The sequence below is a fragment of the Tenacibaculum sp. Bg11-29 genome (genome assembly GCF_002836595.1).
Classification (GTDB): domain Bacteria; phylum Bacteroidota; class Bacteroidia; order Flavobacteriales; family Flavobacteriaceae; genus Polaribacter.
The window spans coordinates 115343-173013 of sequence record NZ_PJBB01000003.1 but is presented as its reverse complement, the minus strand read 5'-3'; the positions used below and the strand labels follow the sequence as shown (position 1 = coordinate 173013).

57 protein-coding genes and 3 tRNA genes (2 of these 60 running past the window's edge) are annotated in these 57671 nt (G+C 29.9%); 30 read left to right on the top strand and 30 right to left on the bottom strand.

The features are described from left to right. The 5 genes from ftsA to CXF68_RS21150 form a co-directional block, all read left to right on the top strand. Positions 1 to 664 carry the 3' end of a cell division protein FtsA gene (gene ftsA, locus CXF68_RS00800; protein WP_101042465.1) on the top strand. The gene continues 686 nt to the left of window position 1, outside the view, so 664 of the gene's 1350 nt are visible here — the last part of the coding sequence; the start codon falls outside the window, past its left edge; its stop codon occupies positions 662 to 664. 79 nt (positions 665 to 743) lie between these two features. After that, positions 744 to 2615, top strand: coding sequence for a cell division protein FtsZ (ftsZ, locus tag CXF68_RS00795; RefSeq protein WP_101042464.1), 1872 nt, complete (start codon positions 744 to 746; stop codon positions 2613 to 2615). A gap of 67 nt (positions 2616 to 2682) precedes the next feature. Beyond that, a complete protein-coding gene (locus tag CXF68_RS00790) occupies positions 2683 to 3129 on the top strand; it encodes a GatB/YqeY domain-containing protein (RefSeq protein WP_101042463.1) in 447 nt (148 codons plus the stop codon). 9 nt (positions 3130 to 3138) lie between these two features. Continuing rightward, positions 3139 to 3212 (top strand) — tRNA-Arg (locus tag CXF68_RS00785). Between the two features lie 47 nt (positions 3213 to 3259). Then, positions 3260 to 3457 carry an Arm DNA-binding domain-containing protein gene (locus CXF68_RS21150; protein ID WP_157822031.1) on the top strand — a complete coding sequence of 66 codons (198 nt, stop codon included), beginning with the start codon at positions 3260 to 3262 and terminating at the stop codon, positions 3455 to 3457. A 723-nt stretch (positions 3458 to 4180) separates the two neighbouring features. On the opposite strand, the gene CXF68_RS00780 is transcribed toward CXF68_RS21150, so the two are convergent. Further along, on the bottom strand, positions 4181 to 4654 hold the full coding sequence (locus CXF68_RS00780; protein WP_157821827.1) for a hypothetical protein: 474 nt from the start codon (positions 4652 to 4654) through the stop codon (positions 4181 to 4183). 910 nt (positions 4655 to 5564) lie between these two features. Next, on the bottom strand, positions 5565 to 5825 hold the full coding sequence (locus tag CXF68_RS00775) for a transposase (protein WP_232771590.1): 261 nt from the start codon (positions 5823 to 5825) through the stop codon (positions 5565 to 5567). 424 nt (positions 5826 to 6249) lie between these two features. On the opposite strand from CXF68_RS00775, the gene CXF68_RS00765 reads away from it, so the two are divergent. The 7 genes from CXF68_RS00765 to CXF68_RS00730 all read left to right on the top strand — a co-directional run bounded on the left by CXF68_RS00765 (position 6250) and on the right by CXF68_RS00730 (position 11781). Beyond that, on the top strand, positions 6250 to 6987 hold the full coding sequence (locus CXF68_RS00765) for a hypothetical protein (RefSeq protein ID WP_101042461.1): 738 nt from the start codon (positions 6250 to 6252) through the stop codon (positions 6985 to 6987). A 715-nt stretch (positions 6988 to 7702) separates the two neighbouring features. Then, on the top strand, positions 7703 to 7942 hold the full coding sequence (locus tag CXF68_RS00755) for a hypothetical protein (RefSeq protein WP_101042459.1): 240 nt from the start codon (positions 7703 to 7705) through the stop codon (positions 7940 to 7942). Positions 7943 to 7987: 45 nt separating this feature from the next. After that, a complete protein-coding gene (locus tag CXF68_RS00750; protein WP_101042458.1) occupies positions 7988 to 8383 on the top strand; it encodes a hypothetical protein in 396 nt (131 codons plus the stop codon). A gap of 10 nt (positions 8384 to 8393) precedes the next feature. Further along, the gene (locus CXF68_RS00745; RefSeq protein ID WP_198553735.1) at positions 8394 to 8735 is read left to right on the top strand and encodes a hypothetical protein; all 342 of its coding nucleotides are present in this window, start codon (positions 8394 to 8396) and stop codon (positions 8733 to 8735) included. A gap of 243 nt (positions 8736 to 8978) precedes the next feature. Next, the gene (locus CXF68_RS00740; RefSeq protein ID WP_101042456.1) at positions 8979 to 9452 is read left to right on the top strand and encodes a hypothetical protein; all 474 of its coding nucleotides are present in this window, start codon (positions 8979 to 8981) and stop codon (positions 9450 to 9452) included. A 102-nt stretch (positions 9453 to 9554) separates the two neighbouring features. Beyond that, complete coding sequence (locus tag CXF68_RS00735) at positions 9555 to 10091, top strand: hypothetical protein (protein ID WP_198553734.1); 537 nt, start codon at positions 9555 to 9557, stop codon at positions 10089 to 10091. Between the two features lie 844 nt (positions 10092 to 10935). Beyond that, complete coding sequence (locus CXF68_RS00730) at positions 10936 to 11781, top strand: IS110 family transposase (protein ID WP_255398702.1); 846 nt, start codon at positions 10936 to 10938, stop codon at positions 11779 to 11781. A 750-nt stretch (positions 11782 to 12531) separates the two neighbouring features. Here CXF68_RS00730 and CXF68_RS00725 read toward each other — a convergent pair. Continuing rightward, positions 12532 to 13164: a Crp/Fnr family transcriptional regulator gene (locus tag CXF68_RS00725; RefSeq protein ID WP_101042453.1), complete on the bottom strand. Its 633-nt coding sequence runs from the start codon at positions 13162 to 13164 to the stop codon at positions 12532 to 12534. 138 nt (positions 13165 to 13302) lie between these two features. Between CXF68_RS00725 and CXF68_RS00720 the strand changes: the two genes are divergently transcribed. Then, on the top strand, positions 13303 to 13722 hold the full coding sequence (locus tag CXF68_RS00720) for a CBS domain-containing protein (RefSeq protein ID WP_101042452.1): 420 nt from the start codon (positions 13303 to 13305) through the stop codon (positions 13720 to 13722). A gap of 40 nt (positions 13723 to 13762) precedes the next feature. Here the strand turns inward: CXF68_RS00720 and rpe are convergent, their stop codons facing one another. Further along, positions 13763 to 14419: a ribulose-phosphate 3-epimerase gene (gene rpe / locus CXF68_RS00715; RefSeq protein ID WP_101042451.1), complete on the bottom strand. Its 657-nt coding sequence runs from the start codon at positions 14417 to 14419 to the stop codon at positions 13763 to 13765. Positions 14420 to 14669: 250 nt separating this feature from the next. Beyond that, on the bottom strand, positions 14670 to 15533 hold the full coding sequence (locus tag CXF68_RS00710; protein WP_028890199.1) for an RNA polymerase sigma factor RpoD/SigA: 864 nt from the start codon (positions 15531 to 15533) through the stop codon (positions 14670 to 14672). Between the two features lie 201 nt (positions 15534 to 15734). On the opposite strand from CXF68_RS00710, the gene CXF68_RS00705 reads away from it, so the two are divergent. The 4 genes from CXF68_RS00705 (at position 15735) to CXF68_RS00690 (ending at position 18149) form a co-directional block, all read left to right on the top strand. Beyond that, entirely contained in the window at positions 15735 to 16295 is a 561-nt protein-coding gene (locus CXF68_RS00705) for an RNA polymerase sigma factor (RefSeq protein ID WP_232771589.1), read from the top strand. Positions 16296 to 16535: 240 nt separating this feature from the next. Further along, positions 16536 to 17105: an RNA polymerase sigma factor gene (locus tag CXF68_RS00700; RefSeq protein WP_101042449.1), complete on the top strand. Its 570-nt coding sequence runs from the start codon at positions 16536 to 16538 to the stop codon at positions 17103 to 17105. A 5-nt stretch (positions 17106 to 17110) separates the two neighbouring features. Next, positions 17111 to 17293: a hypothetical protein gene (locus CXF68_RS00695; RefSeq protein ID WP_101042448.1), complete on the top strand. Its 183-nt coding sequence runs from the start codon at positions 17111 to 17113 to the stop codon at positions 17291 to 17293. A gap of 37 nt (positions 17294 to 17330) precedes the next feature. Continuing rightward, on the top strand, positions 17331 to 18149 hold the full coding sequence (locus tag CXF68_RS00690; protein WP_101042447.1) for a small-conductance mechanosensitive channel: 819 nt from the start codon (positions 17331 to 17333) through the stop codon (positions 18147 to 18149). 327 nt (positions 18150 to 18476) lie between these two features. Here the strand turns inward: CXF68_RS00690 and CXF68_RS00685 are convergent, their stop codons facing one another. The 5 genes from CXF68_RS00685 to CXF68_RS00665 all read right to left on the bottom strand — a co-directional run bounded on the left by CXF68_RS00685 (position 18477) and on the right by CXF68_RS00665 (position 23497). Beyond that, a complete protein-coding gene (locus tag CXF68_RS00685) occupies positions 18477 to 19178 on the bottom strand; it encodes a porin family protein (protein WP_101042446.1) in 702 nt (233 codons plus the stop codon). Position 19179: 1 nt separating this feature from the next. After that, positions 19180 to 19908 carry a bifunctional demethylmenaquinone methyltransferase/2-methoxy-6-polyprenyl-1,4-benzoquinol methylase UbiE gene (gene ubiE, locus CXF68_RS00680; RefSeq protein ID WP_101042445.1) on the bottom strand — a complete coding sequence of 243 codons (729 nt, stop codon included), beginning with the start codon at positions 19906 to 19908 and terminating at the stop codon, positions 19180 to 19182. A 13-nt stretch (positions 19909 to 19921) separates the two neighbouring features. After that, positions 19922 to 20815 carry a NifU family protein gene (locus tag CXF68_RS00675; RefSeq protein ID WP_101042444.1) on the bottom strand — a complete coding sequence of 298 codons (894 nt, stop codon included), beginning with the start codon at positions 20813 to 20815 and terminating at the stop codon, positions 19922 to 19924. 104 nt (positions 20816 to 20919) lie between these two features. Beyond that, positions 20920 to 22272 (bottom strand): OmpP1/FadL family transporter, encoded by a 1353-nt coding sequence (locus tag CXF68_RS00670; protein WP_101042443.1) that lies wholly within the window; start codon positions 22270 to 22272, stop codon positions 20920 to 20922. Between the two features lie 49 nt (positions 22273 to 22321). Further along, complete coding sequence (locus CXF68_RS00665; protein ID WP_157821825.1) at positions 22322 to 23497, bottom strand: hypothetical protein; 1176 nt, start codon at positions 23495 to 23497, stop codon at positions 22322 to 22324. Positions 23498 to 23646: 149 nt separating this feature from the next. On the opposite strand from CXF68_RS00665, the gene proS reads away from it, so the two are divergent. Next, the gene (proS, locus tag CXF68_RS00660; RefSeq protein WP_101042441.1) at positions 23647 to 25125 is read left to right on the top strand and encodes a proline--tRNA ligase; all 1479 of its coding nucleotides are present in this window, start codon (positions 23647 to 23649) and stop codon (positions 25123 to 25125) included. Positions 25126 to 25175: 50 nt separating this feature from the next. Here the strand turns inward: proS and CXF68_RS00655 are convergent, their stop codons facing one another. Then, complete coding sequence (locus tag CXF68_RS00655; RefSeq protein ID WP_232771692.1) at positions 25176 to 25958, bottom strand: IS3 family transposase; 783 nt, start codon at positions 25956 to 25958, stop codon at positions 25176 to 25178. 348 nt (positions 25959 to 26306) lie between these two features. After that, positions 26307 to 26540: a transposase gene (locus CXF68_RS20775; RefSeq protein ID WP_198553733.1), complete on the bottom strand. Its 234-nt coding sequence runs from the start codon at positions 26538 to 26540 to the stop codon at positions 26307 to 26309. 395 nt (positions 26541 to 26935) lie between these two features. Here CXF68_RS20775 and CXF68_RS00645 point away from each other — a divergent pair. The 3 genes from CXF68_RS00645 (at position 26936) to rpsT (ending at position 27488) form a co-directional block, all read left to right on the top strand. Next, positions 26936 to 27007: transfer RNA gene (locus CXF68_RS00645), tRNA-Glu, on the top strand. 123 nt (positions 27008 to 27130) lie between these two features. Continuing rightward, a tRNA-Glu gene (locus tag CXF68_RS00640) sits at positions 27131 to 27202 on the top strand. Between the two features lie 34 nt (positions 27203 to 27236). Continuing rightward, positions 27237 to 27488 carry a 30S ribosomal protein S20 gene (rpsT, locus tag CXF68_RS00635; protein ID WP_028890188.1) on the top strand — a complete coding sequence of 84 codons (252 nt, stop codon included), beginning with the start codon at positions 27237 to 27239 and terminating at the stop codon, positions 27486 to 27488. 338 nt (positions 27489 to 27826) lie between these two features. On the opposite strand, the gene rodA is transcribed toward rpsT, so the two are convergent. The 8 genes from rodA to CXF68_RS00600 all read right to left on the bottom strand — a co-directional run bounded on the left by rodA (position 27827) and on the right by CXF68_RS00600 (position 35779). Then, a complete protein-coding gene (rodA, locus tag CXF68_RS00630; protein ID WP_101042439.1) occupies positions 27827 to 29104 on the bottom strand; it encodes a rod shape-determining protein RodA in 1278 nt (425 codons plus the stop codon). After that, complete coding sequence (gene mrdA / locus CXF68_RS00625) at positions 29085 to 30968, bottom strand: penicillin-binding protein 2 (protein ID WP_101042438.1); 1884 nt, start codon at positions 30966 to 30968, stop codon at positions 29085 to 29087. Before mrdA ends, rodA begins: the two co-directional genes overlap by 20 nt. A gap of 46 nt (positions 30969 to 31014) precedes the next feature. Further along, positions 31015 to 31521 carry a rod shape-determining protein MreD gene (gene mreD, locus CXF68_RS00620; RefSeq protein WP_101042437.1) on the bottom strand — a complete coding sequence of 169 codons (507 nt, stop codon included), beginning with the start codon at positions 31519 to 31521 and terminating at the stop codon, positions 31015 to 31017. Beyond that, complete coding sequence (mreC, locus tag CXF68_RS00615; protein ID WP_101042436.1) at positions 31514 to 32335, bottom strand: rod shape-determining protein MreC; 822 nt, start codon at positions 32333 to 32335, stop codon at positions 31514 to 31516. The genes mreD and mreC overlap by 8 nt, the downstream gene beginning before the upstream one ends. Before the next feature lie 16 nt (positions 32336 to 32351). Then, positions 32352 to 33380, bottom strand: coding sequence for a rod shape-determining protein (locus CXF68_RS00610; RefSeq protein WP_101042435.1), 1029 nt, complete (start codon positions 33378 to 33380; stop codon positions 32352 to 32354). A gap of 80 nt (positions 33381 to 33460) precedes the next feature. Beyond that, positions 33461 to 34987: a bifunctional phosphoribosylaminoimidazolecarboxamide formyltransferase/IMP cyclohydrolase gene (gene purH / locus CXF68_RS00605; RefSeq protein WP_101042434.1), complete on the bottom strand. Its 1527-nt coding sequence runs from the start codon at positions 34985 to 34987 to the stop codon at positions 33461 to 33463. Between the two features lie 135 nt (positions 34988 to 35122). Continuing rightward, positions 35123 to 35248 (bottom strand): hypothetical protein, encoded by a 126-nt coding sequence (locus CXF68_RS21075; RefSeq protein ID WP_255398581.1) that lies wholly within the window; start codon positions 35246 to 35248, stop codon positions 35123 to 35125. Positions 35249 to 35326: 78 nt separating this feature from the next. Then, on the bottom strand, positions 35327 to 35779 hold the full coding sequence (locus CXF68_RS00600; protein ID WP_101042433.1) for a GAF domain-containing protein: 453 nt from the start codon (positions 35777 to 35779) through the stop codon (positions 35327 to 35329). Positions 35780 to 35887: 108 nt separating this feature from the next. Here CXF68_RS00600 and CXF68_RS00595 point away from each other — a divergent pair, with 108 nt between their 5' ends. Genes CXF68_RS00595 through CXF68_RS00585 form a run of 3 tightly spaced genes read left to right on the top strand, consistent with a single transcriptional unit; the run spans position 35888 to position 38983 of the window. Continuing rightward, positions 35888 to 36298: a hypothetical protein gene (locus tag CXF68_RS00595; protein ID WP_101042432.1), complete on the top strand. Its 411-nt coding sequence runs from the start codon at positions 35888 to 35890 to the stop codon at positions 36296 to 36298. A 56-nt stretch (positions 36299 to 36354) separates the two neighbouring features. Further along, positions 36355 to 38610 (top strand): TonB-dependent receptor domain-containing protein, encoded by a 2256-nt coding sequence (locus CXF68_RS00590; RefSeq protein ID WP_101042431.1) that lies wholly within the window; start codon positions 36355 to 36357, stop codon positions 38608 to 38610. Position 38611: 1 nt separating this feature from the next. Further along, positions 38612 to 38983 carry a heavy-metal-associated domain-containing protein gene (locus tag CXF68_RS00585; protein ID WP_101042430.1) on the top strand — a complete coding sequence of 124 codons (372 nt, stop codon included), beginning with the start codon at positions 38612 to 38614 and terminating at the stop codon, positions 38981 to 38983. A 38-nt stretch (positions 38984 to 39021) separates the two neighbouring features. Here CXF68_RS00585 and CXF68_RS00580 read toward each other — a convergent pair whose 3' ends face one another. The 7 genes from CXF68_RS00580 to CXF68_RS00550 form a co-directional block, all read right to left on the bottom strand. Continuing rightward, positions 39022 to 40002 (bottom strand): pseudouridine synthase, encoded by a 981-nt coding sequence (locus CXF68_RS00580; protein ID WP_369800548.1) that lies wholly within the window; start codon positions 40000 to 40002, stop codon positions 39022 to 39024. A 43-nt stretch (positions 40003 to 40045) separates the two neighbouring features. Further along, entirely contained in the window at positions 40046 to 40963 is a 918-nt protein-coding gene (locus CXF68_RS00575; RefSeq protein ID WP_101042429.1) for a geranylgeranylglycerol-phosphate geranylgeranyltransferase, read from the bottom strand. An 11-nt stretch (positions 40964 to 40974) separates the two neighbouring features. Then, positions 40975 to 41901, bottom strand: a complete 927-nt coding sequence (locus CXF68_RS00570; RefSeq protein WP_101042428.1) for a mevalonate kinase — start codon at positions 41899 to 41901, stop codon at positions 40975 to 40977. Between the two features lie 51 nt (positions 41902 to 41952). Beyond that, complete coding sequence (locus tag CXF68_RS00565; RefSeq protein ID WP_198553731.1) at positions 41953 to 42447, bottom strand: toxin-antitoxin system YwqK family antitoxin; 495 nt, start codon at positions 42445 to 42447, stop codon at positions 41953 to 41955. A gap of 16 nt (positions 42448 to 42463) precedes the next feature. Beyond that, entirely contained in the window at positions 42464 to 43543 is a 1080-nt protein-coding gene (locus CXF68_RS00560; protein WP_101042426.1) for a diphosphomevalonate/mevalonate 3,5-bisphosphate decarboxylase family protein, read from the bottom strand. Positions 43544 to 43684: 141 nt separating this feature from the next. Next, positions 43685 to 45136, bottom strand: a complete 1452-nt coding sequence (locus CXF68_RS00555; RefSeq protein WP_232771588.1) for a SusD/RagB family nutrient-binding outer membrane lipoprotein — start codon at positions 45134 to 45136, stop codon at positions 43685 to 43687. Between the two features lie 15 nt (positions 45137 to 45151). Next, positions 45152 to 48349 (bottom strand): SusC/RagA family TonB-linked outer membrane protein, encoded by a 3198-nt coding sequence (locus tag CXF68_RS00550; protein ID WP_101042425.1) that lies wholly within the window; start codon positions 48347 to 48349, stop codon positions 45152 to 45154. A 698-nt stretch (positions 48350 to 49047) separates the two neighbouring features. Between CXF68_RS00550 and CXF68_RS00540 the strand changes: the two genes are divergently transcribed. The 4 genes from CXF68_RS00540 (at position 49048) to CXF68_RS00525 (ending at position 50814) form a co-directional block, all read left to right on the top strand. Next, positions 49048 to 49281, top strand: a complete 234-nt coding sequence (locus tag CXF68_RS00540; protein WP_101042423.1) for a hypothetical protein — start codon at positions 49048 to 49050, stop codon at positions 49279 to 49281. 26 nt (positions 49282 to 49307) lie between these two features. After that, a complete protein-coding gene (locus tag CXF68_RS00535) occupies positions 49308 to 49592 on the top strand; it encodes a hypothetical protein (RefSeq protein WP_101042422.1) in 285 nt (94 codons plus the stop codon). 53 nt (positions 49593 to 49645) lie between these two features. After that, positions 49646 to 50266 carry a hypothetical protein gene (locus CXF68_RS00530; RefSeq protein WP_101042421.1) on the top strand — a complete coding sequence of 207 codons (621 nt, stop codon included), beginning with the start codon at positions 49646 to 49648 and terminating at the stop codon, positions 50264 to 50266. 101 nt (positions 50267 to 50367) lie between these two features. Continuing rightward, positions 50368 to 50814: a KTSC domain-containing protein gene (locus CXF68_RS00525; protein WP_101042420.1), complete on the top strand. Its 447-nt coding sequence runs from the start codon at positions 50368 to 50370 to the stop codon at positions 50812 to 50814. Between the two features lie 74 nt (positions 50815 to 50888). Here the strand turns inward: CXF68_RS00525 and CXF68_RS00520 are convergent, their stop codons facing one another. The 3 genes from CXF68_RS00520 to CXF68_RS00510 all read right to left on the bottom strand — a co-directional run bounded on the left by CXF68_RS00520 (position 50889) and on the right by CXF68_RS00510 (position 54464). Then, positions 50889 to 52097 (bottom strand): NAD(P)/FAD-dependent oxidoreductase, encoded by a 1209-nt coding sequence (locus CXF68_RS00520; RefSeq protein WP_101042419.1) that lies wholly within the window; start codon positions 52095 to 52097, stop codon positions 50889 to 50891. Between the two features lie 87 nt (positions 52098 to 52184). After that, complete coding sequence (locus CXF68_RS00515) at positions 52185 to 53111, bottom strand: GYDIA family GHMP kinase (protein ID WP_101042418.1); 927 nt, start codon at positions 53109 to 53111, stop codon at positions 52185 to 52187. 81 nt (positions 53112 to 53192) lie between these two features. Further along, positions 53193 to 54464, bottom strand: a complete 1272-nt coding sequence (locus CXF68_RS00510) for a hydroxymethylglutaryl-CoA reductase, degradative (protein WP_101042417.1) — start codon at positions 54462 to 54464, stop codon at positions 53193 to 53195. 141 nt (positions 54465 to 54605) lie between these two features. Between CXF68_RS00510 and CXF68_RS00505 the strand changes: the two genes are divergently transcribed. Both CXF68_RS00505 and CXF68_RS00500 read left to right on the top strand, forming a co-directional pair. Continuing rightward, the gene (locus tag CXF68_RS00505; protein WP_101042416.1) at positions 54606 to 56750 is read left to right on the top strand and encodes a S9 family peptidase; all 2145 of its coding nucleotides are present in this window, start codon (positions 54606 to 54608) and stop codon (positions 56748 to 56750) included. 12 nt (positions 56751 to 56762) lie between these two features. Then, positions 56763 to 57671: the 5' portion of a peptide MFS transporter gene (locus CXF68_RS00500; RefSeq protein WP_101042415.1), read on the top strand. The gene runs 495 nt beyond the window's last position; 909 of the gene's 1404 nt are visible here — the first part of the coding sequence; it begins with the start codon at positions 56763 to 56765; its stop codon lies off the right edge, out of view.

Genomic DNA, 57671 nt, shown 5'->3' with positions numbered 1-57671 from the left:
AGTAATTCCTTTTGGAGGAAATGTAATTACTGAAGATATTAAAGAAGGGTGTTCAATAATTGAAAAACAAGCGGAATTATTAAAAGTTAAGTTCGGATCTGCATGGCCAGGAGAAAATAAAGAAACAGAAATAGTTTCAATACCTGGGTTAAGAGGAAGAGAGCCTAAAGAAATTACGCTTAAAAATTTATCAAAAATAATTCATGCTAGAGTTCAAGAAATTATTGAGCATGTATACTTAGAAATAAAAAATTACGGACACGAAACACAAAAAGGAAAGTTAATTGCTGGTATTGTTTTAACAGGAGGAGGATCTCAGTTAAAGCATTTACGTCAGTTAGTAGAATATATTACTGGAATGGACGTTCGTATTGGGTATCCTAATGAGCATTTAGCAGGTGATTCTGATGAAGTCTTATCAAGTCCTTCGTATGCAACAGCAGTAGGGTTATTGATGGAAGGTTTGCAAAAGAATTCTTATGAGAATGAAAAGGTAGAAATTATAGATGAAGATGTAAGAGTTAAGGATAAAGAAATTATTGAAACGGTATTCGAATCAGAAGAAGTTTTAAATGAAAACAAGCACGTTACAAAAGATAAGTCTAAATCTATTTTCGAAAAATTTACAGAAAGATTCAAAGAGTTTTTAGACAACGCTGAATAAATAAATATAAATAGACATTCTTTTTTTTGTCCCCTAAAAATAGGAATGTTAGTGAATAAGAATAAAAAAAAATAGGAGTATGAGCACAGAGTTAAACAACATTTCATTCGACATGCCAAAAACAAAATCGAATGCGATTAAGGTGATTGGAGTTGGTGGGGGAGGTAGCAACGCAGTAAATCACATGTTTAGTCAGCAAATTCACGGAGTGGATTTTGTAATTTGTAATACAGATGCACAAGCACTTGAAAATAGTCCGATTCCTAATAAGATTCAATTAGGGGCGCACTTAACATCAGGTTTAGGAGCAGGAGCAAATCCAGAGGTTGGTGCACAAGCAGCAGCTGAAAGTATACAAGAAATTCAGCAAATGTTAAGTACACATACCAAAATGGTGTTTATCACTGCAGGTATGGGAGGTGGTACAGGTACTGGTGCTGCACCTATTATTGCTAAAATAGCAAAAGATATGGACGTTTTAACGGTTGGTATCGTTACAATGCCATTTCAGTTTGAAGGAAGAATGCGTACCAAGCAGGCTCAAAACGGAATAGATGAATTACGTAAAAACGTAGATTCACTTATTGTTATAAATAATAACAAGTTAAGAGAAGTTTATGGGAACTTAGGTTTTAAAGCTGGGTTTTCTAAAGCTGATGAAGTTTTAGCTACAGCAGCAAAAGGTATTGCAGAGGTAATAACACATCACTATAAGCAAAATATAGATTTACATGATGCTAAAACAGTACTTTCTAATAGTGGAACTGCAATTATGGGGTCTGCTAAAGAAACAGGTGTAGATCGTGCTAAGAACGCTATTGTAAAAGCATTAGATTCTCCGTTATTAAACGATAATAAAATTACAGGAGCTAAAAACGTATTATTATTAATCGTTTCTGGTGTTAACGAAGTAACTTTAGATGAAATCGGAGAGATTAATGATTACATTCAAGATGAAGCAGGTTATGATGCAAACATCATCATGGGAGTTGGTGAAGATGAATCATTAGAAGATGGTATCGCAGTAACAATTGTTGCTACAGGTTTTACAGCTGATCAACAAGGAACTATTACAAATACTGAAGTAAAAAAAATTGTTCACACTTTAGAAGACGAACAAAAGGCAACGTATAATTTTGGTGAACAAAAAGTTCAAGTTGCACCAACAATAAACGAACCTCTTTCAGTACCAACAGCACCAATAAAAGTTGTTCATGTATTAGAAGAAGAAGTTAAAGAGCCTAGATTAGGTTTAATTCCAACTACAGAAATTTTAAAAAACGTAAATGTAGTATATGATGAGATTGCTGTTGAAACAATTTCTGAAGACGATTTTATAATCACTAATATTACTGAGCAAAAAATAGTTCAAAAAGAAGTAAAACAGCAACCAATTCAACAAGATTTATTGTTTGATTTACCTGTGAATTCTTATGAAGAAATAACGCCAGTTAACGAAGTTCCTGAAACTACGAATGAAATAAAAAATATTAATGTAACAGCTGAAGAAATTAAACCTCAAGTACGTGAAGTTGAAAAGCGTTATGTATTAGAAGATTTTAATGCACAACCAACTATTGGAAAGAGTTCTACGCCTGTTATAAAAGAAGAGGTTGAAGAGGCGTTACAGTTTGAAGTAAAAACAAAAACTGAAGATGATAGTAATAATATTGAAGCTTCAGGTGAAGAGGTTTCTCCTTTAAGTATTACGATTTCTGAGTTACAGAAGAGAACGCAAGAAAGACGTGATAAAATGAAAGGTTTTAATTATAAATTCAACGATCAAGTAAGTAAAAATATTGATGAGATTGAACGTCAACCAGCATATAAACGATTAGGGGTAGATATTAATACAGATTCAGAAATAAGTAAATCAGATACTGCTTTAAATACAGATAATAACGATTTATTACGTTCAAACAATTCATTTTTACATGATAATGTAGATTAATAAAAAAGTAATAAAAATTTTAAAATTCCCGATTCGTCGGGAATTTTTTCATAAAACAACTATAACTATGAGTTTGCAAAAACAAGTAATTGATAAGATGAAAGAAGCTATGAAGTCGAAAGATAAAGTAGCTTTAACCGCTCTTAGAGCATTAAAGTCTGCTTTTATGTTGGCAAATACCGAAACAAGTTCTGGAGATACTTCTGAAGCAGATGAGTTAAAGATTGTTCAAAAGCAAGTAAAGCAACGAAAAGATAGTGCAGTTATTTTCTCTGAGCAAGGAAGAGACGATTTAGCTGCACCTGAATTAGCAGAAGCTGCTATTTTAGAACAGTTTTTACCAGAAGCTTTATCTAATGAAGAGATTGAGAAAGTAGTAAAAGAAGTTATTGCTAAAGTAGGTGCTTCGGGTATGAAAGATATGGGTAAAGTTATGGGTATGGTATCTAAAGAATTGGCAGGACAGGCTGATGGAAAAACCATTTCAAACATTGTTAAGCAAACTTTAGCTTAAAATAATATTGGCCTCGTAGTTCAACTGGATAGAATATCAGATTTCGGCTCTGATGGTTGGGGGTTCGAATCCCTTCGAGGTCACTAGGTTTTATTATTTACTTTAATTTATTGCGTCTATTTTTTAATTTATTACATTAATTGAGGTAGAGAACGCCCCAGGTAACTACCCAGTTAAAAGTACTGGGAAGTTTAGTGTTAAGAAAGACTACAACTGTATTGATGGAACTTGTGCTTTTTATATACAAATATTTCATAATGGTAAAAGAAAAAGAATACCGTTAGGTATTAATGTTAAGCTGTCTAGTTTTGATGAAAAAAGGAATTAATTAAAGGGGGAAGTGAAATAGCTAAAGATTACAATTTAATTATAGGCAAAAAACTAGCTGATATTAATAAAATATCCGCGAGCTATCGGTAGAGTGAGACATATTTAAGTCTTGAGAAACTTATAGAAGAACTTACAAAACCAACTTCAAAATCTGATTTTATTCTATAACTAAGAATTAAAAAAACAAAAAGGATTAATAAAAGATAGTACTTATAACAAAAAAAGTCAACGCTAAAAAAAATAAGGAATACAAGTAACAAATTTTTTTCAAGAAATTAATGTTGATTTTATTAATTATTTTAAAATTTAGTCAAAAAAAAATTTAAAGAATCAAGATATTACTTTGGAAACCTTATTAAAGAAGTTCCTTAACATAGCTTATTCAAAAGGTATTAAAACCCCTTTGAATCCTAAAGATTTAAAAATTATAGGCAACTAGTGATATTAAAAAATATTTAACTTTTCACGTATCTAGGTTTTCTTTTGCTACAAAATTATTTAATAAAAGGAGGAGGAGTTGAGAATTTACAAAAACCTTTAGCTCATTCTAGTATTATGATACTATGGTTTTTTTCTCAGTAAAGAAAAGCCCATACCTCCCTCAAATATAAAAAGAAGAAATACGGTTCGGCAGCGGAATCGCACCTTTTTTTTAAAAAAAACTATTGTTTAATCTGTTTATTATTAGTGTTTTATTTCTTGTTTTGAATATGTTTTATCTTTATTTAATAAAGATAAGTTTATGAATATTATTATAAGGTAAATCAATTGATTTTATATACATTTTTTCAGTGTCGATTTCTAATATTTTATATTTAAGGTTATATAGTTTAATAGTTAAGATACTATCGTTAATCGTATAATTCGATTCTATATTATTAACAGGGCTTTCAAGTTTAACATCAAGGTCTGCTAATTTAGTATCTATAGGACTACTTTCTAAACGCCAACGATGATTTTCTTCAAACACCCAAAAAGTATTAAGTAAACCGAAGCTTGGTTTTATTCGCTTATTATTTTCTAACTTCCAAATAGAATCGAGTTGCCATCTACCAATTATATTTAATTGTGCCATTTCCGTATATGGAACTCTTATAATATTATTTTTAATCTGTTTATTGGTTTCCTTGCAAGAAGAGAAAGCGTAGAGTAAACAAATAATAGCAATATTGATTATATAATTCTTTAATAACATTTAGTACTTCTTAGTTTTTATATTTCAGGTATTTGTTCTTCGCTGTCTTGTCCTGAAATACGGCTACAGGTTAAAATTGATTTTACGCTGATAATTTGTATACCATATTTGGTGTTTTATAGTCTAAAGATAAATGTAATTTTACTTCATTGTATAAATTAATTGCACTTTTTGCAGCCCTCTTTTACATGTGCTACGTTTTCAAAGGTTTAATCGAGATAAAATTCGTCTTTTAATATTCCGTTTACGATTTCTTCCATCGCATTTTCGTAGCAATTATTTTCTTCAGTCATACTAATATCTATCTTTTTATTTTAAGTATTTGTGTATAAATATTGCTAGAATACTGTATTTCTCTGTCTGAATGATGAATGAGCTGTTTAATATTCTTATTAAGTATTCTCACGCCCCCTTTTAAATCTAAACTGTCACTAAGATAATAACCTACTATTTTCCTAGAATACTAAAGCTAAATAATAAAACTCTTTTATGGTTCTAATACATGTGATATCAGGTGCACAAATTTGATTAGGTCTACTAATTTTTATGTTTTTGTACTTGTAAAAACGATGATACGAATTTGTGGTTCTGGCACTATTTTTCTTTGTAAGAGTAAGCACGTTATGTTTTCTTAGCACTTTAAATAACGTGCCTCTGTCACTTTAATATTAACAAACTCTTTATCTAGACATCGAATAAGTTTACGCACACCTTCTCTAGGAAGGTATTTGCGTCTTTTTCTAACAATATTTATAATCTGTTGTGATAGGGTTAAGCGTTTATCAACTCTTTTTTTATGCTTGTAATAAGCATTATGTTTAAGTCCAAAACAATTAGATATGGTAGTTAAAGAAGCAAACCTCTTAGCTTTTTATTTAGCTTTAATTAAGGCTTTATACTTAACTTTTTTTTAGTAGTAGTTTTTTAAGTTGCTCCACCTCTTTTTGAAGTGTTTATTTCTAGATATTTCGTCTTTAGTTTCCTGTTTCACTCTGGTGTTCATTAAGTCTTTACGATTGTGTTTTTTAATCCACATGTTTACTGTTGTAGCTGCAATAGAGTAGAGTTTGCAAAGTTCACTTTCTGTGTGTTTACTGATAGTAAGTTCAGCTAAAATTTTTAATTTAAAAGGTTCACTGTAGCGTCTAATTACTTTGTCATTTCTGTACATAATGTTTAAAATTATACAGCCTTATTTCAGGACGAGTCATATCTAAAATTAAATTTATGAATAGGGTAATAGGTTTTTTGCTATTTCTAAAATTTCAGCTATATCATAAGTGGTACAATAAGGTAATTGAAACAGATTTATTAAAGCTCTAGTATTTTTATTTGATTATGTTGTAGTTCAATTTTAAATTGTTTTTCTAAAGCTTTTAATAAACTAGAAATAACAACTCTAGAAGTATGCAAATCGTTTGCTATTTGTAAAAGGGAACTACAATGATTACTCTTTTTTAAGCATGAATAAATGTTTATTCATGCTTAAAAAAAATTACAAATTTATGTTTTGAATATATAATTTATAACTACTTTTAGTATCAGCTATTTAACCTTATTAGTAGCCATTAAAAAAATATGAAAAATCAGTATTTATGAGTTTATTTTTAGTAAAAGCAGCTAAACGATTAGGGTCTGATAAAGAGATTATGGATTCTTATTGGGCTTATCATGAGCGGGAACAAAATTGGTTTTTCTCTCCTAATCCACAGCTAGAAGGAGCAGCATCAAAACCTCACAGTCTTCCAAGTAGTGATTCTTGGAAAAAGAAAACTTCAGAAGAAAGAAAAAAAGTATGGAATAGGTTATCTCTTAAACAAAGAATGACTATTTCGACTTTAGCAGGTTTTGGTTATGAAGGAAGAGGTATTAATTTGGATAGTTCTACTCACTATTCAAAACTACAAGAAGCTTTTGTAAGTGGATGGAGAAGTGATTTGTATAGTGTTTTTTGGAGTGATGCTAGTGATGGAAAACGTTGGTTGTGTAATGTTTTTGTGGGAGATGCAATTTATTTGCATAATCGTAAAAATTTTACTTCTGGAAATAATCACTATTATGACCCATCACAAATTTATATGGGCAAATCTTCTTTAAGAAAACGAAATAGTTATAAAGATGTAGAAGCTGGAGATATTTGTGTTTTTGGAACAGGTCATGTAGAAATTATTACAAGTATACAAAAAAACTTGATTGCTGATGATGGATTTTGTTCTATCGGAGCTGGTCGAGGAGGAAATAGAAGTAATATGGGGCTTATTAAATGTGACTCATTTTTTTCTTTTGGGAAAAGAGAATTAGATAATGATAATCACACTTACTTTCATGTTTAAGTTTATTATAGATATATAGAAAGTAGTTAAAAAATAGCATTATAATAACATGAAAAAGAATATTAAATTTCATCTAATAACTACTATAACCAATAGTATCTTAATTTTATTTTTATTGAAATTTCACGAATATATTATAGATACATTTATTGATAACTTATTTTTTATAAGAGTCGAGGAAAATTTCTATTTAATATATCTAACGTCTCTCTTTCTATTTTCTTGGTTGTTTACTTTTACGATATATAAGTTTAAAAATTATAGAAAACATTTTATTATTTTTTTCTTTTCATTATTGACTTTTCTATTATTGCTTATTATCTATGATGTATTTAATGGTTATCAAAATAATATTGAATATTATGATAGTTTATTAGATTACTGCCTAAAAAAAAGCAACTATATTTTATTTAAAGAGAAAACTTTAATTGCTGCTATTCTAATTTCACTTTTAGTTTATGTTAGTCAAACCTTAATTGGAAAAAGATTACTGCCAAAAATGTATAAATAATATTAAAACTATCGTTTGTCTAAAAATATTTTTTACTTCAAGTTAAATGAATCTACGAGATTTTACATATCATAGATTTTAAAACCTGTGAGGTATTCATAACCATTGATTTGTCTTTTTTTTTAAAAAACTACAAATTTATAATATAATAACTATAGCTACTTTTAGTTTTAATGATATAACATTATTAAGTGAAATTAAAAAATGGAAGAGCATAGAGTAAGAACCTCAATAATAAAACATGGAGAAACAATAATAAGAATATGTCCTTCTATACATGCTGGTACTATTGGTCCATTATTTAGTGGTAAGGTTAATAATGCCTTTGGGTTATGTTTAGTAAAAAATCCTTTAGGAGATTATATTTTAATAGTTTACATGAAACTTCAATTTTTCTTTGAAAATAATGGTAAGTTGACTTGGTTTTTTTTAGAAAAAAAATAATTTATCGATAAATTTGAAAGTGCTATAAGTCATAGATGGGGAAACATGAGAGTAATTAAAAATTTATCTTCTGGAGAAAAAGTTTATTTAGATTTTAGATTCCTTTCTTCCTTTGATGAATTGAATATTGGAGAACACTGGGAGATTTATGTATTAAAAATAAAAAGAGGAGAATTTGAACAAAGTTTTGTGAATTCTTATTTTGGAAGAGTACAACTTGATTCTGAGGATTTAACACCCTCTCTGAAATCTGTTGATATATATCAAAGAGGTGCAGTTCATGAGTTTGGTCATATGCTAGGTTTAGACGATGAGTATATTACCAGTTCTAAACATATTGATGATTTGAATTCAATAATGAATTCAGGGGAGGTAACCAGAATAAGACATGATTCTAGTTGTTTAAAATGGTTAAACGAAGTACTAAATGTAAAGAAATAAAATGAGAGTATTGAAAATTTTATTAATCATTTTAATTAGCTGTAATTTTATTAATTGCGATTCTAAAAAACAATTAAAAGAGAAATGGATTAACCTTAAAAATTCTAATAATGAGCAAACAGAAATTAAAAGAATTGAAAAATTGAGTGATTTTATTTCAAAAATAAACGGACATTTTAGAATGAATGGCATCACACAAAATAACGACACCTTAAATTTAATAATTCAAAGAACAGATTCAGTAAAATTGAGTCATATAAATATGATTATAAACTGGGAAAACAATAGTTATCATGCGAAAAATTGGAAACCAATTAATCTAAAAAACATTTATCTGTTTTTTAGAGAATAAAACTATACCAAAGTGAACAAGTAGCCTGTTTATTATAGGTGATGGTGTCTTTTATTGATTTGTTCTTTTCGTGCTTTAACTAGTTGGTTAGTAGTGTTTTATTTTTTCATATATTTTAATAAAACTGCAAATTTATCTTTTTAAAGATAAAAATTATGGCTAATTTTAGAGTTAACTAAAATATAGGGATATAGTTAATATTGGCTATATAATATTGTTGTGCATCATAAAACCGAATCGATAATGAAATACATAACCATCATAATTATTTTTTTAATTTCTACATTAGTAAATGGACAATGTATAAAGGATACTAATGTTCAATATTATGATAACAACTACCAAACCTATTCAAAAAGCTATAAAGTCACAGTTGAGTTTGGAACGGGTTCAGAAATATCTAATAATAATAATAATAATAACATTGGCTATGAAAGTGATGCTCTTTATTGTATTATATCTGGTTTTGATAAAAAACAGGAAGTGAAACTTTTTACAAATTTTAATAGCATTTACCAAACAAGTTGCCCTTCAATAACTTCAATTTTCAACAATGGTTATATAAAAGGAAAAGACCAAGATGGTCGGATTTGGAAAATTAAAAAACCAAGTTCGGGATATTATTCAAATAGCAATTACAATAGCCAAAGAAAATATAATAAACCTACAAGTAGTATAAATCATAAATATATCGCTTCTACATTAAAAAGTATGTAAGCTAAAATAGACCACAATAGAGAGGTTTTAAGTAAATTAATTGATAACCTTAACAGAAGAAGAGATTTTTTATATTATAAAATTGACAAACTAAATAACCCTGTGGTACTTGATAAAATGCGTCAAACGATTAACTCTAATATTGTGGGCTGTGTGAGAAATATTGATACTGTTAGCAACCGAGCGACATCATCAGTAGTTTCTTGTATGAATAGACAATTCATACAATTAGATATTTTAGAAACGGAAATAAATAATTATTCAACAACAGGAAACTTAAAGAGCTTTAGTGTTGTTAGTACCACTAAAAAGGATGTAAGTTATTCTGATGTGAAAAACATTATAAATAAAGAAGGTAAAACTTTCGTCGAAATTGAATACGTTTCCCCATATCAAAGTGATGGATGGATAACTATTGCTAAGGAAACATATTTATATGATGGGACTAACAATCTTAATTTAAAGTTAATTGGTGTTCGAAATATTACTGTATCACCTGAAAGAAAACCTGTTTCGTATAACACTAAAACTACTTTTGAATTAATATTTGAGCAACTTCCAGTAAATAGTAAGAAAATTAGCATAATAGAGTGCGAAAGAGATAGTTGTTTCAATTTTTACGGAATAGCAATATACTAATCATAACGAAAAATAACGTTGTACTATAACTAAGCATATTGCGTAACGATAGGCTAACGCCGTATGCCTTGAATAATGACTATAATTAATTCAGGTTTGTTTTATAACTTAAAGCTTAGAGTTTTAAACCAAGTCCGCCAAATCTTTTGATTTAGCTTTAAAGAAGAAAAGATAAAACAAAATATAAAGCTTTGGCTAAGTGCTTAATCAGAAATCATTTACTTTTAATTCCCATGTTAACCATAGCCTACATGTTATTACAGTCAATTACAAATCTCACAGGTTTTCAAAACCTGTGAGGTTTTTTTATTTGTAATTTTTGTTGTTTATATAAATTAGAAAACCCCAACGAATAAAGTCGGGGTTTATATTTTATAATTGCGTGAAATGTGTTTTAACCTTTAATTTTATCTAAAAACTCAACCTCTGAATAGGGTAGCATATTTTTTGCTATTTCTAACGGGCTCGTATGTTTGTTCTTTAGATTGAAAGTAATCAATTTATATAAATAAAGGGTTATAAATATTAGGGATTTAGAGTTTAGGCTAGATACAATATAATTGATGTCGTTTCATAGAGTGAAACCCTAATTTATGTCTTATTTTAAAAGCTGTAGCTTAGGTACTTAACTTCAAGCTAAAATAGAAGGGATAGCGAGTTCTCGGCTAGATACATAAAATTGATATCGTTTCATAGAAACCCCACCCTTCTATAATTTTCTTAGAACCTGAACAGTACCTAGATCCTAATTACAGAGATCGAATCAAACGCGAGCAAAGATGATAAAGAGAATTATTGCTTTAAAAACTACAAAATGGAAAAGAGATTAAAATAAAGTTTAGGGATTGATGTTTCTAAATTAAATTTATCATTGTCTCTAGGTTTTTTAACAGATAAATTATCTAAGGAATTTAGGGTTCATTCTGATGTTTCCAATGATGAATCAGGTCACAAAGAGCTTTTAAGGTGGTTGAAAGCCTCCATTGATTTTAATGTAGAGTTGTTGGTTGTAATGGAAGCTACAGGAGTTTATCATCAAGGCATTGCACACTATCTACATAAGAAAGGTTATGCCGTTAGCGTAATGCAATCAGGTCGTGTGAAACGTTATGCTCAGAGTTTGGATCAACGTTCAAAGACAGATGCTCTTGATAGCAGAATGCTCAGCATGCTAGGTCTTGAAAGATCTATCCGTCTCTGGCATCCACCAAGTGAAGACTTACAGGAATTAAAAGCACTTAGTAGAGAGCGAAGTTCATTATTAAAAGACAGAACGATGGGAAATAATCGTCAAGGAGCTATTGCATCTAGTATTTACAGTAATACTAAAGCGTTAAAAAGACACGTGGCGAGATTGAAACTTCTCAATTATCAGATAGAAGTCATAGAAAAAGAGATGCGATTACTCATTTCAAAAAATGAAGTATTGAAAAGAAAATTAGTTTTTTTGGAGAGTATTCCTGGCATCTCTTTCATCTCAGCAGCAACGATTGTTGGCGAGACTTTGGGTTTTGAATCAATGGTTAATGCAAAACAGTTGTCGAGTTATGCAGGTTATGATATTGTATTAAGAGAGTCTGGTAATTTTAAAGGAAAAACAAGAATCAGTAAAAGAGGAAATAGTCATATCAGAGCAGCTTTACATATGCCTTCAATGACCTGTGTTCGCTGTAATCCTACTTTAAAATAATTTTACAATAGATTAAAACCAAGGAAAGCGAAACCATTGGTAGCTTTAGTAGCTGTACAGCGAAAACTTTTAATATTAATGTTTACCTTATGGAAGAATGAAGAAAATTATGATGCTGAGTTTGAAAATAAAAAGCAGCAAAAGCATAAAACTCTTGCTGCACAGGATAATAATTTGATAAATCAACTTATTTCCTAAAAATTTAAATAAAAAATTTATTTTTTAACACAGTACCTATATCGTAAGTAGTACAATAAGGTAATTGAAACTGATTTATTGTAACTAGTGCGTTTTGACTTACCGAAATCAAAGAGCTAACAGTATTTAATAACCCTGTATAATCGTTATTAATGTTTAGTTTAAATATAGCATTGTTATTAGGGCTGTTAGTGGGTTTTAATGAAGTGAAATATTCTTTTTTAATTCATTAATTCTTTCTAGCGTTAACGGCTGTTTTGTGTTTTCTGTACTCATAATTTATTGCTTTTAGGAAAATATAAAGCCCGTATAAGTTTAGATGTCCTATACTGCAATAAAGAGTATTGCTATTGTTTCCAATATCGCCACCATACCACACGGGCAAAAGTTTTTTTAAAGTCATAATCTAATAGTTTTAGGAATAACAAAGGCAAGTAAAATAAAAAGCACTTCGGTTAAGAAGTGCTAAAAGGTGTTGTAATATTTTTTTGGTAATGAATGGGTTTGGGTACAAAAGCGAATTATTTGAAGCTTAATTATAAATCAATACAATTAAAGTTCTAGTATTTTTATTTGGTTACGATGTAGTTCAATTTTAGATTGTTTTTCTAAGGCTTTTAATAATCTAGAAATAACAACTCTAGAAGTATGTAGGTCGTTTGCTATTTGTAGGTGAGTAACATTTAAAGTATCATCACCAATAACCATTGCTTTATCTTTTAGATACTTATGTAGGCGTTCATTCATATTTAAAAAAGCAATAGAGTCTACAGCTTCAATAAATTCATTAAGTCGAGAATGATAACTTTGTAAAATATATTCTTGCCAGCTTTTGTATTTACTTAACCATTCAGACATTTTACCTTTAGGAATCATTAATACTGTAACATCCGTTTCGGCAATTGCTTTAATTTTACTCTTGGTTGCACCCATACAGCAAGAAAGTGTCATGGCACAAGTGTCACCTTTTTCTATATAATATAAAACAAGATCATCACCATCTTTATCTTCTCTTAAAACCTTAATTGCACCACTAATTATTAAGGGAATAGAAACTAGATAACTATCAATATCAATAATAGTTGAATTGGCTTTAAATTCCTTATAAATAGCAACCTCAGCTATTTCTTTAATTAAATCGTCTTCAAATAAATAACCGTAATGCTGTTCTAGTTTTTCTATCAATTTAATGCTTATTTATAAAGCATAATTTACAAATAAATTAAATAATAAAGCATGATTTCAATCAGATTTTTAGTTGAATTTATTGCTGAAATTTGATATAGAAATTAAAGATAAACTAAGTAATTAAAAAGAATAAAGATGAAAAAAAGAACACCAGTATCAGCTATTATGAGTGAAAACGTAATTACATTAAGTAGTACTGATGATTTATTACTTGCTGAAAAGTTATTTAAGAAAGAAAAAATAAGACATATTCCTGTTGTAAGCGGTACTGAAATAAAAGGGATGCTAAGTTATACTGATTTATTAAGAATTAGTTTTGCAGATGCTGCTGATGAAGATGAAAAAGATGTAGATACTGTGGTTTATAATATGTTTACTATTGATCAGGTAATGGCAAAAACATTAGTAACAGTAAATTCTTCGTCAACAATAAAAGAGGTTTCCGAAATTTTATCTAAAAAAGAATTTCACGCTTTACCAGTTGTTGATAATAACGAATTAGTTGGTATTGTAACTACAACCGATTTAATTAATTATTTATTAGAACAATTTTAAACTAAAAAGAGGAGGTTTTAAACCTCCTCTTTTCTTTATTTTAATTTACCAATTCTTTTAAGCTTTTAATAGTTTCGGTAGGGTTATCGCTTTTAAAAACATAACTACCAGCAACAAGTACATTAGCGCCAGCTTCAATAAGTTTATTAGCGTTTTTATCGGTTACACCACCATCTATTTCTATTTGACATTCAGAGTTTGAAAATTCAATAAGATGTTTTAGTTGACTTGTTTTTTTGTAAGTGTTTTCGATGAATGATTGCCCTCCAAAACCAGGATTTACACTCATAATACAAACTAAATCTAAATCTTGAATAATATCTTCTAAAACAGATATTGGTGTATGAGGGTTTAAAGCGATTCCTGCTTTCATTCCTGCTGCTTTTATAGCTTGAATTGTTCTATGTACGTGAGTACAAGCTTCGTAATGTACGGTTAAAATATCTGCACCTAAATCAGCAAAGGTTTCAATGTATTGATCTGGGTTTACAATCATTAAATGCACATCGATTGTTTTTTTAGCATGTTTTGTAATTGCTTTTAAAACTGGCATTCCGAAAGATATATTTGGTACAAATACACCATCCATAATATCAATATGAAACCAATCGGCATCACTATTGTTTACCATTTCGATGTCTCTTTGTAGGTTAGCAAAATCTGCTGCTAACACTGAAGGTGCAATTAAATTACTCATTAGTTTGTTGTTGTATTGTTAGCTTGCAAATATAAATAATTAGTGTTATAAAAAATATATAATAGCTGTTGTGTTTATTTTAGCCCTGATTGAAGCGGCATCCTTTTTTGAAGAATGAAAAAAAGATATAGCAAAAAGCAGGAAATAGCTTCTAATAAAAAAACTCTCGAAAATTAATTCGAGAGTTTTTTTATTTTATATACTCATTTATGAAAAATATGAGTGAGATACCTGATGTAATCTGCGATTACTAGCCTAAGTAAGTCATTAATATTTTACTACGAGATGTATGTTTTAATCTGCGGATTGCTTTTTCTTTAATTTGACGTACACGTTCACGAGTTAAATCGAAAGTTTCTCCAATTTCTTCTAAAGTCATTGGTTGGTGTTCACCTAAACCGAAGTAAAGTTTAACAACATCAGCTTCACGTGGTGTTAATGTTTCTAAGGCACGATTAATTTCAATACGTAAAGATTCGTGTAATAATGTTTTATCCGGGTTTGGTGATTCTCCTGAATTTAATACATCATATAAGTTAGAATCTTCACCTTCAATTAATGGAGCATCCATAGATACGTGACGACCAGAATTTTTCATTGATTCTTTTACGTCGTTTACTGTCATGTCTAATTTCTTAGCAATTTCTTCAGGACTTGGAGGTCTTTCATTTTCTTGCTCTAAGAAAGCATACATTTTATTAATCTTGTTAATAGATCCAATCTTGTTTAACGGTAAACGTACAATACGAGATTGTTCTGCTAATGCTTGTAATATAGATTGACGAATCCACCATACAGCATATGAGATAAATTTAAATCCACGAGTTTCATCAAAACGTTTTGCCGCTTTAATTAAACCTAAATTACCTTCGTTAATTAAATCAGGTAATGTTAATCCTTGGTTTTGATATTGCTTAGCTACCGAAACAACGAAACGTAAATTAGCTTTAGTTAATTTTTCTAAGGCTCTTTGGTCACCAGCTTTAATTCTTTGTGCTAATTCAACTTCTTCATCAGCAGTAATTAAATCTACCTTTCCTATTTCTTGTAAATATTTGTCTAAAGAAGCGGTTTCTCTATTAGTAACCTGCTTGGTAATTTTAAGTTGTCTCATCTAATTAAGTAATATTTTTTTAATTCATCAATCTCCCTACATAATATTATACGTTAGAAAAGGTGTTTATGTTACAAAAAAGTTTGTTTTTTATTAAAAAGTTTGTTTTTGGTTATTTATCGATACATAATGTTATTTAAACTTTTTTAAACTTTTTAAATGCTATTCATTCATTTAATTTATGATCTAAATACAACCAAAATGAATAGTATAGCAATAAAAATAACTGACGAAGATTTAGTTTTTGAAATAATTAGAACAAATGATAGAGAATTATTCGCACTATTATATGAGCGTTTTTATAGGCTTGTATACAATAAGTGTTATGGCTTCTCCAAAAATAAACATGAGGCAGAAGATTTAATGCATGATGTATTTATAAGATTGTTTTTTAAGTTAAAAACTTTTAAAGGGTCTTCTAAATTCTCTGTATGGTTATATTCTTTTACTTATAATTTTTGTGTAAACTATGTAAACCGTAATAGTTACAAGAAAAAACAAAAAATTACTGTAATAACAGATCGTATTAAAGATAATAATGATGAAGTTAATGATATAACTTTTTTTGAGTTAAAATCTGAAAAACTTAAAAAAGCATTAGCAATTATACCTGTTTCAGAAAAGAATATTCTTTTAATGAAATATCAAAAAGATATGAGTATTAATGACATATCTGAAATATTAGCTTTAGGACATAGTGCTGTGAAAATGCGAATAAAAAGAGCAAAACAAAAAGTTATAAAAGTTTACAGTAAATTATGAGTGAAAAATATGGTTTACCAATAAAAACATTATTGTTTTAAACAATATTTTGTGCGTAATACATTAATTTTATTGCATTATTAAATAGCAGTATAAGATAGTCTTTTTTATTTTATTTCTTTTTTAGTTAAAGAAGTGTTAAATTTGCAAATCTCTAAAAGAATAAAAAGTGACTTTTTTAAATAAAAGGGTCTTAACTAATTACAAGCCTAACTATAAATTAAGAACCAAACTTAGCTATTGAAAAGTCTTGATATAACAAAACTAAGCGATGAAGAGCTGGTTAGTAAAATTGTAGAAAAAAATGATACTCATTTGTTCGCAGTTTTATATGACCGTTATGCTGGTGTGGTATATAATAAATGTTATGGTTTTTCTAAAAATAAAGAAGAGGCACAAGATTTAACGCACGATGTATTTATTCTTTTATTTGGTAAATTAAGAACTTTTAAAGGTAAATCGAAATTTTCTACATGGCTGTATTCTTTTACCTATAATTTCTGTGTAAATTACGTGCAAAGAAATAAAGAGAAAAGAAAAGAAAAAGTAACAGTAGTTACAGATCAAATTAAAGAGAATAGTAACGAAGATGAAATTGACGATGCTACATTATTTGAATTAAAATCAGATAAATTAGCAAAGGCTCTAGAAATAATTGCTGCTTCCGAAAAAATGATTTTATTAATGAAATATCAAGATGATATGAGTATTAAAGATATTTCAATAACATTAGATCTGGGAGAGAGTGCTGTAAAAATGCGTTTGAAAAGAGCGAAAGGAAAAGTTATAAAAGCCTATAACGAATTGTAATAATTATGGATAACCCATTTAAGAAAATATTACATAACGAAGAGTTACCAGAAGTACTTAAAGAAAAAGTACTTAATGATGTGGCTATGATAAAACTGACTATAGATATGGCTGATTTATTTGTAGTGAAATACCCCAGTACAATCGTAGATCTATTGGGTGGAGGAGAAATTTCGACTAAAGAATAAATTAACTAAAATAGATTAAGAACTAATACTAATTATTATGTACGGATTACAAATTAATTTTTTTAAGCCCTTTAAAGATACTTTTGAAAGTATAATAGACAAGTTACCTACAGTAGCTGGGTTTATAGGTTTTGTTGTAGCTTCATGGTTATTGATAAAAGTTTTTTTATATATTATTAAAAAAGCGCTATCAAAAACAAAAATAGATGAATGGTCAAAAAAATTAAGTAAAACAGAAATATTTGGAAATTCAACTATAAATATTGTATTAACTAATGTAATATTAGCAGTATTGAAGTGGTTTTTGATTTTTGTGTTAGTTATGGTAGGCGCTGAAATGTTTGGTTTAAAAGTCGTATCAGAAGGAATAAAAAGCTTTTTTGCTTATCTACCAAGATTATTAACAGCTATTGCAATATTTGTTGTTGGAGCTTATTTAGGTACAGTAGTAAAGAAGGCTGTTCAAACAATGTTTAAATCGTTTGAAATTTCAGGTGGTAATTTAGTAGGGAATATTGCTTTTTATTTAATAGTAGTGTTTTTGTCAATAACAGCATTAGATCAAGCAGGGGTAGATACATCTATTATAAAGAGTAACTTAACTCTTTTAATAGGTTCAGTTCTTTTGGCATTTACTTTGGCATTTGGTCTTGGAGCTAAAGATATTGTAGCAAAATTACTTTATGGTTATTACTCTAGAAAAAACATAGGAATAGGTGAAAAGGTAATTATAGGTGATGTTGAGGGAGTTATAACAGCAATAGATAATATATGCTTAACGGTTACAACTGCTAATGAGAAAGTAGTCTTTCCGATCAAGGACGTTGTAGATAGTAAAATAATTGTTAAAAAATAAATAAATTTAAGTTTTTTTTATATCTTTGATGTATAAAATTTTAAAAGAATATGATAGATTTCGGGGGACTTCTATCTTATTAGTAAAGTTTTTCTTTACTGAAATGATCATCGTAAGATGATCATTTTTTTTTTGATATATAAATATGTGACTTGAAATAAATAATTGTGTCACATACCAAGAAGGTAGAATTCGGGGGACTCCTGCCTTCTTGGTTATTTAAATGACTTTCGGAAACGGAAGTCATTTTCTTTGTATTTTATTTTCTGTTTATAAGGTAGTTATTAGAATAAAAAAAAGCTACTAAATTAATAGTAGCTTTTTTTTTTATTCAAAAGATAAATGTAGAAACACTCCTCTTGTGCCTAGATAGTCAATAGGATCTGTCCATTGACTTAAGGCTTTATTGTCATGTACAATTTCATTGTTAATCGCAAAAACACCTCTTATAGAAGGAGAGAACTTAAAGTAACTGAAATAAAAATCTACACCAACTCCTATCTCATACATTATATTGCTTGTTGTTGTTCTAAACTCTCCAGTAAAATTATCGTTATTATTATTTTCATTACTCGAAAAATTATAATCATATGATATACCTCCTAGCACATATGGCCTTACATTATTAAGTCTATTAGTACTTAGTTTTAAGACTAGAGGTAAATGTAAATAAGTAGCTCCAACTTCTCTAATTTTTACATTATCTGCTCCAGAAATATGCTTAAATGTTAATGTTTTGGTGTTAGACATTAATCCAGGTTCAAACCTTAAGTTTATGTTGTTGTGTAATCGCAAATCGGCAATTAAACCAACATTAAAACCAATAGAAGATGTAACTTCTATTTCCGCATTATTAAAAGAACTCGGCTTATAAGATACTTTATAACTATTGTTATTAGTCCCTAAATAAAAACCATAATGAAAAAGGTCCTTATCAAAACTAGGGAGGTTTAGTATTTTTTCACGTTGTGCTTGAGAGCTGTATGAAATAAATCCGAAGAATCCGAGAAGAAAGAGTTTTTTTAGCATATTATTTTAAAGCGGTATAAATTGATGCAACACCAAAAGTTACAGGTAAATTGTTAGCACTATTAAACCCGTTTTTTTGTAAAATATTGTTAAAGGCTTCTCCAAAAGGAAAAGAATTAGCACTTTCAGATAAATATGAGTATGCTACTTTGTCTTTTGAAAATATTTTACCAATAACAGGTAAGATAAAATTAGTGTAAAATTTATAGCCTTGTTTAAAAGGAAACTTGGTAGGGTTAGAGGTTTCTAGCACTACAAATTTACCTCCAGGTTTTAAAACGCGGTATATTTCAGTTAAACCTTTGTCAAGATTTTCAAAATTTCGGACTCCAAAAGAAACAGTAATAGCATCAAAAGTATTGTTATCAAAAGGGATATTTTCACTATCGCCAACAATCATTTCAATTTTATCTGATAAGTTAGCTTTTGCTATTTTTTGCTTTCCAACTTCTAACATTCCAGAAGAGATATCTAAACCAATAATTTTTTTAGGATTCAGTTTTGCCATCATTAAAGCTAGGTCACCAGTTCCTGTAGCAATATCTAAAATTTGTTGAGGGTTATTTTCTCCAATTAATTTTACTACCTTTTTTCTCCAACTAACATCAATTCCTAAAGAAATAATGCGATTTAAGCCATCGTAATCTTCAGAAATATTGTCAAACATTTTAGCGACCTGCTCTTTTTTCCCTAATTCAGAATCTTTGTATGGTTTGATTGTTTTTGACATATAAGTTTAAGAATTATCCGTTAATTGCAACTACTTCGTTAATTAGGTTTGGGAGCATATCTTTAAGCATTGTTTCAATACCATTTTTTAAAGTTACGGTTGATGAAGGACATCCGCTACAAGCTCCTTGCAAAATTACACTAACTCTTTTGGTTTCTTTATCGTATGATTGAAATGCAATATTACCACCATCTGAAGCAACAGCTGGCTTAATGTATTCGTCTAAAATATCAACAATTTTAGCTTCAGTATCAGTTAAATCTTCTTTAGGTATTTCAACATTTTGCTTGGTTTGTTGTTTCGGAAGCTCTTGTATAATTGTTTTTCCATCTTGAATATAGCTTCTTATGAAAGTACGAATTTCTTGATGTACTTCATTCCATTCTATCATGTCGTATTTTGTAATCGACACATAATTTTCAGAAATAAAAATTTCTTTTACAAACGGAAATCCGAATAGTTCTTGTGCTAACGGTGAAGATTTACTCGCTTCTTCAATGTTTTTAAATTCAACATCTGTCTGGGTAAGCGCTTTGTTAGAACCGAATTTCATTACAGCTGGGTTTGGTGTAACCTCGGCATATACTTCAACGGCGTCTTTTTTCTTTGTTTCTTCTTTTACAAGTGTATTTCCTTCTTGTAAATAGTTTTCAATCTGTTCACGAACCTCTTCTTCAACATCATCCCACTGAACGATGTCATAACGTTGAATGGCAATAAAGTTTGCTGTAATTAATATTTTCTTTACAAATGGAAGATAAAAAAGTTGTTGTGCTAAATGTGAATCTTTAGCTTCATCTATATTGTTGAATTCATAACTACCACCGTTTATTAAAATTGTATTACTCACAAATTTAAGAATGGTTTCGTTATTAGTTTCCTGTGTGTTTATTTTAATTGAGCTCATAAGTTGTAAAATGAAGTGCAAAATTACGGTAAAAAACTGATATATGTGAATATAAAAAGTCCTGCGAAAGCAGGACTTTTTATATAAAGTTGTTATCTATACGATTATAAGCTAAAAGTAACAGTAGCTGAAATTCTTGAGGTGTTGTTTTTTATATTTAAATCTTCAGTATTATAAATAGTGTAATATTGTTTGTTTTCATAATTGCTATACGCTAAATCAAACTTCATGTTTCCAAAGTTATAACCTAAGCCAGCAGAATATCCTTTAACATTATCTTTATTTGTATTGCTTCCTAAAAGAAGGTTTGGATCTTTTTCATAATGATATCCACCTCGAATACTCATTTTATCAAAACGCCATTCTGTACCAATATTTAACGATTGGGTATTACGGTAGTTGTTTGTGAAATTTGCATTTTCTTGAGAAAAATTACCATTATTAAATTTTGTGTTTTTGTAGTCTTTATATGTGTAATCAAAGCTAATTAGTCCTTTTTTACCAAATATATAAGCACCACTAGCAGTAATTCTACTAGGAGATCTAAATTTGTATAAATATGATTCTGGAGTTATATTATCAATATCTGAATCAATATTTAAGTTTTCTACTTCATTCATTATCAATTCATCATAATAATCTTCAATAACTTCTTGGTACCAAGTTGGGGTTTCGTATGCTAATCCAACACGAAAGTTCTGGTTTAGTTTATAAATGAAACCTAAGCCAAGAGAAATTCCGCTTCCTTGTATAGATGTTTCAGAATAGCTCTCAACATCTAAAATATTTCCATTAATGTCATCGTTCACTTCATTAAAATAAGCTTCTCTATAAAATTCTATATCATGAAAATTTACAGAAGCACCTAAAAATAATTTATTTTGATGTACTGCAGAAAAACCAACGTTAAAAACACTTGTTTGTCCTTGGGTTCTACTTGAATTATATTGTTCTATACTACCATCAAACTGTGTTTTTACAGTTTTGCTATCAGCAACATGCTCGTTATAAAATAAGTTATTACTATTTCCTTCAGCAGAGTAAAAACCATCAAAATCTTTTTTAACTCTATAGTTAAAACTTAAAGCAAATCGATTCCATTCAGAATTATATGCTGTATCAAAAGATAAAATTCCACCTGCCTGACTAATGTCTAGGTAATTGTCTTGTATATTAGTTGTATTTCCGTAATACATAGAAGAATATTCTGTATTACGATTACTTAGTGTAGCAGAAAATACACTTTTTTTGGCAACTGAAGCTCCTGCTGGATTAATTCCTAAAGAAGAAACATCTCCACCTAGAGCACCGAAGGCACCACTCATTGCTTCAAAGCGAGCAGTTCCATAATTATCGTCTTTAGAAAATAAAATACCTAAATCATTATATCCTAAAGATTGAGAAAAGGCAGTATGAGTACTAGCGATAACTATCGCAAAAATTAAAATTCGTTTCATGTTTTTCGTTAAATTAGTTTAAAAACTTATTTAGAAAATTTGGTTAAAATTATCTTCGACTACCTCTTGAGCTTCTACGACTAGAAGAAGAGCTTCTCGAGCTTCTATTAGAGCGGCTTCTTGATGGAGAAGAACTACTTCTAGTACTTCTGTTTGAGCTTTGTCTAGATGGAGTATAAGAAGAGTTTCTAGAGTTTTCTGAATTTCTATTAGAAGAGTAAGTTCTGGTACTTCTTTTTGGAGTAGTGTTACTTTGTGATCTTCTAGTGCTTTTTCTTGTTGAATTTACAGTTCTTGTATTATAACTACGATTTGCATTACCTGTACTTCTGGTATTTCTTGAAGACCTATTGTTGTAACTTCTTGTATTTCTCGTATTTCTTGTTGCTCTTTTTTTGTTAGAGTCATAGCTTCTTGTACCTCTTGAACGAGTACTTCTGTTATTTCTATTGTAAACTCTTGAAGATCTTCTTGAACTTGTAGCACTTCGTCTTGCCTTATTATAACTTCTTCGTGAATTATATGCGGTTCTGTTTTTTCTATATGGATTAGATCCTCTATATGAACTGTAATAGCGATTATTGTATCTTGAGTTGTTATAATATCTATTTGAGCGATAATAATTATTTCTGTAGTAAGGAGGACAATAAAAAGAATTGTAAAAACCACCACCTATATTAGAATAAGCTCCATAGTTATAAGGATGCCAATAATTGTTATAACCTCCGTAATTTGAGTAACGTGAACGCCACCATGGTCTATTATAATTATAGCCATAATAAGTATCCCAATTATTGTAGTGCCCCCATTGAGGTGATGTGTTAATATTTATTACAACATCACTAGAGTTATTGTTATAGCCCCAAGGTTCATTATTGTTGTAGCTAATACTTACTTCAGATTCTTCTTCATTTAAGTCTTGCTCATTATTATAAAGGGTATCTTCAGAAGAATAATCATCTATGTCAGTAATAATATCAGTTTCATTTAAGTCTTCTAAGCGTTCAACTTCTTTAGTAAAGTAGTTTTCTTCGTGCTCTTTATACTCTTTATTGTTTGCAACAATAATTCTGCGCTGAGGTTGTTCTTGTTGTTCGTCGTCAGCATAGATTCCATCATCATTACCAGCAACAGTTTGCATTGTTCCGCAAGAAACAAGTGTCGTCATTATAAATAATGAAAGTATATAAAAGGGAAGTTTGGTCTTGGTGTAATGTAACTTCATTGCTTAAATTTTTAAGGTTATAAAAAATAAATTCGAAAATTGGAGCGCAAAATAGTATTTCTTTGTTGGGCTTGTACCCTTTTTAATGTAGTTTTGCATAGACAATTTTACGTTGATTAAATAACAATATTTGTGCCAAACTTTTGATTATGAGTAAACATTTAACAAAAAGAGATGAAGATTATTCTAAATGGTATAACGAATTAGTTGTAAAAGCTGATTTAGCTGAGAATTCAGCGGTTAGAGGATGTATGGTAATTAAGCCCTACGGATATGCTATTTGGGAGAAAATGCAAGCTGAATTAGACAGGATGTTTAAAGAAACAGGGCATGAGAATGCTTATTTTCCACTATTTGTTCCTAAAAGTTTGTTTGAAGCTGAAGAAAAAAATGCAGAAGGTTTTGCTAAAGAATGTGCAGTAGTAACACATTATCGTTTGCAAAGCGATCCTGATAATGAAGGGAAATTACGTGTAGATCCTGAAGCTAAACTTGAAGAAGAACTAGTAGTTCGTCCGACATCTGAAGCAATTATATGGAATACCTATAAAGGTTGGATACAATCGTATCGTGATTTACCTTTATTAATAAATCAATGGGCAAATGTAGTTCGTTGGGAAATGCGTACTCGTTTATTTTTACGAACTGCTGAGTTTTTATGGCAAGAAGGACATACGGCTCATGCAACTAAAGCAGAAGCAATATCTGAAGCAAAACAAATGCAAGAAGTGTATGCAATATTTGCTGAGAATTTTATGGCAATGCCTGTAATAAAAGGAGCTAAGTCTGAGAGTGAACGTTTCGCAGGAGCTGATGACACTTTGACTATTGAGGCATTAATGCAAGATGGTAAAGCATTACAAGCAGGAACCTCTCATTTCTTAGGGCAAAATTTTGCTAAGGCTTTTGATGTGAAATATACTTCTAAAGAAGGGAAAAAAGAGCATGTTTGGGCGACTTCTTGGGGTGTTTCAACACGTTTAATAGGTGGGTTGATTATGACTCATTCTGATGATGCAGGTTTGGTATTACCACCAAAACTAGCGCCTATTCAAGTTGTAATTGTTCCTATATATAAAGGAGATGACCAATTAAATGCAATTACTGAAAAAGTTGATGTAATTGTTAAGGAGCTACGTGAAAAAGGTGTTTCTGTTAAATTTGATAATAGAGATACATATAGGCCAGGAGCAAAGTTCGCTGAGTATGAGTTAAAAGGAGTTCCTGTAAGAATAGCAATGGGTAATCGTGATTTAGAAAATGGTACTGTTGAAGTTGCTCGTCGTGATACTTTTGAAAAGAAAACAGTTCCTATTGATGAAGTTGTAAACGTTGCTGTTAAACTATTAGAAGATATTCAAGAAAACTTGTTTAAAAAAGCTTTAGACTATAGAAGTAACCATACAACAGAGGTTAATACATTTGAAGAGTTTAAAGAGATTATAAAAAATAAGGGGGGGTTTGTTTCTGCTCATTGGGACGGAACCATTGAAACCGAAGATAAGATTAAAGAATTAACAAAGGCTACTATTAGGTGCATTCCTAATGATGCTAAAGAAGAAGTTGGTAAGTGTGTCTTTACAGGCAATCCATCTTCTAAAAGAGTCCTTTTTGCAAAGGCATACTAATAAAAAAACCTGCCTTTAGAGTGCACCCAAAAGTTTAGACAAATTTATAATTAATTTTGATAATGATGAGTTCGATATTTTATCGGACTCATTTTGTTTAAATTAGATTTTATTCTTTCGTAATTATAATAGATTATATACTCACTAATTTCTTTTTTTAATTGTTCAATTGACTTGTATTTTTTCAGATAGAATAATTCTGATTTTAGTATTCCAAAGAAATTTTCAATAATTGCATTATCTAAACAATTTCCTTTTCTTGACATACTTTGTTTAATTTCTTTTTCTTTTAATAAATATTGATATTGTTTCATTTGATATTGCCAACCTTGATCAGTGTGTAATATTAAGTTCGTATTATCTGGTATTTTTTTAAAAGCTTTTTTCAACATCATAACTACTTGCATAAACACTGGTCTTTCAGTTAGTTCATAGCTTATTATTTCTTGATTAAATAAATCAATTATAGGTGATAAATAGAGTTTCTTACCTAACACATTAAATTCGGTTATATCTGTTGCCCATTTTTTATTAGGAGTATATGCTTTAAATTTCCGTTCTAATATATTAGGTGCTATTCTTCCAAATTTGCCTTTATAGGATTTATATTTTTTTACTCTTATAAGGCTTTTTAACCCTAATGATTTCATCAACCTTAAAACAGTTTTATGATTAATAATAATCCCATTATTGTTCAACTGATCAGTAATGCGTCTATATCCATAACGCCCTTTGTGTTTGTGATAAATAGTTGTTATTAACTCTTTTATTACTTTGTACTTATCAGTTGACTTGTTTTGTTTCTGATGATAATAAAAACTACTTCTAGCTATATTTGTGTGTGTGTTACAAGTAATTCTAAATCATACTTATGCCTTAATTCCATAATAATTTTTACTTTCTTGCTTTTTTTTCTGCTTGAATTAAGGCATGAAACTTTTTTAGTAAATCGTTCTCACATCTTAAAGATTCTATCTCTTGCAACAACTCTTCTTCCCTTGTTAAAGGTTTAGTTGATTTGTGTTTTTTCGTTTAAAATTAGCCATAGATTTAGGTCTGCCTTTTTTAGCTTTAGGTTGTAACCCTTCAAAACCAAAGTTAGCAAAACTTCTTTTCCATTTAACAATCACACCAGGGTCTGGAATATTGAATCTAAAACAAGCATCTCTTAACGATAAAAATTATTTATCGATTAACTGTAAAACTTCTAACTTGAAAGTAGCTGAATAGCTCCTGTTATTCCTAGGTAATAATCCTTTTTCTCTTTGGATTTTGTAAAAACCAACCCATTTACGAATGTTAGATTCATTTAGACCTTTTTGTTTAGAAACAGCTTCTGCTGAATAGTGTGATTCTAAAACTAATTTTACACATTCAAGTTTAAATGCATAATCATACTTGACTTTTCTGCCCATAAAAATACCCCCAAATAGTGTCTAACTTTTTGGGGGCAATGTACTTTGCAGGTTTTTTTATTTTATTAATTATAGGATAGTTTTATACGGTTGTTATTAATAGCTAAGCTAACATCTTTTATGCCTCACTTCAAAAGATAAAGTTATAAAGAGAGGTTCGTAATTTTCATGTAGTTTTTTAAGAAGTTAATATTTTAATAGTGTGTTATTGTTGTTTGACCATATTTTTATTTCTAAATAAATATTTAATGAAAAATAAATTATTTTATAATTAGTTGGTTTTTATGTGTTTGTTGATTTTAAATTAATAAAAAATAAAAAACTTTAAAAAAGCATTGTGCAAGTGAAAAAGTGTTTCTATATTTGCACCCGCAATCAGGAAATATGATTGCTCTGGTCCGTTCGTCTAGGGGTTAGGACGCATGGTTTTCATCCATGTAACACGGGTTCGATTCCCGTACGGACTACAAGTTTAATTAACTTAGATAAGAGTTAAAAGTTTTATCAAAAGAAGATTAAAAATATTAAAATTACATTGCAGATATAGATTTTTTTTATATATTTGCAGCCGCAATCAGAACGATTGTTTTGGTCCGTTCGTCTAGGGGTTAGGACGCATGGTTTTCATCCATGTAACACGGGTTCGATTCCCGTACGGACTACAAAGTTTTTTATAAACAATTAAGAATTAGTATAATGGCAAATCACAAGTCAGCGATTAAAAGAATTAGAAGTAACGACGTAAAGCGTTTAAGAAATAAATATCAGCACAAAACTACACGTAATGCTGTTAGAAACTTAAAAGCAACGGAAGACAAAAAGGAAGCAGAAGGAATGTTTTCTAAAGTTGTATCTATGTTAGATAAATTAGCTAAAAACAATATTATTCATAAGAATAAGGCGGCTAACTTAAAATCTAAATTAGCTAAACACGTAGCTGCTTTATAAAAAAAAAGTATTTTAAATACATAAAAAACGTTTCAATTTTTATTGAAGCGTTTTTTTATGCGTTTATTTTTATTACTTGTACTCTTATAGAGCACAAGTAATAAAAATTTTAGAGTGCTGTGTAAGTTCTAAAACATAAAACTCTTTACCTTTAGAATAAGTAAATACTTAATACTTAAAACCAAAAAACAAATATTTAGTTGTTTTCATTTGAATAAATCAAGAAGAGAAACACAGATCTCTATTTCGTTTATATAAGCGTTAATAAGTTTACTCGTGTTAAAGTTTGTCTTAGGTAGTAATAGGTTGTTAAAAGAGCTAATTAGGATGTAAATAGATTACCAATCGTATTTCTTATGAGCATCTAATCTTATGAAAATAAAAAGAAGTAGTGTAAAGCCCCAGAGAGATGACCCTCCATAGCTAAAGAAAGGCAGAGGAATTCCAATGGTAGGTAATAAGCCGATAACCATTCCTATGTTTACAATAAGATGAAAAAATATAATTGAAGCAATTCCATAACCATATATTCTACCAAACTTATTGGTTTGAATTTCGGATAAATAAATTATTCTGTATAGTAATAACATGAAGAGGATAATAACGAGTGAGCTTCCTAGAAAGCCCCATTCTTCACCTACTGTACTATAAATATAATCAGTCTCTTGCTCAGGAACAAATTTCCCTTGAGTTCTATCACCCTGCAAAAAACCTTTTCCAAAGAAACCTCCAGAGCTAATTGTTAGTTCAGATTGATAAGTATTGTATCCTTTGTTTTTTAAATCTTTTGTTTTACCTAAAAGAATGTCAAATCTATCTTTTTGATGAGGACCTAGTATATTATCATAGGTATATCCAATACCAAAAATATAGATGCTTGTAAATAGGTATAAACAAACAATTTTTAGAGCATTGAAACGAATAAAATGCTTATTCTTATAAACGCCATAAATTATAGCTAATGTTATTATTAATAAACAGATTAAAAGAATCGAATTTGCACCAAAATAAATGGTAAATATGAATAAAATTATTGATAGTGCACCAAATATAAGGTAAGCTAAATTTAATCCTTCTCTATTTAAGACAAAAAAGAATGCAAAATATATTAAAACAGATCCCATATCGGGTTGTAAAGCAATAAAAAAAGCAGGTAAAAATATAACAACAAACGTCTTTACTTGGTTTTTAATTAACTTTAAGTCGTATTGTCTATCACTCATTAATTTTGCGAGCGCTAATGCTGTGAATACTTTAGCAAATTCGGAAGGCTGTAATCCTATACCTCCGAAATTATACCAGGATCTTGCTCCATTAATTTTTCTTCCGAAGATTAAAACTCCAGCTAATAAAATTAATGAGAATATGTATAAAACGCTTGAAAATTGCTCATAAAACTTTGAATTAAAAAAGAGAACTAGAATAATTACAGGTATACTACAGCAAATAAAAATAAATTGTTTTCCGTATTTAGTAGAAAAGTCAAATATTTCTCTGGTATCATCTGTAGATGATGAAGCATAAATATTCATCCATCCAAAACCAACAAGTAGTGCGTATAGTAAAATAAGCATCCAGTCGATGCCTTCAAAAATGTTATTTCGTTCCTGGCGCAAGGGTATCTTTCTTTTTAATTAGTTTCTCATATTCCTTTTGAAGACTTAAATTAATCATACGGTCTTCAATGTGTTTTCTTGAGATAGTTTTATTTAGGTACTTTTCAATTAATAAACTGGTGATTGGTGCTGCAATGGTTGAACCATATCCTCCATTTTCAACAAAAATAGCAATGGCAATTTTTGGGTCGTCCTTAGGAGCGAAAGCAATGAATATGGAATGATCACTAGCTTGTACTTTTTTTCCATTTATAATCTTAATCTTATTTTCAGAAGTACCTGTTTTTCCACAGATTTCAATACCTTTTATTTGACTTGATCTTGCTGTACCATTAGTAAAAACTTCATGCATTGCTTCAATAGCAATTGTGAAATGTTTAGGGTTTATCGTGGTGTTTCTACGGGTGGCATATATAGAGTCAGCTATTTTTTTATTATCTATTTTCTTTACTACATGTGGCGTGTAAAAATAACCTTTGTTTGCAATTGCAGCAGTCATATTTGCTAATTGCATTGGTGTGGTAAGTATTTCACCTTGACCAATTGCATTGGAAATAGTGTAGGTAGATCTCCATCTATTTTTATACCATTTGTTATAAAACTCGGCATCAGGAATGGTTCCTTTTCTACCTGCAGGTAAATCATAGCCTAAATAATTGCCAAGACCAAAACTTTGAACATGTTTGTTCCAATTATCCATTCCTTCTTTAGGATCTCCTGTTTTATCTATGATTTTTTTATAGGTTGTTGCAAAATAACTATTACATGATTTTGCAATTGCTGTTTTTAAACGAATAGGCCTACCTGTTATACCACAATGGCACCCCATAAATTCATTTTTACGTAAGCCGTATTTATACCCATGATGACAATAAACTCCAAATTTTTCATCAACAACACCTTCTTGTAAGCCAATTAACCCATTAAGTATTTTAAAAGGAGAGCCTGGTGGATACATTGCTTGTAATCCTCTATCGAAAGTAGGTATGTTAATGGTGTCATTAAATAGCCTTACTGAATTTGGTGATCGTTTTCTACCAACTAATAAATTAGGGTCATAAGAAGGGGCGGTTATTAAAGCAAGAATTTCACCCGTTTTAGGTTCAATTGCTACAATTCCCCCTCTCTTTCCTGTCATTAATAATTCTCCGTATTGTTGAAGATCACTATCGATCGTAAGCGTTAAGTCTTTTCCTGTTACAGCAAGTGTATCGTATTTTCCGTTTTTATAAGAGCCTGTAATTTTATTTAAATTATTTCTTTTAAAATGTTTTTTACCTTTTACACCTCTAAGAACAGCTTCATATTGTTTTTCAATACCAAGTTTACCTATTAGTTCTCCTTGTTCATAATAATCATTTGTTTTAGCTTTATTTTCATTCACTTCAGCAATAAAACCAACGATGTTTGCTGCTGATCTAACAGGGTAGTTTCTAATAATACGTTTTTGAATATAGAAACCTTTGTATTTAGGTAACTTTTCTTGTAAATAAGCAAAATCTTCTTTTGCTAATTGTTTTAGAAATTTTGAGGGTAGCCACCGAGCATATCTTACAGCGCTTTTAAAACGTTTTTTAAAACTTTCTTTATCTATTTTTAAAAGAGAGCAAAATTCTAAAGTATCTAAAGGTTCAACATCTTTAGGAACAATCATTACATCGTATGACAATTGATTTGCAACAAGTAATTTGTTGTTTCTATCATATATATGACCACGTTCGGGGTAATCATATTCTGTTTTAACAGCAGAACTTTGTGTTGGGTTTTGGTTTTTTCCACGAATAATTTGTAGTTGAAATAACCTACCAATGTAAATTAAACCAACAACAGTAATTAAGAAAATTAGTAAGAAACTTCGTTTCATTTATTGGTTTTTTAACGGATAAAAATACTCTAATTAATTGCCTTTTTTATACAAGTTTTTTTCTAAAAAGAAAGCTTCCTAGAAAATATAATACTAACGTAAATGCACTCGAAAAAATTGTACTTATAAGCACGTTTGAAAAATTATAAAAGCTAAAGTTAATTAAACTAAATAAAATGAAGTGATGGATAAGTGTTAAAATAACAGTGAAATTAAAAACCTCACCAAATGTTTGTAATCTTAGACTAAATAAGAGGTAATCAGATTCATTTTTTTTAAAAATAGCTTTAATAAAAAATAGTCTTATGTATGCTATAAATAAAATAGAAAAGGCATGCACGCCTCCTGAATTTGAAAAGGCATCTACAAATATGCCTAATAAGAAAGATAGGATTAAAAACGGAATTCTATTTGTCTTTAAAGGATATAGGAATACAAAAACAATATATAAGTAAGGATTTATATAGCCTAAAAATAATATGTTATTTAAAACAAGAACTTGTAATAATAGTAAGAAAATAAATAAAAATATAATGTAAATTGTCTTATTCATTTCTGTCTTCTACTTTTTTAATCTCCTCTCTATAAAGACTTGTAATTATATATATATGACTTAGATTAGACATATCGTTAAATAATTTAACTTCGAGAGTATTTGAAGCTGTTAGTTTTTCGGAAACATAATTAACTGTTCCTACAGGAATACCTTTAGGGAAAATAGCTGATTTACCATTTGTAACAATTGTGTCACCTATTTTAAAAATTGCCTGACGAGGTATATCTGTTAACTGAACAGTATTATAATCTTTACCATTCCATTTTAAAGTACCATAATGGTTATTGTTTTTAAACCCTGCATTTATTTTACTCTTAGAATTTAAGATAGATTGAACTCTAGAATAATTTGTGCCAACATTGTCTGTAATCCCAATAAGACCTTTGCTGTTAATAACTGCCATTTCTGTAGTAATTCCATTTTTAATTCCTCTATTTATAGAAATGAAATTGTTAGCATTACTGTATGTGTTACTTATTATTTTTCCGCTGATGTATGTGTATTCTTGTATTGAATCTAAACTGTTAATAGTAGTTTTTACAGTGTCAATAAGAACGTACAATTGAGCTAGTTTGTTTTTTAGAATTGTATTTTCTACAGCAAGTTCTTTATTGCTATTTCTTAAGTTTAAGTATTCTGAAATGGCTGAAGACTTTTCATGCAAACTCCCAGTTATATAATTAGTAGAGCTAATGAACTTACTTCTATGAAAGGTCTGATTGTTAAATATTAATGCAACAGCAATAAATTCTAGAAATAAAAAAAACAAGAAGTTTTTATACCTCTGAAAGAAATAAATAAGCTGTTGCATAAATAATCATTCAAATTTATTTGATTAATACAGATTTGTATTTTTCAAGATTCTTTAATGCGATACCTGTTCCTCTTACTACAGCACGTAATGGATCTTCGGCAACATAAACAGGTAAATCAGTTTTTCTAGATAAACGTTTGTCTAAACCTCTAAGCATAGAACCTCCACCAGCTAAATAAATACCAGAATTATAAATATCTGCAGCTAATTCAGGAGGTGTTTTAGATAAAGTTTCCATAACAGCATCTTCGATACGTAATATTGATTTATCTAAAGCTTTTGCAATTTCTCTATATGAAACTTGTACCTGTTTTGGTTTTCCACTTAATAAATCACGACCTTGTACCATCATATCTTCAGGAGGTGTGTCTAAATCTTCAGTAGCAGAACCTATTTGTATTTTTATTTTCTCAGCGGTAGTTTCACCCACATATAAATTGTGTTGCGTACGCATGTAATACATAATATCACTAGTAAATAAATCTCCAGCAACTTTAACTGATTGGTCACATACAATACCGGCAAGAGCTATTACAGCAATTTCAGTAGTACCACCACCTATATCAATAATCATATTACCTTTTGGTTCCATAATATCAATACCAACACCGATAGCTGCTGCCATTGGTTCAAAAATCAAATAGATTTCTTTAGCATTCATGTGTCTCCCAGAATCTATAACAGCTCGTTTTTCAACTTCTGTAATTCCAGAAGGGATACAAATAACCATTCGTAAAGAAGGCGGGAAAAGTTTCTTTTTTATTGCAGGAATTTGTTTTACAAATTCTTTAATCATCTCTTCAGATGCTTGAAAATCAGCAATAACACCATCTTTTAACGGACGAATAGTTTTAATATTTTCATGAGTCTTCCCCTGCATTCTGTTAGCCTCATGACCAGTAGCAATAATTTTACCAGTCAATCGGTTACGTGCAACAATAGATGGATTGTCTATGACAACTTTACCATTGTGGATTATAAGTGTGTTTGCTGTACCTAAATCGACAGCAATATCTTCTGTCATAAAATCGAAGAATCCCATATAATGTCCGTTGTTTTACTTAATTTTAATGTATTCTCACAAATCTAATAAAAATCTGCGGGTATTTTACATTATTATGATTAATGTTTAAAATGTCTAGTGCCAGTAAAAACCATCGAAACATTATGGTCGTTACAATAATCAATACTTAATTGATCTTTAATTGAACCACCTGGTTGAATTACACTTTTTACTCCAGCTTTATTTGCAATTTCTACACAGTCAGGAAAAGGGAAAAAAGCATCACTTGCCATAACAGCACCATTTAGATCAAAATTAAAACTTTTTGCTTTAACAATAGCTTGTGTTAGTGCATCAACTCTACTTGTTTGACCAGTTCCTCCAGCTAGTAATTGTTTGTTTTTAACTAGAATAATAGTGTTAGATTTTGTGTTTTTACATAACTTAGATGCAAATAACAAATCATCTAACTCACCATCCGTTGGTTTATTGTTAGTAGGATAAGATAAATCTTCCAATTTATCAGTAACGTTATCTTTATCTTGTATTAAGACACCGTTTAAAGCAGTTCTAACTGTTTGTTGTGGTAGCGCTATTTCTTTTTGAATTAATAATACTCTATTCTTTTTCCCTTTTAAGATAACTAAAGCCTCGTCATCAAAAGAAGGAGCTATTACTACTTCACAAAATAATTTATGAATTTCTTCAGCAGTAGCTTTATCAATTTTAGAGTTTGAGATTAACACACCTCCAAAAGCAGAAGTAGGATCACCAGCTAAAGCATCAACATAAGCTGTATAAATTGTTTCTCTTTGGGAAAAACCACAAGCGTTATTATGTTTTAAAATAGCAAAGGTTGGAGCTTCTCCTTTAAATTCATTCATTAAATTTATAGCAGCATCAATATCAAGTAAGTTATTATAACTAAGTTCCTTTCCATGTAATTTATCAAACATTGCATCTAAATCACCAAAGAAATAACCTTTTTGATGTGGGTTTTCACCATATCTTAAAGTTTTAGAAGTATTTTCACTTGCTTTATAAGCAATTTCATCTTCATTAAAGTAGTTAAAGATAGCTGTGTCATAATGAGAAGAAACATTAAAAGCTTTTGCAGCCAATTTTTTTCTGTCGTTAATTGTTGTATTTCCGTTGCTTTCTGTAATTAAATTTAAGAAACCTTCGTACTGTTCCATTGAAGAAACGATTACAGTATCTTTAAAGTTCTTAGCAGCTGCACGGATCAATGAAATACCACCTATATCTACTTTTTCAATAATGTCTTGTTCAGGAGCACCTGAAGCTACTGTTTTTTCAAAAGGATATAAATCTACAATAACTAAATCTAGTTGAGGAATATTATATTCTTGCATCTCAGTAATGTCTCCATCATGATCTTGGCGGTTTAATATACCTCCAAATACTTTAGGATGTAGTGTTTTTACACGACCACCTAAAATAGAAGGATAAGAGGTTACTTCTTCAACGGGTACGACATTAATACCTAGTTCTTTAATGAAGATTTCTGTTCCTCCTGTAGAATAAATTGTAACACCTAATTCGTCAAGTTTTTTCACTATTGGAGCTAATCCATCTTTGTGAAATACTGAAATAAGAGCAGATTTAATAGTTTTTGTATTATTCATTGTTGTTGTGTTGTTAAGCCTGCAAAGCTACTAAAACAGTAAAGGCTACGCAATAAATTTTTTGGCTTATTACTAAATGAAAACACCACCAAATCTAATAAGATCTTGGTGGTGTTTTTTTTGCAAAAAAAATGGTTATTCGGCGTTTTCTAAGAAATCACGAAACCATGATGTAAATTTTTCTAATAAAGATTGTTGAGGTTCTGTACGAGCATTAGTATTTCCTAACGCAGCGTAAGATGGATGTTTTTTAGGGTTCATAATATGGGGATTATGTGGGGTTAGTAAGTTTGCAAACATACGAAAAAAAATCCTAACAATCAAGTGTTTAGATAATAGTTATATAAAAAGCGCTACTTTTTCACAAGTATACTTTAATAAAAGCTCGTCGTCTGAAGTAAAAGGGTTAACGGTATGAGAATCAATATCGATTTGACCAATGTTTTCGTTGTTAACAAAAATAGGAATCACTATTTCTGCTTTTACTTTCCAACCGCAAGAAATATAGTTATCTTGTTCTTGTACGTCTTGTACTATGAAATTTTCATTGCTAATGGCTACTTGACCACATATTCCTTTACCGAAAGGTATAATTGTATGATCGGTAGGTTCTCCGTTGTATTGTGCTAGTTTTAATTCCTGTTTGTCACCATTTTTAAAATAAAAACCAACCCAGTCGTAATAAGAAACCTCAGAAGCTAAGTAGTCACAAATTTGTTGTAATTTTTCTTCTTTAATAGAATTGCTCTCTGTTATTATGTTTATGTTATTTTTTAATTCTTGTAAATTCATTATTAATTGGTTTTTATCTTATTCGTATTTTGAATTAAGAACTTACAAAAATAGATTTAACAATTGTTTTAAAAAACAAAATTCTATTTTTTTGTATCTTTGCAATCAATGAAACAAGCATTTACAAAAATATCAACGATAACATTAGCTTTATTAGTGTTGTTTTCTACTTTTTCTTTTACAGTAGAAAAGCATTATTGTGGTGATTTTTTGGTTGATGTATCTTATGTCGGTGAAGCAGATACTTGTAATGAAGGTCTGAAAGACGACTGTGCAACTATAATTAAGAAAAAAAAATGTTGTAAAGATGAAGTTCTTCAAATTAAAGGGCAAGATGAAATACAGAAAGTCTCTTTAGATAAGATAAGTTTTCACCAAGTTAAATTTTTTGTTGCTTTTTATAATTCATATAAACTATTGTTTCAAGCTTTTGATAAACAGTCGGTTTCAATTGAGTATTATTACCTTCCAAATTTAGTTTCAGATATTCAAGTACTTCACGAAGTTTTTATCATATGATTTTATAATTCTTTTTTAAATAAATAAGAATTGTAGAATTAAAGTGATATAAAATAATGAAAAAATATATACTCAGTATACTAATACTGGTATCCACAATTTCCTTTTCACAAGAAAAATTAAAAGGAATGATAATGGATAAAAATGGACCTAAGAATAACCAAGGAATTTATGGAGCAAGTGTTCATTGGTTAACTACAAATGTAGGAGTAACTACAAATGAAAAAGGATGGTTTAATATACCATACAAATCAACATACAAAAAACTAGTTGTTAGTTTTGTAGGGTTTAAAACGGATACTATTATTATAAGTAGTTTAAAGCCAGTACATCATTTTTTAAGAGAAAATAACACTTTAGAAGAGGTGACAATCGAATCGAAAAAAAGTGCAACTCAAAAATCGTATTTACAATCCCAAAATTTAATAACTATTAATAGTGCTGAGTTGTTAAAAGCTGCCTGTTGTAATTTGGCAGAAAGTTTTGAAACAAATCCATCAATAGATGTTAATTTCTCAGACGCTCTAACAGGAACAAAGCAAATTCAAATGTTGGGTTTAACAAGCCCTTATTTATTGATTACTCAAGAAAATATTCCATCTATACGAGGTGCATCTCAAGCTTTTGGGTTATCTTTTACTCCTGGTACTTGGGTTGAAAGTATTCAGATAACTAAAGGTGCGGGTAGTGTTGTAAATGGTTACGAAAGTATCTCAGGGCAAATAAATGCTGAATTAGTGAAGCCATATACAAATCATCGTTTTTTTGCAAATGCCTATGCTTCGGCAGGAGGAAGATTAGAATTTAATACGCACGTTAATCAAAAGGTAAGCGATAAATGGCAAACAGGGCTTTATATTCATGGAAATTATAGAGGACAGAAGTTTGATAAAAACAATGATAATTTTTTAGATAATCCATTAGCAAAGCAAGTTAATATAATGAACCGTTGGCAATATGTAGATGCACAAAAAGGATGGGTAAGTTTTATTAATTTTAGATATTTAGATGATAATAAGCAAGTAGGGCAGTTTAATTTTAACCCAGATTTTCATAAAGGTTCTAGTACTGTTTGGGGGAGTGAAATTAAAACCAAACGTTTTGATACTTCTGCTAAATTAGGATATGTTTTTCCCGATTTACCATTTCAAAGTATGGGAATTCAAGCAGCGTATAGCAATCATAAACAAGATTCTTATTTTGGTTTAAGTGATTATAATATTCAACACCAAAGTTTTTATACTAACTTTGTTTTTAATTCAATTATAGGGGATACTAGGAATAAGTTTAAGACAGGGGTTAACTTTACGTATGATAAATATGATGAGTTTGTGAAAGTAGGACTTGCTCAAGATTTTGATCGAAAAGAAAATTCTTTCGGTGCTTTTTTTGAATATGCTTATGATAATGCTGATGATTTAAGTATCACGGCAGGTTTAAGAATAGATAAACATAGTTTGTTAGGAACTTTTTTAACGCCTCGATTACATGTTCGTTATACGGCGTGGGAAAAGGGAGTGTTTAGAGCTTCGATAGGAAAAGGCAGAAGAAGTGCGAATATCTTTGCAGAGAACCAACAGTTTTTGGCTTCATCAAGACAAATAAATATTGATGGAGTAGGAGTAGGAGATAAAGCTTATGGCTTAAATCCTGAGGTTGCATGGAATTATGGAGTTTCTTTTTTACAAGGGTATAAGTTGTTTGGAAAAAAAGGGGATGTTACTTTTGATTTTTATAGAACAGATTTTAAAAATCAGGTTGTTGTAGATTGGGAGAATCCACAAGAAATTTCTTTTTATAATTTAAATGGAAATAGTGTAGCAAACAGTTTTCAGTTAGAAGTAAATCAGAATATAATACCTTATTTTAATACACGTTTTTCATACAAGCATTACGATGTAAGTACTGACTACAAATCAGGTAATTTAGATAAGGCATTACAAGCAAAACATCGGTTTTTTGCAAATGTATCTTTTGAAACTGAGAAAAAAGAAAACGATGCGCATTGGAAATTTGACGTAACTTATAATTGGATAGGAGAGCAACGATTACCTAATACACAAACAAACGCTATAGAATACAGGTTGCCAGAGTTATCTGATAGTTATAATTTGCTAAATATGCAGGTAACAAAAGTGTTTTCAAAAAAGTTTGAGATATACGCAGGAGCAGAAAATATAACAAATTATAAACAAAAAAATCCGATATTGGGAAGTGACGATCCGTTTGGTGTAAATTTTGATACAACAATTATATATGCACCTGTATTTGGACGTAATTTTTATACAGGTTTAAGATTTAAAATAGATTAAGATGAAAAAAATAGTATTAGTAATATCAATTTTATTGATAAGTATTGCAACATCAGCACAGAAAAAGAAAAAAAATGCAAAGGTGTTTTTTGATGTTGATGGTGTTTGTATGATGTGTAAAAGTAGAATAGAGAAGGCTGCGTTAAATTCTAAAGGCGTAAAGTATGCTTTATGGAATGTGAAAACACATCAATTAAATTTAATTATTGATGAGCGTAAAATAGATGTAAGTACAATTCAACAAAATATTGCTAACATAGGACATGATACGGGTGTTTTTAAAGCTCCAAAATTAGCTTATGATAATTTACATGGATGTTGTAAGTATAGAGATGAAGAAGTACAAGATGATCATAAAAAAGAAAAGAAGTAAATATAAAATCCCGAGTTTAAAACTCGGGATTTTTTTATTTATAACATTTTTAATGTGTTAACTTCTTGATCGGTTAACTCACGCCATCTACCACGAGGTAAATTACGTTTAGTCATACCAGCAAAAACAACACGGTCTAGTTTTGTTACGGCATATCCTAAGCTTTCAAATATTTTACGAACAATTCTGTTTCTTCCAGAGTGTATTTCAATTCCAACTTCAGTTTTTCTTTCGCCTTCTACATAAGAAACAGCATCAATAAAAACTTTTTTACCTTCGATAACAACATCACCACGTAATTTATCTAAATCAGAGATTGATAATTTTTTATCTAAAGAAGCATGGTATAATTTACGTACGTTATGTTTTGGGTGTGTTAATTTTTTAGCTAATTCACCATCGTTTGTAAATAATAACAAACCAGTGGTATTTCTATCTAATCTTCCAACAGGATATATACGTTCTTTGGTAGCATCAGCAACAATTTCCATTACTGTCTTACGCCCACGGTCATCTTCCATGGTAGTAATATAGTTTTTAGGCTTATTTAATAGAATGTAACGTTTTTTTTCTATAGAAATTAATGTTCCGTCAAAACGTACTTCATCGGTAGGTTGTACCTTGTAGCCCATTTGAGTCATTAGTTTTCCGTTAACAGCAACACTACCATGCTCTATATAAGTATCAGCTTCTCTACGTGAACAAATTCCAGAATTGGAAATGTATTTATTTAAACGAATACCTGTTGCATCTTCAGTCGTATTTTGAACTGGTTTACTAGGTTGAGATCTTTTAGAATCTCTTTTAAATTGTTTTTTATTATCAGAAGAGCTAGTTGCAAACCTTTTTTTACTAGAAAGATTAGTAGTTCTCTCAGGTTTATCTTTTTTTTCAGACCTATCAGACCTATCAGACCTATCAGACCTATCAGACCTATCAGACCTAAATGATTTTTTTTCTTGAGGATTGCTGTTTCTATCAGCCTGTCGTCCTCTCGACGAGTTTTTTGAATTCATAATAATATTTTAAAAAGTGGGCAAAGGTACAGTAATAATTTGATTTCTAATCTAAAGCAGTAACGACTTTGTCTAAAATTAAGGACTTGTCAATAAATAGTAAACTAAATACACCAATTAATAATAATACTTTTAATATGTTGTGTAGCAGTCGATATTGGTTGGTTTTTGTTGCTCTCCATGTATAAAAGCCAATGAAAAATAAAATAATAGCAGTTAAATAGAAATAGTATTTCATGTATTCAATAGCAGGGTAGCTAAATAAAATACTAACAGGAGCTAATGTTAGAACCATTAATAGAATAATCAATTTTTTGGTGTTTTTTTCACCGTATTTTACTGGAAAAGTGTTGTAGTTGTTTAATATGGCACCTTTAATGTTTTCAAGTTTTTTGATTAACTCTCTAATCATTATAATTAGAAAAAGGAAAATTGCATGTACGAAAATAACTTTTGAAAAATTTTTATAGTGTACAAAAATCACAAAAAAAGGAAGTATTGTTAATATAGTTACGCTCGTTAACCCAATAAAAGGGTATCTTTTTAACTTGTGAGAATAGAACCAAATTCCGAATATATATATAGCAAAGAAGAAAGCAGCTCTCCAAGAAACCAACCAGCCAAAACCAAAACCTGTAAAATTTAATAGAAAGTATAAAGATAGTTTTGTTTCTTGCCTTACATAAGAATCTAGTCCAGATTTTATAGGGCGGTTAATTTTATCTGCATTTTTATCATAAAAATTATTAATAATGTATCCTGCAGCAACCGTTGTTATTGTAGCTATAACTAGATATAGTAAATGCCAGTCGAAGAGCACAGGTTTTATTGATTTTTGTTCAGAGAAAATAAAAATAGCAGCCAAATATTGGGCTGCTATTAATACTAAAATATTGTATCCTCTAACAACAGATAAAAGACTAAAAAGTTTTTTTACTATTGTGTTCGTTTTTGATGTACTCATGGTAATATTGATTAAAATCGATATACCAATTCTAATTTATAATCTTTTAGGCTTGTTTTAGCTTTTTCATAATCTTCAGTAAAACCTAAGATATAACCGCCACCGCCAGAACCACAAAGTTTTAAGTAATATTCGTTGGTTTGGATTCCTTTTTCCCAAATTTGATGAAAAGCTGTTGGGATCATAGGTTTAAAGTTAGTTAAAACTACTTTTGATAATTTTTTTACATTCCCAAATAAGGATTTTACGTTTCCGTGCAAGAAATCATTAATACAAGCATCAGTATGAAGTGAGAATTCTTCACTTAACATTTTACGAAAACCTTCATTTTTCATCTTGTTCATAAAGATATTTACCATAGGTTCTGTTTCTCCAATTTGTTCAGAATCTAATAAAAATACAGCTCCCTTTCCTTCTTTTTGTGATGGAATACCAGCTGCTTCAATATTTTCTTTAGAGTTAATTAGAATAGGTAAACTTAAATAAGAATTTAAAGGATCTAACCCTGAGCTTTTTCCGTGGAAAAACGATTCCATCAGAGAGAAAATTTGCTTTAAGGTTAACAATTTATCACGTGTTAAATTTTCTAAAACTGTGATTTTATTATTAGCGTACTTATCATAAATTGATGCAACTAAAGCTCCAGAACTACCAACTCCGTATCCTTGAGGGATAGATGAATCGAAATACATTCCGTTTTCAATGTCATTTTTTAATGAAGTTAAATCGAAAGATGCTAAAGTTGAATCTAACGTTTTTAAATAGTTATAAAATTTAACTAAATTAGTGTTAGATTTTTCAGCTTCACCTGTTAGGTTGTTAACTGTTTTTAAACCACCTTTATATGAGTTAAATGGAATTGCTAACCCTTTAGAGTCTTTTATTATTCCATACTCACCAAAGAGTAATATTTTTGCGTAAAATAAAGGTCCTTTCATAGATGTTTTAATTGCGAGACAAAAGTACAAGTAAAAGTGCTAGTTTACAAACTAGTATATGTTTTTGTAAAAAGTTTTCCAAACGCCAACCTTTTCATTGTCGCGGTATTTACCTTTAGTCTCTATTTTTCCGTTTTTGTAAAAGGTTTTCCAGACACCTTGTCTTTTATCATTATTGTATCTTCCCTGTTCTTTTAATTCTCCAGTTTCATAAAATGCTTTTCTAACACCATCTAACTTTCCGTTTTTATAATTTGCTTTATGAAAAGGTTTTCCATTTTGGTAATAATATAAGACTAAGCCATCAAACTGCTCTTCATTAGATTTTTTTATAGTACTATAGCCCTCCATTTGAATTTGACCATTTTTATAATAATCAACGATCCAATAACCGTCTTTTATTTTTTTTGGAGTAGGCCTATAAAAGGTATGATTTTCTTTTGAGGTTTCTTGCCAATTTAGATCAAACCAAGCAGTGTCTTGAGCTTTTGCTGTAAAAGATAAAAATCCAATAAACAATAGTATTAGTAAAGTTGAATTTTTCATAAGGTAAGTTTTAGGGTTAGAGGAGTTTAGCTCCAAAACCAACATTATCACAAATATACTGATTTTTTTGGCAGTAATCAATTAACGAATTTTTAATAAAAAGTTCGATTTTAGTTTTTTCGGATGCAGGATATAATACGTGTACGTTTGCACCAGCATCAAGAGTAAAACAAACAGAACTATTGTTTTGAGCACGATATTCCCAAATTTTATTAATAACCTCTAGAGTATTTGGTTTCATTAAAATAAAATATGGATTACTTGTTAGCATCATTGCGTGCAATGTTAAAGCTTCGCTTTCAACTAAATTAACAAACTCTTTAATATCTCCGTTTTGAAGGATGTTCGATAGTTTAGATAAGTTTTCGTTTGCTTGTTTAAAGCGTTGTTCAGCATATGGATGATTGTGCATTAAATTATGCCCTACTGTCGAAGAAACTTGCTTTTCACCTTTATCAACTAATAAAATGGTGTCACAGTAATTTTCGAAAATTGAATGTATTTTATAAGGGAATTTTATACCGAATAAGTTAGAACTGCCAATAATATCAGGGTGCTCTCCCCAAACAACTAATGGACCTTCAATACTTCGACTTGCACTACCAGAACCCAAACGAGCTAAAAAAGAAGCTTTTTTATTAATATATTCTTCAGTTAAATTAGGGATTAGTTCTTTTTCTAAACTTAATAGGCACATAGCTATAGCACTCATTCCGCTTGCAGAAGAAGCAATTCCACTACTGTGTGGAAAAGAATTTTCTGAATTTATAACCATATCGTAATCAAGAATATATGGGCAATATTTTACTATTCTTTTAAAGAATTCTGCAATTTTAGGTTTAAAATCATCTTTCTTTTTTCCTTCAAAGAATAATTCAAAGGAAACTTTATTTGTATTCGATTTTTTTTCGAAATCGATTGTAGTAATTGTGTTACAATTGTTAAGTGTAAAGCTAATAGATGCGTTTTTAGGAATTTGAGGATTGCTCTTTCCCCAATATTTAACTAAGGCAATGTTACTTGGTGTTTGCCATGTGTAAGTTGCTTTTTCTACCTTTTCTTCTAATGACTTTGGAATGAATTGTACTGTGTTCAATTGCTTTAAGTATTTATGACAAAGATATATTTTGTAGTAGATATTAAAAAATAAAAAAGACTACCTTTTTAGGGTAGCCTCTTTTTTAGATAAAAAAAATATAAATTCAAATAATTACACAATATTTATTTTACCTTTTTATTAATTAACATCCCAGAATATTTTGGTTGTCATTTTGTCTCCACCAATTGCAGTCGCAGCTGAATTATAATTAGTTTCATTCAGAGTTGCTTCATTTAAAGGGTAAATGTTTCTTACAGGAACTTTTCCGTTAGCTTCAGTAACAGCTGCAGGAGGAGCTACTAAAATAGGAGAGTCTAAACGACGGTATTCAGTCCAAGCTTCAAAACCTCTATTATAATAAGCTAACCATAATTCGTAAGCAATTTGAGTATCAGCTGTAGCTATCGAATAAGTTACATCAGCTCTCCCTAAATAAATAGTGATATGATTACCTGATACTCCCCAATATTCCATTGTAGCTGTAATTCCATTAACATAATGTGTTGCAGCGGTTAAACCTACATTGTAGCCTTTATTTGCGGCATCGGCTAATAAAAGACTAGTTTCAGCATAATCAAAAAGAACTCCGGGTAAAGTAGCATCTCTAAACTTATCATTAGTGTTAGAAGCATCATCGTACCCTAAACCATTATCATTACCTTCTGCATAGGGATATCCTACATATACGCCGGCTATTTTTGAAGCTGGATTGAAAAATTGATCCATTCTAGGGTCACTTTTAGCATTCATTGCATCTACAAGAAATGAAGTAGGAACAATTTGTGTTCTTTGGTTTAAGATGAAAAACAGAGGGTTTTCTTGATTTTCAACCGCGAAATAAGGAAAAAGAGCATTGTCACTATTACTAGAAATAACTCCTGACAAATAAGCTGCTTCAACCATTGATTGAGAGCCTAGATGTAGTCCCATTTTTAGCTTAGCACTATTGGCTAATTTTTTCCAACTAGCTACATTACCATTGTAATAAAGATCTCCACTAGTAAAACTATCACTAGATATATCTAAATTATTAATAGCAACATCTAAACGAGTAGCTAAATCTAAATAAATGGTTTCAGCATCATCATATTTTGGTGTTGGAGAACTCGTAAAATCGAGAGCTTCTGTATATGGTATATTTCCAAAAAGATCAACTAATGATTGGTATGCAAGAATTATCTGAATTTCTAAAATTGCTACCTGATTTTTTTTTCTAGAAGCTAAATTAGGAGTGACATTTGATGCCTCTATAGCTTTTTTTGCAGTAGTTAATTCTATTAAAACATCCCTGTATAAATCATCCCAATTTGATTGTCCAATAGCTCTTGAATCTTGACTGTAATTGTCTTCTACAGCAAACTCTCTATTTGTCCAATGTTGTGCATACTGACGAAAGTTGTTACGGTTCTGGTCGGTATTGGTTAAAAAATCCATGTATTCTTTTTGCGCCGTTGTCATCAATGTATGTGGTTGCGCATTTAGATACCCTTTAGTGTCAACATTTAAGTGTTCTACGTTGTCACATGAATTGACTAAAAACATAGACACTCCAATAATTGTCGCTACTTTTATATTGTTAAAAATTTTCATTTTTTTCATTTTTTTTTAAAATTGAACTTTTACATTAAAGCTATATTCTTTAGTCGTAGGAAGAACTCCTGTTTGAAAACCTTGTAGGTTTCCAGAAGATGTTCCTGCTTCAGGATCAGCATAGGGTAAATTTTTATGGATTATCCATAAATTGCTTCCGTTTGCAGAGAAAGTAATGTTTTTAAACATACTTTTTTCTAAAAATTTAGAAGGTAAACTATAACTTATTGAAACTTCTCTTAGTTTTATATATGAAGCGTCATATACAAATTGTTCTTCAGGAAAACCATATTGCTCTTCAATTGGGCTTCTAACTGTGTTTTTAGTTCCGTCAGCGAATACACCTTGTAATAGGACACCTCCACTATCTGAACCTGAAGTTACAGGGTCTCTCATAGGATTACCTAATTCATTGTTACCAGCCGTAGTTGCATAAATACCAGTTGATCTTCCATATTTTTGATCTAAAGACCAAACATCACCACCTTTTTTCATGTCAACTAAGAAGCTTAAAATAAGGTTTTTATATTTTAGTTTGTTGTTAATACCTCCTGTCCAATCAGGATTAATATCACCTATAATTTGACTATTTACACGTGTGTAATCACCATTAGCATCAACAATCCTATTCGCATCAGATTTAACACCGTTATAATAGTCATAACCACTAGCGACTAAAAGACCAACAGGTTTTCCAACTTCGGCTACTGATAAAATTCTTTGAAAACTACCTAATGTTAATCTAGGAGAACCATCTAAACTTATAGTTTTATTTCTGTTTCTTGTCCAGTTTATAGTCGTTTCCCAAGAGAAATTTTCATTTTTTATAGGAGTTCCTGTTAAGCTTAGTTCTATACCTTTATTCTCTATGTTTCCTGCGTTAATCCAAGCATTAGTATATCCAGTTGCTCCTGTAGAAGGAACTGACATAATTTGATTTGTAGTGTTTGTTTTGTAGTAAGATATGTCTAGTCCAATTCTATTTTTGAAAAGTTTTAATTCTAAACCAGTTTCATAACCTTTAGTTCTTTCAGGTTTTAACTCTGAATTTTTTCTAGTATTTTCGTTAGTGAAACGAACGTTACCTCCTCCGTAGTTTACAAGTTTAAAAAAACCAGGGGCAAGGTTAAATGGATTTGTTCCTCCACCAGTTTCAGCATAATTCACTCTCACTTTACCGAAAGATAACCAGTCAGCCTTTAAATGTTTACTGAAGATGTAAGTAGTTGTAGCAGAAGGATATGTGTAAATGTTATTGCTTGTTGGTAATGTTGATGTTCTATCAGTTCTAACTGTTCCTTCTAAAAAGTAAGTATCGTTAATACTAAAAGTACCACTAGCGTATGCACTATTTGAACCGAACGTAAGAACTCTCTCGGTCGCTGGATCAGGAGTATTTACTGAGTTAGAAATTGCAAATACATTAGGGGCTATTAAACCACCTAGAGTAATAGAAAAGGTGTCGCTAGAAGTGCTTCTTCTAATATTACCTCCAAGTAAACCACTAAATTTAATATTGTCAGTAACATCAGTATTGAAGCTAAAAACTAAATCAAGGTTAGATTCTTTATAAGTTTTATCATATCTAGAATATTGACCTGCTGATTGACTTTGCCTTTTTGAACCTACAGCAATTCTTTCTTGTTGTCCTTGGTTATAGCTGTCAATACTAGCTTTACCAGTTACACTAACCCAGTCTGCAATTTCATGAGTAAGGTTAAAGTTACCGAAAAAACGGCCTCTATTTAATAAACTGAAATTCTGATCTCTTTGAAAATATGGATTGTCATGAAATGCAACTCTTCTGTCAAAAGGACCATTAATACTCCATGATAAATTTTTCCCTGATTCTTTATATGCATTTTCTAAATCCTTGTAATCAACACTTGTTGAAGTCCATTGTCTAAGACTACTAGAAAAATTGTTTCCACCAGAACCGTACCCAGTTTCGTTGGCTCCTTTGCTGACTGTTTTAGTATAAGTAGCACCTGCTGTAATGGTTGTTTTATCACTTAATTTGTAACTAGACGATAAATTAAAAATATCCCTTCCACTAGAACTATTAGGTAAAATCCCTTGGTCTAATTTTTGCTTACTATAGCTAAAACGAAAATTCCCTTGTTCATTACCTGCTGTTAAGGAAATACTGTTATTGTAAGTAATACTGTTTTGATAAATACTATTTCCATTATTTTTAGGAGCAATCCAAGGAGTAGCTTTCCCGTAAGTTGATAATTCAGGATGAAAAGAATTCCAACGATATACTAATAAATTTTTGTCATAAGCAGGTCCCCAAGAGGCATCACCTGTGCGTTCTCTATAGTGAAGACCATCTCCTAGGTCAATCTGGGTGCTAGGAAAAGTATTAGCATATCCACCACCATATTGTGTTTGGTATACAGGTAGTGTATCGAAATCTACAACACCAACAGTAACACTACTGTTTATACTAACTCCTAGACCCTGTTGATTTTCACCTTTTTTTGTTGTAACGATAATAACACCATTAGAAGCTCTTTCTCCATAAAGAGCAGATGCTGCTGCCCCCTTAAGTATATTAATAGATTCGATATCATCAGGGTTAATATCTGATGCTGCGTTACCAAAATCATAACCACCTGTGTTTCCACCTCTTGTCTGGTCTAGAGTATTTGTGTTAGAGTTATCTAAGGGAATTCCATCAACTACCCATAATGCTTGGTTGTTTCCAGATAAAGAAGTTGTACCTCTTATAACAACATTGGTAGAACCACCAATGTTATTGTTCTTTCTAATTTGAATTCCTGAAACTTTTCCAGAAATAGAATTGGCAATGTTTCCTGAGTTAACTTTAGTTAAATCATCTCCTTTTACCTCTTGTGTAGCGTATCCTAGAGATTTTTTTTCTCTTTTTATACCTAAGGCGGTAACTACAATTTCGTTTAGTAGATTCTCATCATCGACCATTGAAACATTAATCTTGTTAGAAGATCCAATTGTTTTTTCAACTGTTTTCTTTCCAACAAAACTAAAAACGAGTACATCATTTTGTTTTCCGTTAATAGAGAAATTTCCGTCAAAATCAGTTTCTACCCCCGAAGTAGTCCCCTTAATAATAATACTAACACCTGGAAGTCCCCCAGATTCATCTGAGACAATCCCAGATATTGTTTTTTCTTGAGCAAATATAATTTGCGTAAACAGAAAAGACAACAATAATAATGTTACTCTCATAGTTTGAAAATTTAAATTGTTTTTCCAAAAAAAGTAAATTAAATATCAATTGCCAAATTAATGGTAATAAGGTATTTTCTTTAGGTAATAATGTATGTTTTGTTGTTTTTTTTTGAGGGTATTAATGTTATTTCTATTTTGTTTTTAGAAAAACATATTTTTTATGGCTTCTGCTTATTGGTGATTATTTTTTCCTTAAATTCATTTGTGTAAGAAGTTATTTTTTTAATCGAAATAATATATTGTTTCTCTTGTTATAGATAGTCATTGAGTTTTCTGAAAAAACGTTAACATAATTACTTAAGCTTTCTATGTAGAGAGTATTATTGAAGTTTATTTTAATCATTTCTCTATCTGCTCTTATAAATATATAACTGTTATGCGTTTCTTTTTGGAGTTCTTTAGTCTTTATAACGATTTGCGTGTTAAATACTTTTTGAATTGTTTGTGAAAAATGGTCAAAAGAAATCGGTTTTAACAAATAGTCTACTATATTTAAATCCATACTACAGTATAATCTCTATAAGCAGTCGTGAAAATTATTTTTGATTTTTTGTTAATTATTTTGATTAAATTTAAACCTGTAATTTCAGGCATATTAATATATAAAAAGTAACTGTTTATTGACTAGTTAGTTTGTTAAAATACTCATTTTTAATGTGGAAATAAGTATTTTTGTTTTTATAAAAGAGTATAGAATGAGTAGAAAAATAAAATTAATTTGGGATTTTAAAGGGCCAGATGGATTAGCAACAGCAAAGCACCATTGTGTTCATTTAAAAGAATTTACTCAAATAGATAATTTAGCATATGATGAGGTAGATCATAAAGAGTTTAATCCTATGCATACCATTGCTTTTATTATAGTTGATGAAAGTAATATGAAAATTTTTAGAGATGCTCTAAAGCCTCATCGAGGTGAGTTAGCTTAATTAAATTAAATTTAAATAATAAAATTATGTTTTTAATAAATGCCTTAGCAAAACCAAAAAAATCATCAGAACATTATGATGAAGTTATCGGAGCTTATGTAAGCTTATATATAGATTATAAAGATATTGAAGGAGCGCTTAAATTAGCGAAGCATTATATAAAAGATGAAGGTTGGAAAGTGACAGAAATAGAAGAAGAATATTTTACATTAGATTCTGTAGATGATGTTGATGAAGATCAAAGAGAGTTGTATAGTGAAGCTGTGGAGTATGGTTATACAATCGTTTTTAATTGTTATGAAGAGGAATGATTTTTAGATAAAGGTTAATTAAAATAGACTATCTTTCACTAAAATTATTTATGATGAAAGGTAGTTTTCTTTTTTTTGCCGCAATTTTTCTTTCTTTTAAAAGCTTTACTCAGCATAATTTTTCTACATATGTTGCTCATAAATCAATAACAGAGGCTATCCGGGTAAATAATGAACTTATAGCAGGAAGAACTTCTTTTTTTGAAAAACAAGCAGCGGCTAAACCGCTTATGTTTCAGAGTACAAAAATAAAAATACAAGAATTTAATAGGTTATCTAATAACTTATCAAAATATATAGAGGCAATTCAAAAAGAGGTGAATACCGAGCAGGTTTTATATGAGATGTTAAACCGTGATTTTTATAAAAAAGTTCTTTTTAATGATAGTAAAAAGTTATCCTATAAAGGGAGGAAGCTTAAAATAAAAATAGATAGTTTATATAATCATTCAGTTAAAATAAATGTTCATAAATTATCTCAATTAGAGAATTTTTATAATGATCATTTTAAGACAGGTGATATTTTTTATGGTTTTGATGAAAACGAGTTAGATTATTTTCAATATCATTTTTATGATAAGTCTAACTATGGTATTATGATGGCAATGAATTGTTTATTGTTAGATGTAAAAACTTTTCAATTACTGTATTTTGGAACAGTTATGAGTTATTAATAGTTGTTTTTAAGTGAAATAAAAATAAATAAATAAAAATAGCTTTCTCTCTCATATTCAGATAATTTGATTAATTTCGCGGGCTAAATTATTTCATACAAATGAAACGTATCAAAGAATATAAAAAGCTTTTTAATGTTGAAGGAGCAATTGATTTAAAAGTATTAAAAACTACTTATCGAGGATTGGTAAAAGAATGGCATCCAGATAAATTTCAAGACGAAGAAAAGAAGTTAGAAGCCGAAGAGGTTAGTACAAAAATTATTGATGGCTATCACTTTTTAGTGAGTATAGCACCTAAAACAAAAGAAGCTAATTTAGAAGCATATAATACTACTATAACTGAATTTAGAGTAGATGACTATCAACACAAAAGTATGTTGTTAGAAGTTACTTTTACAGATGGTAATACTTATGAATATTTTGGGGTAAACAAAAAATTATTTATCAAATTCGTAAATGCAAAATCTATAAACAACTTCGGGAAAAGGAATATTTTTAATTCTTTTACTTATAGAAAGTCAAAGAAAGCAATGGCTACGGCGTAAATGCTTTAATTAAATAATAAAAAAGACCTTTCATTAAATTTAGTGAGAGGTCTTTTTTATTTTAATAAATACTTTTATTCAGCAATACTTTTTGCACAAATAAATCCGCCTGTCCAAGCATTTTGAAAATTGAATCCACCCGTTACGGCATCGATATTTAAAACTTCACCAACTATAAATAAGTTTTTGTGTAATCTACTTTCAAATCGTTTAAAGTTAATTTCTTTCAAATCTACACCACCAGCAGTTACAAACTCATCTTTAAAAGTAGTTCTTCCGTTAGCATTAAATAATCCTTTGGTTAATTGAGTAGTTAAATTATTGAGCTGTTTATTACTTAGATCACCCCAATTTTGAGTTGTTTTAATTTCTGCAGCAGCTATAAAACGTTCCCATAAACGACGCGGAATGTCTGCAAAAGGAGACTTTAAATTTACTTGCTTTCTAGCTTGTGAATTTTTAAGTTGTGTTAATTCATCTAGAGTAGTCTCAAAATTTTGTCCTAACCAATTTACTTCAACGTTATATTGATAGTTTTTATCCGCTAAAATTCGTGCACCGAACGCAGATAATTTTAAAATTGCAGGCCCACTTAATCCCCAATGCGTAATTAATAAAGGTCCTGAGTTTTCTAAATTAGTTCCTACTAGTTTTACGTCAGCATTAGGTACTGATATTCCGCCTAAATCAATAATCCGTTTATCTTTTATATTAAAAGTAAACAAAGAAGGTACGGGTTCGATAATAGTATGGTTTAATGTTTTACATAAATCCCAAACCTTTTTAGAACTACCTGCTGCAATTACTAGATAGTCAGCTTCAAATTGTTGATCTTTCGTGTTGATAATCCACTTTTTATCTTGTTGTTCAACTGAATTTACTCCGTGATTTTTTAAGACTCTAATCCCAAGATTATCAACAGCACTTTCAAAACAATCTATAATAGCTTGTGAAGTATTTACTTCAGGAAATACTCGGTTATCACTTTCAATTTTTAAAGGGATTCCTTTGTTGTCAAACCACTCGAAAGTATCACCAGTCATAAACTGATGAAAAGGACCTAAAAGTTCTTTTTCTCCTCTAGGATAGAATTTTACGAGTTCTTTAGGTTCAAAACAAGCATGTGTAACATTACAACGTCCTCCTCCAGAAATTTTAACTTTCTGTAATACATCTTTTCCTTTTTCAAGAATAGTAATATCTAAATCAGGATTGTTTTCTTTTGCATTTATAGCTGTGAAATATCCTGCTGCACCCCCACCAATTATAATTACTTTTTTCATTTTTAGAGAACCTCTCGACTGCGTTCGATGAGATATTTAAAATTAATTTGTTAAGTCGAGCGCAGTCGAGACCTAATTATTTAGAATTTATAAAACCATTTCTTTATAAGGCACAATTGTATCATAACCTTTCTGTTTAAAATAAGGTAAGGTGTCGTCATTTCCTGTAGCCAAAACAAAATCTCCACCCCATGCACCTAAACTTTTAATTTCTCCAAAATAATCAGAGAACAATCGTTTTTTTACAGGAGTTTGTTTAATAATTGAACTAATTAATTGTTCGTGCTCAATGATTATTTTATTTAATTTTTTAGAAGAAGCTGCTTTTAAAAATTCTTGAGTTAGAATATTCATTTCAGGAATTAATGTTTGCGCTTCTTCTTTATGTTGTTTGTATTGTGCAATTCCCTCTCTACTATTTTGTTTTTGGTTTAAATACACAAAAAATAACTCATCCGAAAAGTTCGGATTGAATTCTACTTTAGATACAATAGGTTGCTTTTCCTTTAATTCATATAGAATAGGAGTATTGTTACTAGCACAAGCAATATCGTAACCACTACCAGAAAAAGCATTCCATAATAAGGTAAAAGGATTCACATTTGCCCAAGTAGCAATATTATTTATTAAAGTAGATGAACTACCGAGTCCCCAATTTTGAGGGAAAGTTAAATTTGTTTTTACAACAAAACCGTTTTTAGTAGTTAGAAATTCTGGGTTTAATTTTTTAGCTTCTAGTAAAATATCCGATAAAGTTTCTGCAATAAACTCAGCGTTCCCTTCTTTGTTAGAATTAAAAGTAGCTGAGGTTAAGCGTAGCTTAGGCAAATCGAAGGTAGCTTCAAACCAGCACTCACCAGTATTGGTAAAACTTCCCCAAATAAGTTGCGACTCTTTTATTGATTCAATAATTAAATCTTGCCCAAATTTTGTAGGTACTGCTAAAGAAGCTGCTCCGTCAAGAACAACATACTCACCAGTTAATAATAATTTTCCGTTAGAATAAAAATTCATTTACAAATGCCTGATCGAGCGCAGTCGATACCTTATTATAAAATTAAAACCTCTCGACTGCGCTCGATGAGACAAATAATACTATTTTCTTAACTCGTTAAATTTATCAACAACTGCACTATGAGAAACAGTAGTACTTTCAAAATAAAGGGTGATAATTTCTCTTTCTTTAGTAGTTGCTTCTAGTTGATTTAAAATATTTTGCAAATGCATTTTCATATGTCCATGCTGAATCCCTTTAGTTGTTAAAGCACGTAAAGCAGCAAAGTTTTGAGCTAAACCAGCGGTAGCAATAATTTTCATCAATTCTTTTGCTGATGGTTTTTGCATCATATCTAATGATAGTTTCGCCATTGGGTGTAATGCTGTTAAACCACCAACAGTTCCTAGTGCTAATGGGATTTCAATCCAAAACCGAAAAATACCATCTTTAATTTCACAATGCGTAAGTGTTTTATAATGACCATCTTTTGAGGCATAAGCATGTGCACCAGCTTCAATAGCTCTAAAATCATTTCCAGTCGCTAAAACAACAGCATCAATACCATTCATAATTCCTTTGTTATGGGTAACAGCCCTGTAGGGTTCAATTTCAGCGATCTGAATTGCTTGATGGAATTTTTGAGCAAATTTTTGAGGATTTTCACCACCTAAATCTTCTATCTTACAACTAACCTCTGCTTTAACAATACAGTCAGTAACATAATTAGATAATATACTCATTACAATTTCAATATCATCGCGCCTAAATTGATTAGCCATAGCTTCTAAACACGAATTAATAAAATTCGCACCCATGCTATCTTTTGTTTCAAAAGTTACATGTAATTGATAGTAGTTATCAAGCTTAGCTGTTTTATCAATAAGTTGAATATCTAAAATACCTCCACCCCGTTTCTCCATATTTTTGGTGATAGAAGCTGTAGCTTTGAATAATAAGGGTTTTTGCTGATTAAAGTAGTTTTCTAAATCGGTTTTATCTCCCTCATACATAAAATGTACTTGCCCAATTTTAGTAGTTGAAATAACTTCAGTTTTAAAACCACCTCGAGTACTCCAGTATTTAGCAACCAAAGATGCGGCGGCAACTACAGAACTTTCTTCAACAACCATTGGTATTACATAATCACGACCATTTATAACAAAGTTAGGTGCAATTCCGTAAGGCATGTAAAAATTAGAAATAGTATTTTCTATAAAATCATCATGTAATTGCTGTAGTTTAGCATCTATATTCCAATACTGTTTTAATGTTTGTGTAATTTCAGGTTGGCTATTGAAATATGCTTTAGCTAACCAGTCTATTTTTTCTTCTTTCGTAAGTTTAGAAAATCCAGCAATAATTTTAGACATTCTTAGTAAAATTTAGGTGCTCCAAAGATAAATGAATCTTGTTAAAATAGAGTTCTTATTTAGGATTTCTAGTTTTTTGGTACATTTTTTGGTGATTTTTCCGTAAACTTGGCAAACTTTTTAAGTAAACAACAACTCAATATGAAAAAAATAGTACTACTTTTTATAGGGATATCTACGCTTTTACAAGCACAAAAAAAAGATGTTTCTTTAGAAGATATATGGAGAAAAGGCACATTTAGAGCTGATTACATGAACTCTTTAAATTCAATGAATGGAGATTATTATTCATTATTGAATAATAAAGAAGGTAGCTCTTCTGTTGATAAATACGATTATAAAACTTTAGAAAAAGTTGCAACAATTGTAGATAGTAAAGATTTAAACGAGTTAAAAACGTTTCAATCATATAGTTTTAATAGTGATGAAACGAAGTTAATTTTAGGAACTAACTTTAAGTCAATATTTCGTCATTCTTTTTTAGGAACATTCTATATGTATGACATTGCTTCAAAAACATTAAGGCTAATAGGAGAAGACATTCAAAGACCCACTTTTTCGCCAGATAGTAAAAGAGTAGCATACGCAAAAGATAATAATCTATTTATAAGAGATTTTTCAAGTAATTCACTTGTTCAAGTAACAACTGATGGAGAAAAGAATAAAATTATAAATGGTATTACTGATTGGGTTTACGAAGAAGAATTTGGTTTTGTAAAAGCTTTTGAGTGGAGTAAAAATGGTAGTAATCTTGCTTTTTTACGTTTTGATGAAAGTGCAGTAAAAACATTTTCGATGGATGTGTATGGTAAAGAGAAATATCCAACACAAGAAGTTTTTAAGTATCCGAAAGCAGGAGAAGATAATGCTAAGGTTACTTTACATGTGTATTCTTTAGCAACAAACGGAACAGCAAAAATTATTTTTGGAGACTACGAATATATACCAAGAATTAATTGGACAAAAGATGATAATGTTTTAGCAGTACGTACTTTAAATCGTCATCAAAATGATTTAAAGATGTATTTTATCAATGCTAAAACATATGATACTTCATTAATATTAAATGAAACAGATAAAGCTTATGTAGAGGTAAATGATGATTTAACTTTTTTAAATGATAATAGTTTTATTTGGACAAGTGAAAAAGATGGTTTCAATCACATTTATCATTACAATAAAAAAGGGGAATTGATTAATCAAGTTACAAAAGGTAATTGGGAGGTAACTTCTTATTATGGTTTTGATGCTGATAAAAAAACAGTTTACTATCAATCGGTAGAAAATGGATCAATAAATAGAGGTGTTTATAGTATTTCTTTAAAAGGAGAGAATAAAAAAGTTTTAAGTAATCCTTTAGGAACAAATAGTGCGTCATTTAGTAGAAACATGCATTATTTTATAAATACATTTTCTGATGCATCTACTCCAACAGTGTATTCTTTAAGAAATGATGCAGGAAATGTTTTAAAAACGGTAAAAGATAATGCTGCTTTAAAAGAAGTGGTAGCGAAGTATAATTTAAGTAAAAAAGAGTTTTCTACTATTAATATAAACGGAAACGACTTAAATATGTATACTATTAAGCCTGTTAACTTCGATTCGAATAAAAAATACCCAGTATTAATGTACCAGTACTCTGGTCCAGGATCACAGAATGTAAAGAATAGTTGGAACGGAGCAAATGATTACTGGCATCAAATGTTAGCACAAGACGGTTATATTGTTGTTTGTGTTGATGGTAGAGGTACAGGATTTAAAGGAAGAGACTTTAAAAAAGTTACTTACATGAACTTGGTAAAGCTTGAAACTGAAGATCAAATAGCAGTTGCAAAGAAACTAGCTGATTTATCTTATGTAGACGCAAAGAGAATTGGTATTTGGGGATGGTCTTTTGGAGGACATATGAGTACTAACTGTTTACTAAAAGGGAATGATATTTTTGCAACAGCAATAGCAGTAGCTCCTGTTACAACTTGGCGTTTTTATGATAGTATTTATACTGAACGTTATATGAGAACTCCAGAAGAAAATCCAACAGGGTATGATGAAAATTCACCATTAAACTATCCAGAGTTATTAAAAGGGAAGTATTTGTTGATTCATGGAACGGGAGATGATAATGTACATGTACAGAATGCTTATAGAATGGCAGAAGCTTTAATACAAGCAAATAAACAATTTGAATGGGGAATGTATCCTGATAGAAATCACGGAATTTATGGTGGTAATACTCGTTTACATTTATATACAAAAATGACGAATTTCATTAAAAATAATTTATAAAATATAACAAATATGAACACTGTAAAGCAAGAAGATCTTTGGGGGCATCCTAAGGGACTATATGTATTATTTTTTGTAGAAATGTGGGAACGATTTTCATACTACGGTATGCGTGCCATATTAACATTGTATTTAGCAGCACCTATATTATTAGGGAATCCTCAATCTGGTTTTGGGTGGTCAAATACAGAAACAATATCTTTTTATGGTACTTATACAATGTTAGTTTATTTAACTTCAATACCAGGAGGTTGGATTGCAGATAAATATATTGGTCAGAAAAAAGCAGTAATGCTAGGAGGTGTTCTTTTGTGTATAGGTCATGGTATTTTAGCTATTGATACACAATGGGCTTTCTTTACTGGTTTATTATTTATTGTAATAGGTGTAGGTTTTTTAAAACCAAATATTTCTACAATGGTTGGTGGGTTATACCCAAAAGGAGATGATAGAAGAGATAAAGGATTTTATGTTTTTTATATTGGAATAAATTTAGGTGCTTTCTTAGGTGCTTTAGCAGTAGGTATTGTAGCTGCAAAATATGGTTGGCACTATGGTTTTGGATTAGCTGGTATTGGTATGGCTTTGGGGCAGATAGTGTATATGTATGGTTTAAAATATTTAGAAGGAGTAGGAGAATTTTTAGGGAAAAATGATTCGCCAGATAAAGAATTAATGAAAAAACCTTTAACAGCGGTAGAAAAAGATAGAATGTTAGTAATGTTTTTATCTTTCTTAATTATCATTGTTTTTTGGGGTGCTTTTGAGCAAGCTGGTGGATTAATGAGTTTGTATACTGAGCAAAAAACAGATAGGTTACTTCCTTTCTTTGATTATGAAGTTCCTGCAGCTGTATTTCAATCAGTAAATGCATTTTTTATTATTATTTTAGGAACTGCTGTTGGTGCTTTTTGGCATAAA

Coding starts and splice junctions, on each gene's coding strand:
- ftsZ (WP_101042464.1), top strand. CDS start 744: ATGAGCACAGAGTTAAACAACATTTCATTCGACATGCCAAAAACAAAA.
- CXF68_RS00790 (WP_101042463.1), top strand. CDS start 2,683: ATGAGTTTGCAAAAACAAGTAATTGATAAGATGAAAGAAGCTATGAAG.
- CXF68_RS00780 (WP_157821827.1), bottom strand. CDS start 4,654: ATGTTATTAAAGAATTATATAATCAATATTGCTATTATTTGTTTACTC.
- CXF68_RS00775 (WP_232771590.1), bottom strand. CDS start 5,825: ATGTACAGAAATGACAAAGTAATTAGACGCTACAGTGAACCTTTTAAA.
- CXF68_RS00765 (WP_101042461.1), top strand. CDS start 6,250: ATGAGTTTATTTTTAGTAAAAGCAGCTAAACGATTAGGGTCTGATAAA.
- CXF68_RS00755 (WP_101042459.1), top strand. CDS start 7,703: ATGGAAGAGCATAGAGTAAGAACCTCAATAATAAAACATGGAGAAACA.
- CXF68_RS00750 (WP_101042458.1), top strand. CDS start 7,988: ATGAGAGTAATTAAAAATTTATCTTCTGGAGAAAAAGTTTATTTAGAT.
- CXF68_RS00740 (WP_101042456.1), top strand. CDS start 8,979: ATGAAATACATAACCATCATAATTATTTTTTTAATTTCTACATTAGTA.
- CXF68_RS00720 (WP_101042452.1), top strand. CDS start 13,303: ATGAAAAAAAGAACACCAGTATCAGCTATTATGAGTGAAAACGTAATT.
- rpe (WP_101042451.1), bottom strand. CDS start 14,419: ATGAGTAATTTAATTGCACCTTCAGTGTTAGCAGCAGATTTTGCTAAC.
- CXF68_RS00710 (WP_028890199.1), bottom strand. CDS start 15,533: ATGAGACAACTTAAAATTACCAAGCAGGTTACTAATAGAGAAACCGCT.
- CXF68_RS00705 (WP_232771589.1), top strand. CDS start 15,735: ATGAATAGTATAGCAATAAAAATAACTGACGAAGATTTAGTTTTTGAA.
- CXF68_RS00695 (WP_101042448.1), top strand. CDS start 17,111: ATGGATAACCCATTTAAGAAAATATTACATAACGAAGAGTTACCAGAA.
- CXF68_RS00690 (WP_101042447.1), top strand. CDS start 17,331: ATGTACGGATTACAAATTAATTTTTTTAAGCCCTTTAAAGATACTTTT.
- CXF68_RS00685 (WP_101042446.1), bottom strand. CDS start 19,178: ATGCTAAAAAAACTCTTTCTTCTCGGATTCTTCGGATTTATTTCATAC.
- ubiE (WP_101042445.1), bottom strand. CDS start 19,908: ATGTCAAAAACAATCAAACCATACAAAGATTCTGAATTAGGGAAAAAA.
- CXF68_RS00675 (WP_101042444.1), bottom strand. CDS start 20,815: ATGAGCTCAATTAAAATAAACACACAGGAAACTAATAACGAAACCATT.
- CXF68_RS00670 (WP_101042443.1), bottom strand. CDS start 22,272: ATGAAACGAATTTTAATTTTTGCGATAGTTATCGCTAGTACTCATACT.
- CXF68_RS00665 (WP_157821825.1), bottom strand. CDS start 23,497: ATGAAGTTACATTACACCAAGACCAAACTTCCCTTTTATATACTTTCA.
- proS (WP_101042441.1), top strand. CDS start 23,647: ATGAGTAAACATTTAACAAAAAGAGATGAAGATTATTCTAAATGGTAT.
- CXF68_RS20775 (WP_198553733.1), bottom strand. CDS start 26,540: ATGGGCAGAAAAGTCAAGTATGATTATGCATTTAAACTTGAATGTGTA.
- rpsT (WP_028890188.1), top strand. CDS start 27,237: ATGGCAAATCACAAGTCAGCGATTAAAAGAATTAGAAGTAACGACGTA.
- mrdA (WP_101042438.1), bottom strand. CDS start 30,968: ATGAAACGAAGTTTCTTACTAATTTTCTTAATTACTGTTGTTGGTTTA.
- mreD (WP_101042437.1), bottom strand. CDS start 31,521: ATGAATAAGACAATTTACATTATATTTTTATTTATTTTCTTACTATTA.
- mreC (WP_101042436.1), bottom strand. CDS start 32,335: ATGCAACAGCTTATTTATTTCTTTCAGAGGTATAAAAACTTCTTGTTT.
- CXF68_RS00610 (WP_101042435.1), bottom strand. CDS start 33,380: ATGGGATTCTTCGATTTTATGACAGAAGATATTGCTGTCGATTTAGGT.
- purH (WP_101042434.1), bottom strand. CDS start 34,987: ATGAATAATACAAAAACTATTAAATCTGCTCTTATTTCAGTATTTCAC.
- CXF68_RS21075 (WP_255398581.1), bottom strand. CDS start 35,248: ATGAACCCTAAAAAACATCCATCTTACGCTGCGTTAGGAAATACTAAT.
- CXF68_RS00600 (WP_101042433.1), bottom strand. CDS start 35,779: ATGAATTTACAAGAATTAAAAAATAACATAAACATAATAACAGAGAGC.
- CXF68_RS00595 (WP_101042432.1), top strand. CDS start 35,888: ATGAAACAAGCATTTACAAAAATATCAACGATAACATTAGCTTTATTA.
- CXF68_RS00590 (WP_101042431.1), top strand. CDS start 36,355: ATGAAAAAATATATACTCAGTATACTAATACTGGTATCCACAATTTCC.
- CXF68_RS00585 (WP_101042430.1), top strand. CDS start 38,612: ATGAAAAAAATAGTATTAGTAATATCAATTTTATTGATAAGTATTGCA.
- CXF68_RS00575 (WP_101042429.1), bottom strand. CDS start 40,963: ATGAGTACATCAAAAACGAACACAATAGTAAAAAAACTTTTTAGTCTT.
- CXF68_RS00570 (WP_101042428.1), bottom strand. CDS start 41,901: ATGAAAGGACCTTTATTTTACGCAAAAATATTACTCTTTGGTGAGTAT.
- CXF68_RS00565 (WP_198553731.1), bottom strand. CDS start 42,447: ATGAAAAATTCAACTTTACTAATACTATTGTTTATTGGATTTTTATCT.
- CXF68_RS00555 (WP_232771588.1), bottom strand. CDS start 45,136: ATGAAAATTTTTAACAATATAAAAGTAGCGACAATTATTGGAGTGTCT.
- CXF68_RS00550 (WP_101042425.1), bottom strand. CDS start 48,349: ATGAGAGTAACATTATTATTGTTGTCTTTTCTGTTTACGCAAATTATA.
- CXF68_RS00540 (WP_101042423.1), top strand. CDS start 49,048: ATGAGTAGAAAAATAAAATTAATTTGGGATTTTAAAGGGCCAGATGGA.
- CXF68_RS00535 (WP_101042422.1), top strand. CDS start 49,308: ATGTTTTTAATAAATGCCTTAGCAAAACCAAAAAAATCATCAGAACAT.
- CXF68_RS00530 (WP_101042421.1), top strand. CDS start 49,646: ATGAAAGGTAGTTTTCTTTTTTTTGCCGCAATTTTTCTTTCTTTTAAA.
- CXF68_RS00525 (WP_101042420.1), top strand. CDS start 50,368: ATGAAACGTATCAAAGAATATAAAAAGCTTTTTAATGTTGAAGGAGCA.
- CXF68_RS00520 (WP_101042419.1), bottom strand. CDS start 52,097: ATGAAAAAAGTAATTATAATTGGTGGGGGTGCAGCAGGATATTTCACA.
- CXF68_RS00515 (WP_101042418.1), bottom strand. CDS start 53,111: ATGAATTTTTATTCTAACGGAAAATTATTATTAACTGGTGAGTATGTT.
- CXF68_RS00510 (WP_101042417.1), bottom strand. CDS start 54,464: ATGTCTAAAATTATTGCTGGATTTTCTAAACTTACGAAAGAAGAAAAA.
- CXF68_RS00505 (WP_101042416.1), top strand. CDS start 54,606: ATGAAAAAAATAGTACTACTTTTTATAGGGATATCTACGCTTTTACAA.